Genomic DNA, 57,671 nt, shown 5'->3' with positions numbered 1-57,671 from the left:
CGGGCCGACGTTCGGGGCGGTGTTCACGACCGAACTCGACCCGTCCCGGGCGGTCTTCGTGCCACGCGGCGTGGGTAACTCGTTCCAGACCCTCGAGCCGAACACCGCCTACGCCTATCTGGTCAACGACCATTACCGGCCCGACATCGACTATCCCGCGGTGAACCCCGCGGACTCCATCCTGGCCATCGACTGGCCGATTCCTTTGGAGCGCGCGGAGCTCTCCGAGAAGGACCGCGCGCAACCGGCCCTGGCCGACATCACCCCGGTGGCGCCGCGAAAGACATTGGTACTGGGTTCTGGCGGCCAGCTGGGCCGTGCCCTGCGCGCCGCGTACACCGGTGTCTCGCAGGTCGAATTCGTCGATCAGGACGAACTCGACCTCACCTCAGCTGATCTGAGCTCGGCCTGGCCATGGGCTGACTACGACACCATCGTCAACGCCGCGGCGTACACGAATGTCGATGGCGCGGAGACCGAACAGGGGCGGGTCACCGCGTGGGCGGCGAACGTCACGGCGATCGCTGAGCTGGCACGCATCGCCGCAGCGCATCGCATCACCTTCGTGCACGTGTCCAGCGACTACGTGTTCGACGGCTCGGCGTCGCGGCCGTACCGGGAGGACGATGCGATTGCGCCGCTGGGTGTGTACGCCCAGACGAAGGCCGCGGGCGATCAGCTCGTCACGACGATCCCCCGCCATTACATCGTGCGCACATCGTGGGTGATCGGCGACGGCGGCAACTTCGTGCGGACGATGCTGTCCCTGGCCGCCAGAGGTGTCGACCCGGCGGTGGTGGACGACCAGGTCGGCCGGCTGACGTTCACTTCGGAACTCGCGCGGGCGATCCGGCATCTGCTCGACAGCGATGCACCCTACGGCATCTACAACGTGACGTGCTCCGGTGCGGTGAGTTCGTGGGCGGACATCGCCAAGCGCGTATTCACCCTCGGTGGCTTCGATCCGGACCGCGTGCGCCGCGTGTCCACAGCGGATTACTTCGCCGGAGCGTCCGCACCGGTGGCGCCGCGGCCCGCCAACAGTGCACTGGACCTGACGAAGATCACGACCACCGGGTTCGTTCCGGCCGATGCCGACCGAATGCTCGAAGACTACGTGGCGGCGGAGGCCGACAGTCGAAAGTAGTTGTCCACAGGCAGGATTCACGGGCCGATCTTGTCGGTGGTTCGTACTAGTGTTCGAAGTATGGACAGGGAAGATCTGCAGTCAGCGCTCCAGCGGTGGGACGCCGCCCGCGCCGAACTGGCCGCCTTCCCCTTCGACACCCTGACCACCACCGAGAAGCTCGCCCTGGTCGAACATGTCGAACGCGCCCAGCGTCAGGATCTCGCCCTGAGCCATACCGTGCTGGCCGCCTTCGCCATCGACGCCGACCCCCTGGTATTCGGGGAACGCTCGCTGCGCACCGTGATCGCCACCCGATTGCACCTGACCGACACTCAGGCCGGCCAACGCATCAACGACGCCGAAAAGCTCGGGCGGCGGCAATCATTCACCGGACAAGCCCTGCCACCGGCCATGCCCGCGACCGCAGCCGCCCTGGCCCGTGGCGACATCAGCGACCGCCACGTCACCGAAATTCGCAAAGCCCTGCACAAGCTCCCCGCCTGGATCGACGACACCACCCGCGACCTGGCCGAACACACCCTGGCCCACCAGGCGGCGGGCCTGGACACCGACCAACTCCGCGCCGTCGCCCAGCGACTCATCGCCCTGCTCGATCCCGACGGCGACGAACCCGACGAACACCTTCACCAACGCAAGCGCCACCTCACCACCGGTCGACAACAGCGCGACGGCATGACCCCCGTCCACGGACTGCTCGACCCCGAAACCGCCGTGAACTACCCCAGGTTTCCTTCCGATCTTTATAGGAGGATTGGAAGTTATGCCCCGTCAGTATCCGCCCGAGTTCCGGGCGCGTGCGATGCGCATGTTGGACGCCTCGTTGGAGGACTCGCAAGTGTCGGAGTTCGAGGCGATTAGGTCTGTTGCGAGCAAACTCGGGGTGGCCGAGGAGTCGGTGCGGCGGTGGCGGCGCAAGGCGCAGATCGATGCCGGTGAGCGCCCTGGCACCTCGACCGCAGAGCATGAGGAGATCCGCCGGCTCAAGCGCGAGGTATCCGAATTGCGCAGAGCCAACGAGATCTTGAAGTCCGCGTCAGCGTTTTTCGCAGCGGAGCTCGACCGCCCCGGGACGAAATGATCGCCTTCATCGATGCTCATCGGGATCAATTCGGGGTCGAGCTCATCTGCCGGGTTCTGCGGGCAGCTATCCCAGGGTTCATGACCTCACGGGGGTACCGGTCAGCGATCACCCGGGCGCCGTCAGACCGGGAACTGCGCGACGAGCAGCTCATCGATGACCTGCGCACCGTGCACCGTCAGAACTACTCGGTCTACGGCGTCAAGAAGATGCACCAGGCGATGAAACGCCGCGGCTGGGTCCTCGGACGCGAGCAGACGCGCAGGTTGATGCGCAAGGCCGGCCTGCGCGGTGTCCAACGCGGCAAACCGGTGTTCACCACAGTCAGCGATCCGGCTGCCCCGCGGCCCGCCGACCTGGTCAACCGCCGCTTCGGCACCGCCGCACCGAACCGGCTGTGGGTCGCCGACATCACCTACGTGCGGACCTGGCAGGGCTATTGCTACACCGCCTTCGTCACCGACGCCTGCACCAAAGCGATCAAGGGATGGGCCGTATCGGCGACGATGCGCACCCAAGACCTCCCATTGCAAGCATTCAATCATGCTGTGTGGCAATCGAACTGCGATCTATCCGAGTTGGTCCATCATTCCGACCGCGGATCGCAGTACCTATCGCTGACCTATACCGACCGGCTCGCCGAACTCGGGATCGCCCCGTCGGTCGGCTCGCGCGGCGACAGCTATGACAACGCCCTCGCCGAGTCGGTCAACGCCAGCTACAAAACCGAGCTCATCCACCCCAACCGACCGTGGCGAAGCATCGCCGACGTCGAGTTGGCAACTGCCGAGTGGGTCGCCTGGTACAACCAAGAACGCCTGCACGAGAATCTCGACTACACGACCCCAGACGAACACGAGGCCGCCCTGACCGGCACCTCACCCCATGTGAGCCAGCCCGTCCCGGCCCTCACACAACCATAGGAAGAAAACCTGGGGTAGTTCACCCCCCACCCAAACTCGACACCGGCCAAACCCGCGTCAACAACTACTTCCACCCCCAGCGCTACCTGCGGGACACCGACCGCGACGACGACCCCGGATGACTGGGGAGGTAGCACCGACGCTCCGTCAGTCCATCACGACGATGGGCCGCGATACGCGGTCCGCAAAGCGCGGACCACGCTGTGGTAGCCCAAATCCACCTTGAAAGCGTTGTCCGGCAGCGGATTCGCGTCAGCTACGAACATCTCCGCCGCATCGCGGAACGCCGCGTCACCGCACGGTCGGCCGATCAACTGGGCCTCCGCGGCGGGTACCCGCCACGGTCTGGCGGCGACGCCTCCCATCGCCAGCGCCACCGACCGCACGGTTCCGTCGACGATGTCGAGCCCGGCCGCCACCGACACCAAGGCGAAGGCGTAGCTGTGGCGGTCGCGGACCTTCAGATACCAGCTGTGCGCGGCGAACGGCGATGCGGGCAGTTCGACCGCGGTGATCAATTCGGCGGGGGCCAAGGTGTTGTCGCGGGCGGGATCGTCATCAGGCAGCCGGAAGAACTCGTCGATCGGGATCACGCGTGCACCGTCGACGCCCGTGACGTGCACAGCGGCGTCCACGGCGGCCAACGCGACAGCCATATCCGACGGATGCACCGCGATGCAACCCTGGCTGGCACCGAACACGGCGTGCTCGCGGTGAAAGCCCGTGACGGCGGCGCATCCCGAGCCGGGGTTCCGCTTGTTACAGGCCTCGAATGCCGGATCCATGAAATACGGGCACCGCGTCCGTTGCACCAGATTGCCGCCGACGGTCGCCATATTGCGCAGCTGAGTCGTCGCACCCGACAGGATCGCCTGTGACACCATCGGATACCGCTGCCGGATCAGCGGGTGGTTCGCCGCAGCGCTGTTGGTCACTCCTGCACCGATGACCACGCCACCTCCAGCCGTCTCGGTCACCGCGTCCAATCCCAGCCGTCGCACGTCGACGACCTCGCCGGGGCTGACCGCTCCGGTTTTCATCAGATCGAGCAGGTTCGTCCCGCCGGCGAAGTACATCGCGCCACCCGCGGCCAGCTGAACCGCATGCTCGACACTCGCGGCTCGCTGGAAACCGAACGTCTTCATGTCCGGTCCGCAACCGAGGCGATCGCCGCCACGATGTTGGCGTAGGCACCGCATCGGCAGATGTTGCCCGCCATCCGCTCGCGAATCTCGTTGTCCGACAGAACCACCGGACCGTCCGATGACACGCATCCGGTTTCGAACGACGCCAGCGACACATCCCCTCGGGCATGCTCGCGCAGCATCGCCGTGGCGGACGCGATCTGCCCGGGCGTGCAGTACCCGCACTGGAACCCGTCGTGGTCGATGAACGCCTGCTGCACAGGGTTCAGCTCGTCACCGTCGGCGATGCCCTCGATCGTGACCACCGCACTGCCCTCGACAGACGCGGCGAGCGTGAGACAACTCAACACCCGCTCACCGTCGACGGTGACGGTGCAGGCACCGCACAACCCGTGATCGCACCCCTTCTTGGTGCCGGTCAGGTGCAGCCGCTCGCGTAAGACGTCCAGCAGGGTGGCACGGATATCGGCCGCCACCTCGTACCGCGTGCCGTTCACGGTCAACTCCACTTCACTGCCCTCCCGGTCGGGTCGTCAACAAGCTCTCCAGCGTGATCGGCAACTCCCGCAGGCGTTTTCCCGTCGCGTGGCACACGGCGTTCGCGATCGCCGCCGGCACACCGCAGGCGCCGATCTCCCCGATCCCCCGCACGCCGACGGGATCCAGTCCGAAATCGGGCACGTCGACGAAATCGATGTCGAACGACGGCCGGTCGGCGTGCGTCGGCACGTAGTACTCGCCGATCGATCGCGCCGTGCGAGCGTCGTAGGGCACCCGCTCCAGCAACGCCATCCCGAGCCCGAACAGGATCCCACCCATCACCTGGCTGCGGGCCAGCGCGGGGTTCAGCACCCGGCCACAGTCGAGGACGGCCACCCACCGTGTCACGGTGGCCCTGCCGATCTCCTCGTCGACCTCGACCTCGCAGAAATGGGCGCCGAAGGACTGGGACACCGCAGCGGACTCCGGACCCCCGTCGCTGCGGACCTCGAAGCTGAGCTCGGCCGCCAGGTCGTCGTTGTCCCGAAGGGCCGCGGCCACGGCGGCGATACGGCGGCCGGTCCCGTCGACGACGTGGCCGTCCTGGACCTTCACTTCCTCGCCGCCGCCGGTCCGGGGGTATCGGGCCAGCAGCCGGCGCTGCCATTCGCGGGCCGCCAGATGTACCGCCGATCCCACGGTCGCCGACGTCTGCGACGCCCCGGAGTAGGGCGCCTCGGGGAACAGCGAATCCCCCGACAGAAACGACACCGCGTCGATCGGCATGCCGGTGCCGTCCGCGGCCACCTGAGCCATCACGGTACGCACGCCGGTGCCGATCTCGTGGGTCGCCGACGAGAACGTCACGCGGCCGTCGACGCCGGTCTGGACGCGGCAACCGGCCGGCAACCGGCGGCCCGGGTAGGTCGCTGTGGCCATTCCCCAGCCGACCATCAGACCGTTACGTCGCATGCGTCGCGGAGCCGACGGCCTTGTCTCCCAACCGAATCGATCGGCACCCTGCAGGTAGCACTCCCGCAGGTGTTTACCCGACCACGCCCGGCCGTTGGTCTGATCGACGTCGGCGTGGTTGCGCAGCCGGAGCTCTACGGGGTCGACGCCGGTGGCGTAGGCCAACTCGTCCATGGCTGATTCGAGCGCGAACAGGCCGGGCGCCTCACCCGGTCCGCGCATGAAGCACGGGGTGGCCGTGTGGGTCCGGGCGACGACGTGGGAGACGGCCAGTCGGGGTGAGCTGTAGAGGAATCTGGCCGACAGTCCGACCGGCTCACAGAAGTGTGCGACGGTCGACGTCTCGGTGAGCGTGTGCTGCTCGGTACTGACGAGCACACCGTCCTCGCCGGCGGCCAGCGACAACTGCTGCTCGGTGCTCGGGCGGTGGCCCGTCGAGGTGAACATCTGCGCGCGCGTCAGAACCAGTTTGACCGGCCGGCCGACCGCGCGCGCTGCGACCGCACACAGCACCACATGCATCCACAGGAAGCTCTTGGATCCGAACGCGCCGCCGACGAGCGGCGACACGATCCGGACCCGCTCCTCGGGGATGGCGAGACAGGCGGCCAACAGCCGCCGTTCGCCGGCGATCCAGCGGGTGCTGTCGTACACCGTCAGCTCATCCCCGGCCCAGGTCGCGATCACCGACGAGAGCTCGATCGGATAGTGCGCATTCTCGGGTGTCCGATAGAGCGCACGGACATGGACCGCTGCGTCGGGTTCGGTGTCCGGCCCTCGGCGGTCCTGCAACTTCTCCTCGTCGAGCTTGACGAAGTGATCCGGCCGGTAGGCACCGTGGCGAATCCGACCATCCGGTTCGTCGGGTTGCGCGGGTTCGTCGAGCACCTGGCGCGCCGTCAGCTGGGCAGGCAGGGCGCAATAGTCGAAGCGCATCGACGCGGCGGCCCCGGTCGCGTTCTCCAGGGTGTCCGCGACGACGACGGCCAGGTGTTGGCCGACGTGTTGAACGGTCAGATCCGACAGCGGTGGCCGGCGCTCCATCGGGAAGTCGAAGGTGAGCTCCCGCGTGGGTGTCTGAAGCGGCGGGCAGTTCAGCGGCGTCAGGACATGCAACACCCCGGGCGCCGACGCAGCCTCGGCCGCGGCCTGCACCACGGATTCGCCACTGACGGTGCCGTGCGGGATGTCGGCCTGGACGAGCACGGCGTGAACCAGATCCGGCATCGGGGTGTCGGCTGCGTACCGGGCCGCGCCGGTCACCTTGTCGCGACCCTCGACCCGGCGGGTCGGTGTGCCGACGGACTGCGGCGGGCCGCTCACCGCGGGTCGATCGGATTGTGGCGGTTGACGATCAGCGGGTCGGTGGAGGTGAACGGGAACACCGGCAGATCGTCGATATGGGTGTTGAACGTGGCTGCCAGCACCTCGCGGGAGTAGGCGCTCGCCGATGCCCGGTAGCCGATGTCGCCCGGCGTCGGCTGGTCGAAGAAGATCAGGAAGTGCATCTGGTCGGCGTCCACGACCTCGATGTGATGCGGATACGCGCGGGGGATGAAGTAGACGTCACCGCGGCGCAGATACCACGTGTCGAGGGAGCCGTCCGGGTCAAGCACCGTCATGCGTGCCGATCCGCTGTGGACATAGCCCATCTCCGCGGTGACCGGATGCCAGTGCGGTTCGCGCATCCCGTCCTCGCGGATGCGCAGGGAGTACATCGACATGTCCTTGAGCGCAGGCCAGTACTGGACGCGCGCCAGCCGCGCCGAACCGACCGCCAGCCCGATCGGTGGCGTCTGGGCCTCGACCGAGAACTTGTGCGGATCGTTGAAGCGCGCCGTGGTCGGCACCTCCGGCGCCCCGGACCGCGCAACGAGGGCTCGGTCGGTCAGGTTCCGCCGCAGCGCGGTGAACTCCGCGGCGTCGAGGTCGTAGGTGTTGCCGAGCACCGCGTCGGTCATCGCGCCGAACGAGGCCGCAAGCCCGAAATCCTCGGGCCGCTCGCTGCGGAAGGCGATGATGAACTCGGCCGGTTCCGCGCCCAGATTCTCGATGTGGTGCAGGCTGCCGGAGTCGATGTGGAACATCTCCCCCGCGGTGACGACGAACGACGAGAACTGGCTGCCGGAGTCGAGCACCGACACCAACGCCGTGCCGGCGACGCAGTAGGTCAACTCGTTGGCGTTGGCATGCCAGTGCGGCGCCCGCATGGCACCGGGGTTGAGCACGACTCGCTTGATCGACAGGCCGCGCAGGATCGGGAAGTTGTCGGCGGTGACCCGCCGCATCGACCCGAGGTCGTTCTCCTCGACGATCTCGCCGTCGAGCAGGGAGGTGGCGTGAATGCTGGGGGTGGCGATTGCGGACATGCCGACAATTTAGGTCGATTTCGACGCCGGAGTCGTCCGCGTTGCCCACAAAGGCCGCTACCGGCTACCTGCAACATCCGATGCAAAGCCCACCGACGCGCTCTACCATCAGCCGGTGCCCGCAGTGACCCGGCGTTCGCAGTCGGTGCCCGGCCGGTTGCTGCGGTTGCTGCTGCGCCCGACCGCACCGCCGCTGTGGCTGGGCGTGGTGGTGGCCGTCGGCTTCATCGCCTTCGAGACGCTGCTGGTGCTGCAACTCAAGCGGGTGGCACCGGAGAACGCCTTCGGCGCGGTGTTCCTGCTCGGTGTGCTCGTCGTGTCGGCGGGCTGGGGTTTCGGTCTGGCGGTGACCACATCGCTGTGCAGCGCCCTGGTCTACGTCTACTTCCACCTCGAGGGCGCCGACAGTTTGGTCCCGGCGCTGTCGGTGTTCCTACCGCTGGCGCTGTTGGCGAATCTGCTCGCCGGACAGGCGCGACTGCGCGCCGCCGAGGCCGAACAACGCCGGCTCGAAGCGGATCTGTCAGCCGAATTGGCGCGCTCGACCCTCGGTGCGGGTGATCTGCAGGCCGCCCTCGACAGCGCCGGGCAGCGCATCGCCGACGTGCTCGAGCTGCCCTTCGCGGTCCTGACGCTGGAACAGCTGACCGGGGACGAGCAGCGCACCGCGATCGCATTGAGCGACGGCACCGCTCAGATCGGCACCCTGCTGATTCCGGCCGAGCTGCCCGTCAGCGCCCGGCAGCGCGTCGACCGCATACTCGGCTCGCTGGAGGCCCTGCTGGTCGCGACCCGCGACCGGCAACGGATCAACGCCGAACTGCAGGCGAGCCACACCGAGGTCAGCGCGCTGGCCGATCAGCAGACGGCCCTGCGCCGGGTCGCCACCCTGGTCGCCCGCGGCGCCGAACCGGCCGAGGTCTATCCCGCGGCGGTGTCGGAACTTGCCGTCGGTCTCGGTGTCGAGCACGTCACGCTGGTCAGCTTCGACGACGACGGATGTGTCGTGCTGGCCGCCCGGGACGACATTCCTCGCGAAACGCTGCACGTCGGGGAACGGTTCGCACTGGACGGGGACAGCATCAGCGCACGGGTCCTGCGCACCGGCGGCACGTCGCGGATCGACGACTACGAGTCGGTGCCGGGATCGATCTCCGAGCGGTTGCGCAGGCTCGGGTTGCGGTCGGGGGCCGGCGCGCCGGTGATCGTCGACGGCCGGGTGCGCGGGGCACTGCTCGTCGGTTCCTCCACGCCGGATCCGCTACCGCCGCAGTGCGAAGCCCGAATCGGCGACTTCGCCGATCTGATCGCGACGGCCATCGCCAACTCCGAGACCCGCGCCGAGCTCAAGGCTTCCCGCGCTCGCATCATCACCGCCGCCGACCACGCCCGCCGCGGCTTCGAGCGCGATCTGCACGACGGCGCCCAACAGCGCATCGTCGCGATGGGCCTGCAGATCCGGGCGCTGCAGGAGTCGCTGCCCGACGAGGCGGCCGCCGAACGGGCGGCGCTCGGGCAGGTTGCCACCGGGCTGGGCGAACTGCATCGCGACCTGCAGGAGCTTTCCCGCGGAATACATCCGGCGATTCTGTCCCGGGGCGGCCTCGGTCCGGCGATCAAGACGCTGGCACGCCGTTCGCCGGTGCCGGTCGCACTCGACCTCGCGGTGGACCGCCGGCTGACCGAACCGGTCGAGGTCGCCGCGTACTACGTCGTGGCCGAATCGCTGACCAACGCCGCCAAGCACGCGGCGGCCTCGGAGGTGACGGTGCGGGTCCACGCCGACGTCGACGAGTTGCGCCTGGCGGTGTCCGACGACGGTGTCGGAGCGGCGGATGCGTCCGCCGGATCGGGGCTGATCGGCCTCAAGGACCGGGTCGAGGCGGCTTCCGGCCGGCTCGAGGTGGTCAGTCCGCCCGGTGCGGGTACGACGCTGACGGTGACCTTTCCGCTCTGAGCCGCCGCGCCGGGATGACACAATGCCGGGGTGGATGTGCAGACCCGCAACAATGTCCGGATTCTCGATGCCGGAGACGGGCCGACCATCGTCCTCGCACACGGATTCGGCTGCGATCAGAACCTGTGGCGTCTGGTGGCTCCGCTGCTGGCCGAGGAATTCCGGATCGTGCTGTTCGACCACGTCGGTTCGGGCGCCTCCGACTCCTCGGCGTGGGACGCCGGGCGGTACTCCACGCTGCGCGGGTACGCCGACGACATCCTGCGGCTGGTGCGCGAGCTCGATCTGGACGACGTGGTGTTCGTCGGTCATTCGGTCGCGGCGATGATGGGTGTCCTCGCCGTGACCGAGGACCCCTCGCGATTCGCCAAATTGGTGTTGCTGACCCCGTCGCCGCGCTATGTCGACGACGCCGGCTATCGCGGCGGCTTCACCAGGGCCGACATCGACGATCTGCTCGACTCCCTGGAAAGCAACTACCTGGGCTGGTCACGGGCGATGGCGCCGACCGTGATGGATCACCCCGACCGGCCCGAGCTGTCCGACGAGCTCGCCGACAGCTTCTGCCGCACCGATCCGGCCCGCGCCCTCGTCTTCGCCCGAGCCACCTTTCTGTCAGACAACCGCGCAGACCTGCGCAAGGTGGATGTGCCCACGCTCATCATCGAGTGCGCCCACGACGCCCTGGCTCCCCGGGAGGTCGGCGCCTACGTGCACGACCAGATCGCGGGAAGCACCCTCGTCACCCTCGACACCACCGGCCACTGTCCGCACCTGAGCGCACCGCGCGAGACGGCCGATGCCATAGCCGCCTTCGCTCGACAGACGTGAGCCGGCTGTCCGAGGCGCTCTACGAGGAAGCGCCCTGCGGGCTCGTCGCGATGCGGGCCGACCGCACGATCGAATCGGTCAATCGGACACTGTCCGCATGGCTGGGCTATGCGCCGGAGGAACTCCTCGGCCGCAGCCTCACCGAACTGCTCACCGCGGGCAGCCGGATCCATTTCGACACCCACTTCGCTCCGCTGCTGGAGGTGTCGGGGCAGTTGCGCGGCATCGCCGTCGATCTGGTGACCGCCGAGGGTGCCTGGTTACCGGTGCTACTGGCCGCCGACCTCCGACGTGACGCGCCGGAGCCGGCCGGCGACGGAAAGCCGATGGTCTATCTCGCCGTTCACGACGCGCAGGACCGCCGGCGCTACGAACGGGAGCTGCTGGCCGAACGGCGCCGCGCCGAGAAGGAACGCAACCGCGCCATCGCCCTGGCGCGCACGCTCAAGGATTCGCTCCTGCCCCCGGCACTGGTGCCACCGGACGGCCTGCACGCCGTCGCGCATCTGCACGCCGCCTCCCCCGACGAGGTGGGCGGCGACTTCTACGACCTGTTCGCCCTGTCACCCCAGCGGTCGGCCTTCTTTCTCGGCGACTCGTGCGGCAAAGGCGTCGAAGCTGCGACGGTGGCGTCGTTGGTCCGATACACCATGCGGGCGGCCGCGGTGTTCGACGACGACCCTGCCGCCGTGTTACACAATCTGAACGTGGTGCTGCGCAACAGGTTCGGCGCCGACCGCAGCCACTTCTGCAGCGTGGTGTTCGGCCTGCTGACCCGCGACGACGACGGTTTCGAGGTGCGCCTCGCCGGCGGTGGCCACCCTCCGGCGTTGCTGATCACCGCCGACGGCGATGTCCGCGAGACCGGCACGGAGGGGGGCCAGGCCGTCGGAATGATCGACGACCCACACTTCGTGTCCAACCGCTTCCGGCTCAGCCCGGGCGACACGCTGGTGCTCTACACCGACGGTTTGACCGAGGCCCGCATCGGCCGGGGACCCGAGCGCTACGACGATCACCATGCGCTCATCGACTTCGCGCGCGCACACGCCCCCACCACAGCGGCCGCCATCGTCACCGCGCTACGGGACCTGCTGCGGGCACTGGGTGAGGGTGTCGAGGACGATGCCGCAGTACTGGCACTCGGCGTCCCGGGCTGATCGATGCTCCTCCACGAACTGGTGAGCGCAGCCGCCGCCGACCATCCGCACCGTCCGGCGGTCATCGCGCCGGACGGCTCCCTTCGCACCTTCGCCGAATTCGACCGGGACATCCGCGCGGTGGCGTCGTGGGTTCGCGCCCACACCGATCCAGGCGACCGGGTCGCCGTCATCGGGGACAACAGCCTGGCCTATGCGCAGTTGTACTACGGCGTTCCGCGTGCGCGGCGGCTACTCACCCTGATCAACCAGCGCCTCGATCCGGCCGAACAACTGGCACAGCTGCTGCGCACCGAGCCCGCCGTCCTGGTCGCCGACCGCGTCCACCTCGAACGTCACACCGAGCTCAAGGCCGTGCGCTCGCTGCGCCAGATCGCGGTGACCGATCCCCCGCCGTGGCGGGACGCGGCGGCGACCGAGGAGCCCGAGCCCACAGCGGATCCGGCGGACGCTGCCTGGCTGCTGTTCACCAGCGGATCGACCGGTTCACCCAAAGGGGTTGTCCACAGCCATGATTCGATACTGGCGGCGGTGCGTGGGTCGGTCGAAGGGCGGGCAGTCGCCGCCGGTGGTGTCTATCTGCTGCCGTTTCCGATGTGTCACATCGCCGGCTACAACATGCTCGTCCAGCACGCGGTCGGCGCGACAGTGGTCCTGGCCGCGCAGTTCCGGGCCGAGGCGATTGCGGCCACGATCCGCACACTCGGCGTCACGTCGTGTTCGTTGGCGCCGACCATGCTGCATGCACTGCTGACCCACCTGGACCAGACAGGCTCGGCTCTGCCGACGCTCCGGTCGATCGCCTACGGCTCGGCAGCGATCCCGGCGGATCTGCTACGCCGCGCGCTGAACCGGCTCGACGTGGACTTTCACCAGGGCTACGGCATGACCGAGACGGGCGGCAACGTCACGTTTCTCGGACCCCAGGAACACCGCGCGGGCGCGGGCGGCGATGCGGACGTGCTCAGCGGCGCCGGACGTCCGCACTCGGGAGTGTCGCTGCGCATCGCCGAGGATGGCGAAATTCTGATCCGCGGCCCCCAGGTCGCCGCGCGGTACTGGCCCGATCTGCCCGCGACCGACGAGCAGGGCTGGCTGCGAACCGGAGATGTGGGCCGCATCGACAGCGTCGGCCGGCTCTTCGTCGTCGACCGGCGCAAGGACATTGTGGTGACCGGCGGGGAGAACGTGTCATCGCGTGAGGTGGAGGACGTCCTGACCGGCCATCCCGGGATCGAGATGGCCGCCGTGGTGGGAGTTCCAGACGAGTACTGGGGTGAGGCCGTCTGCGCCGTGGTGGTACCCGCGGCCGGACACGATCTGAGCGAGGACGGGGTGATCAGGCATGTCCGCGAGCGCCTCAGCGCGTTCAAACGGCCCCGCCACGTGCTGTTCGTCGGCGAACTCCCGATGACCACCAATGGGAAGATCGCCAAGGACATGGTCCGATCGCAGGCGCGCGCGACGCTGTCTCGGGATGCGTGAACACGACAGCGCCCGCACCGGTTCCGGTGCGGGCGCTGCTGGGGACGGTGGTCAGTTTCCGGTCTGCTCGGCCTTCTGACGCTCCTCGGCGACCTTGGCCGAGCCGCGGGCGGCCTCTGCTTCGGCTTCCTTCTTGGCCGCGTTGCGCTGCGCGTCGGCCTTGTCCTGCTGGGCCTGGCCCTCGCGGTAGAGGTCGTCTCGGCCGAGAACCGCCCCCGCAACCTCCTTGGCCTTACCCTTGACACCTTCGACCGCGCCCTTGATGGCTTCTTCCGGTCCGCTGTTGTTGTCGTCGGCCATGTGCCTGATTCCTCCTGTCGGCCGCCCCCAGCGGGGCGTTCGCAGCATTAGTTCCCGCACCTGATCATGAATCAAACCTGACCGGCCCCGGAGCGTGCGAGACGTCACATGAGCGGGGTTACGATCCCACCATCCCGTCGCGGAGTTGCTTGAGCGTCTTGGCCAGGATCCGCGACACCTGCATCTGCGAGACACCGATCTGCTCGGCGATCTGGGTCTGTGTCAGTGAGGCGAAGAAGCGCAGGCTGATCACCGTGCGCTCACGCTCGGACAGCGCGGCCAGCAGGGGCTTGAGCGATTCCCGGTCGGTGATGTGCTCCATGTCGGGGTCCACCGCGCCGAGCGTGTCGGCCAGCGAGCGCGCCGAGTCCTCGGTGCCAGAGACGGGACTGTCGATGGAGCGCACACTGTAGGCGTCTCCGGCGACCAGACATTCGACGACCTCCTGCCGGTCGGCGCCGAGCTCGCCCGCCAAATCGGTGGCCGTCGGCGCACGGCCCAGCGTCTGCGTCAAATGTGGTGTCACCCGGGTGATCTGGACGTGCAGGTCTTTGAGCCGGCGGGGCACGTGCATGGCCCACCCGTTGTCCCGGAAGTGTCGGCGAATCTCCCCCAGCATCGTCGGCACCGCGTACGACAGGAAATTCGAGCCGGTGTCGGGGTTGTACCGATTCACCGCGTGCATCAGGCCGACGCGGGCGATCTGCACCAGATCGTCGAGGTTCTCTCCCTTGCGGTGGTAGCGGAAGGCGATGTGATCGGCCAGCGGCAGGCACCGCGTGACGATCAGCTCCCGCTGGCGGGCGAACTCGTGCGACTCGGCCGGCATGGCGTGCAGCAGTCGGAACAGATCGGGGACATCGGCGTAGTCATCCTGCGCCCGGCTCGGGCGGCTTCGGATGGTGATCGGGGGGGCTTCGGCGATCGTCATCTCGGGTCCTTCCGGACTCGGCGGGGACGCGAAGGCAACGCCGCTGCTACGCGGCGGTCCTCGGCGTGATCCGGGCGAGCGCAACTGCCGCCAGATCCGTCGGCCAGACGTGGCCGACTCTTGGCGCGGCGGTGAGGTGACCGTGGGCTCGATCGAGGCCCGCCTATAGCGGTCCGCTTTTAACTAAACGGTCAGCGCCTCCCGAATGGGATGCTCCCACCCTACGCTCACTCGATCACTTGCCGTCACCCGGATTTGATAAGAATTCGCCGGCTACGCATTCCGTCGCGTGAACGCCGCCTGAGGTGCTGATCACGGCACCAGAAAACTTGACGTAAGTGTAAATAAGCTGCTGGGAGGGCCTTTCTGAGAAGCTCCTTAACGCTGTAGGAAAGCGACGCGATCCGTAGTAATCTCCGTCACAGGTTGAGGTAAACAGCTGGACACCAGCGGTTGACACCGCGTATCGGGGCACGCGACAAGGGAGTCCGCGCATGGCTGACATCGGCACAGTCCGCATCTTCCGGCCCGATCCTTCGGCGGTCGAGAAGCCGGAGAAGCGCGGACGCGCCTCGTACGCGATCAACTCGTTGACGCCCACCCTCTCGGTGATCGCCGTCGTCGGCGAGATCGACGCAACCAACGGCCGGGATCTCGGTCGCTACGTCGAGCGCCACACGGCCACGTCCACCCAGCTGATCGTCGACTGCAGCGGTGTGGAGTTCTTCGGCTCACAGGGCTTCAGCGCTCTGCATTACATGAGCGTCAGCTGCGCGCGGATCGACGTCGACTGGGTCATCGTTCCCGGCCGGGAGGTGCGCCGATTGCTGCGCATCTGCGATCCCCACGGTGAGCTGCCGCTGGCCGATTCGGTCGAGTCGGCCAGAGCCCGTCTCGACCGTGCCGCCCGTCGGATGACCCCGGTCCCCTGGGCGGGCTGAATCAGCTCGTCGCGAGTTCCACCTCGTAACAGACCGCGTAACGGCGGAAATTCGGTGTGGGCGAGAAGAGATGCCCCGCATCGGGCGACCAGGTGACCACCCGCAGCAGCCGCTTGCAATCGGGCAGCCGCCGGGCCACCAGTTCGGCGAGCACCGCGCGCGGGGAGTAGCCGCAGCGTGCGTCGACATCTCTCGGAAGCAGTACGTCCCACATGGTTTCCTCGACCCGCATGCGGTAAGTGTCGGGACTGCCGCGACGGATTCGACGCAGTCCGCGCCGCACCGCGGCGAATCGAGACCATTTAGTGACCATCGTCACAACCGGACGCAGCGAGGTCAGCCCTCGGGAATCATCCGCACGCGGTAGGTGGTCGGCCAATTCTTGCCGGTCAACAAGAACTCGTTGCCGTCCACATGGGCGATTCCGTTGAGCACGTTGCGCGCCGGCTGCCCGCGGCGCAAAGAGGATCCGTCGATCGATGCCGTCATGGCGCCGGTCTGCGGGTCGATGCGCACGATCTCGTCGGTCGGGAAGACATTCGCCCACACCTGCCCGTCGACGCACTCCAGCTCGTTGAGGCCCTTGACCGGGTAACCGTTGGCGTCGGTCACCGACACGCTTCCGGTCTGGGTGTAATCGGCGGGGTCGTAGAAGCGCAGCGTGTTGGTGCCGTCGCTGTGGATGATGCGGGCGCCGTCCTCACACACCCCCCAACCCTCGCCTTCCACGGGCACCTCGCGCTTCGGCGTGAACGTCGCCTTGTCCCATTCGATCGCGACGCCGTCGCGCCAGGTGACCTGCCAGATACGGTCACCCACCACGGTCATGCCCTCGCCGAAGTACGCGTCGGGCAACGGAACGGCGCGGCGGACCGCGCCGGTGACCGGATCGAGTTCCCGCAATTGCGATTTGTCGACGATGCCGGTGGTCTCGTACAGGCTCTGGCCGTCCATCTCGAAGCCCTGGGTGAACGCGGCCGGATCGTGCGGCTCCTCCCCCACGATCTCGATGTGGAAGCGCTCGACCGGCGGACGGGCGTCCTGCGCAGGAGCCTCTTTCTCGCCGGCACACCCGGCCAGGACGACAAGGACGACGGGGGCGGCGGCGAGGGCGCGGAGATTACGCATCACGGACATGATGCCTCATCCGGTCGGCGGTCAACCCCGATAGAACAGAGCCGGCGGCAACGGCCGCAGACCACCGCCGGTGTGCGATGCCGCGAACCCGACCGAGGCGTGCTGGATCTCGCTGCCGAGCTGGATGTCGCCCACCCTTCTGAACCGACCGACCACCCCACCGATCAAGAAGTCCAGATGGTCACCACGGCCGAGGACGCCGGGCTGCGCGCCCGCCGGAGCGCTGGCCCCGAAGACCACGGGGCGGACGCCGGCCAGATACAGCCACAGCGAGGAGTAGAGCTGCTCGTCGGCCCGCTCGCTGGGCCAGGCGACATGGTGCAGCGGTGCGCCGTCGCCGGATGACGCGAGGAGGAAATCCTGATCGCGGCCGGGGCCGTACGCATCGGGGAATTTGACGCACACGGTGCGGACCGCGGCGTCCGCTCGCGTGGGAGCGACCCGGACGAATGTCGTGTACCGCCTCCCCTGACGGAGCAGATGGGTCATTCCGGGCAGCGGTGCGTCGTCGTCGAAGGTCACGTCGGCTTCGTAGACCGGTCCGGGTTCGGCGAACACTCCCAGGGGATCGCCGAGTGCGCCCGACACGGTTGATCGGAGCGCCGAGGGCAGCCCTGCCAGTGCGGTCCCAGTTGAGATCATGCCCGCTGTCTACCCCGGAGCGCCGCGCCAGCAACCATGCGGTGCCGTCGCGCTCCTCGCCGGCGAGGAGCTCGAGAGCGGAGAACGCCCGCGGAAGTTCGCCGCGCCGAACACGATAGCGGCCCGGCTGCGCGCCGACCTCGCTGAGCGCCGCGACCGCGAGCAACCCACCGGGAGCCAACCGGGCGATCAGTTCGCCGTCCAGAGCAGGGTCACGAAACAGCTGACACATCGACCCGCGGCCCGGGTGGCAGGCCGGCATCGAGATCCCACACCGCGAATCGGCAGCGTGACGACACGTTCTGGGCGCGCGCGAAGTCGGTGGCCTGCGCCACGGCGACCGCGGAGATGTCGACGCCCAGCACGTCCAGACCACGGCCGGCCAACCACACCGAAGCGTGGCCCTGTCCGCAAGCGATGTCGAGAGCGCTTCCGGCACAGGGGAATTCGTCGGCATATGGACGGAAGACCGACCCCAGACGCGCCGCATCCGGCTCCGGGGCGCCGCGCCGGGAGTAGCGATCGTCCCAATGATCACCGTCACGCCCGGCCACGCGTCGACTGTAGGCGTACGGCTACTGCCCGCTGCGTCGCAGGGCGCCCCACACGCCGACACCGATCCCCACCACCGCGCCGCCCAGACCGATCACCTGCTGCCCGCGGGTCAGATCGGCATGCACGCTCATCCCGCCCAACAGATCCGCCGCATCGGCTCCACCGGAGGCCAGGAACCAGCCTCGGGTGTCCCGCCCACGCACCGCGGCGGTGATGAGCAGGCCACCGATCAGAGCGTCGCGATACCCCATCGAGCGCAGCAGCAGCCGCGCGGACGGCCCAGGATCGTCGGGCTGCCCCCACCACCGGTTGGCCCGAAGCGGATCGGCCAGGAAGGAGACACCCGACACCAGGCGAATGGCGCCGGCGGCGAGAGCGGGACGGTCGATGGCCATGGCCGCAGCCTAGGGGTCCGCCCGCAGCTCAGCGTCCGAAACCGGCATCGCGCAACGCCTGGGCCATCGATCCCGACGGCGCGCGCGTGTCACGACGGGGCCCCCGGCCCGGCGTGGCGTTGCCCTGTTTACGCGGACCCTGCTTGGCGTTGCGTGGCGCCTTCTTGCTCGCACCGTCGCGCTGCGGCGTGTCGGTCAACCGCAGCGTCAGCCCGATGCGCTGGCGGTCGACGTCGACCTCGGTCACCTTCACCCGGACCACCTGCCCGGAGCGGACGACCTCGTGTGGATCGGAGACGAACCGGTCGGCCATCGCCGAAACGTGCACGAGGCCGTCCTGGTGCACGCCGATGTCGACGAAGGCACCGAACGCGGCCACATTGGTCACGACCCCTTCGAGGATCATGCCGACCTGCAGGTCGGCGACCTTCTCCACCCCGGCGGCGAAGGTGGCCGTCGAGAAGGCCGGCCGCGGATCGCGTCCCGGCTTCTCGAGTTCGGTGAGAATGTCGGTGACCGTGGGGACGCCGAACCGTTCGTCGGCGAAATCGTCTGGACGCAACGACCGCAGCGATCGCTCGTCACCGATGAGCTCGGCCAGGCTGACGCCCGAGCGGTCCAGGATTCGGCGCACCACCGGGTAGGACTCGGGGTGCACCCCCGAGGCGTCGAGCGGGTCGTCGCCGCCGTTGATTCGCAGGAAGCCCGCACACTGCTCGAACGCCTTGGGACCCAACCGCGCCACGTCCAGAAGGGCCTTTCGGGAGCGGAAGGCGCCCGCCGTCTCACGGTGCGCGACGATCGCCTCAGCCAGCGAATCGGTGATGCCGGAAACCCGGGCGAGTAGCGGGACCGATGCGGTGTTCAGATCCACCCCGACCGCGTTCACCGCATCCTCGACCACGGCGTCGAGGCTGCGCGCCAGCGTCCCCGGGGTCACGTCGTGCTGGTACTGGCCGACGCCGATCGATTTCGGCTCGATCTTGACCAGCTCGGCCAGGGGATCCTGCAGGCGGCGCGCGATCGACACCGCACCACGCAGGGTGACGTCCAGATCGGGCAACTCCCGCGCGGCGTAGGCCGATGCCGAGTAGACCGATGCACCAGCCTCGCTGACCATCGCCTTCACCGGTGCGGTGGCTCCGGCGGCCCGGATATCGGCGATGAGTTCGGCTGCCAGCGCATCGGTTTCGCGGGAGGCGGTGCCGTTACCCACGGCGATCAGCTCGACGCCGTGGCGGGCGACGAGCGCGGCCAGCGTCGCCTTCGCGGCATCCCACTGCTTCTGCGGTTGGTGCGGGTACACCGCGCAGGTGTCGACCACTTTGCCCGTGGCGTCGACCACCGCGACCTTGACGCCGGTGCGGAAACCGGGGTCCAGCCCGAGGGTCGGGCGGGTGCCCGCCGGCGCGGCGAGCAGCAGATCCTTCAGATTCTTCGCGAAGACGGCCACGGCGTCGACCTCGGCGCGCTGGCGCAGCCGGATGCGGGCGTCCACCGCGGCGGCGATCATCAGCTTGACCCGCCACGCCAACCGCACCGTGACGGCCAGCCACGGTGTCGCCGGCGCCGAGGATGTCAGGTCGACGCCGAGTGTGCGCGCGATCATCGCCTCGTAGCCGGCGTCCTCTCCCCCGTCGAGGTTGAGTGCGAGGACCTGCTCTTTCTCCCCGCGCAACACCGCCAGCACCCGGTGTGACGGCATGTTCTCCAACGGTTCGGCGAATTCGAAGTAGTCCCGGAACTTCTGCCCGGCCGGACTCTTGGCCACCTCCTCGGAGGTCGGCCGCGTGCGCAGCGATCCCTCCGCCCAGAACTTGGCGCGCACAGCGCCGACCAATTCGGCGTCCTCGGACGCCCGCTCGATGATGATGTGGCGCGCGCCCTCCAGGGCGGCGGCCGGGTCGGCGACATCCGGACCGACGAACGCCGCGGCGGCCTCTTCGGGCACCGCATCCTGGTCGGCTAACAGCCGGTCGGCCAGCGGTTCGAGGCCCGCCTCCCGGGCGATCTGCGCCTTGGTCCGGCGCTTGGGCTTGTAGGGCAGATAGATGTCCTCGACCCGCGCCTTGGTCTGCGCCGTGAGCAGTGCCGTCTTCACCTCGTCGGTGAGCTTGCCCTGCTCCTGGATGGATGCCAGGACAGCGGCGCGCCGCTCGTCGAGCTCCCTGAGATACCCGAGCCGTTCCGCCAGGGTGCGCAGCTGCCCGTCGTCGAGGCTGCCGGTGACCTCTTTGCGGTACCGGGCGATGAACGGAACGGTCGCACCCTCGTCGAGAAGTCGGACGGCGGCAGTGACCTGCCCTTCGCCGACGGCGAGTTCCTCAGCGAGACGGGCGGTTACGGTCTTGACGGTGGGGCTCGAAGTCACGCCGGGACCTTATCGGACGCCGCCGACACCGACCCCTGCGGCGCGCCGCACCGCGTCGGGCACCGGCGGGTCATCGTCGCGCAGCGCGTTCGACGAAGATCTCGTCCGCGGAGCCGAGCAGCTGGATCGCGACGAATGAGACCAGCGCGGCCTCACGCCTGTCGTACCAATCCACGCCGTGCGCCCGCGCTGAGTCGGGCGCACCCCATCGCCGCCAGGAACACCCCCAGTGCGACGAGTCCGGCGGTGTCGCCCATACCGTTCTTGGCCAGCAGCACCATGGCCGCTGCGCCGACGCAGACCAGGGCGCCCGCCCACCGTGACGGCGTACCGGCGGCCACCGGTGCGGCATCCCACCACCGGAGTGGCCGGTGCTCCAGTGGGGACAGCAGCCGGAACGCGACGACCATGACGACTGCGAAGACACCGGCCCGGAGCATGAGTAGCGCCCAAAACCCTTCGGCGCCAACGTCGTAGGCGTCCAGATCGAACGCATGCAGGGTGAACGCCGCCACCGCGATGGCCGGGATGTGCCACAGGTAGATGGTCATCGCACCGGCGTTGCCGGCCGCGACGACGCGCCAGACCCGCGGGCGAGCGGCCCACCTGCGGATCGGCCCCGCGGCGGCGACGAAGGCGAAAGACATCCAGGTGCACTGCAGCCCGAGCAGCAGCGTTGGCGGCGAGACGTTCGACATCCGCTCGGCTCCGGTGACAACCAGGGAGATGTCATAGACACCGGTGCGGGCGAGGGCGATCTGGGCGACGAGCGCGGCGCCGGCAGCCAGCAATGCGAACTGCACACCGACCAGGCGGCGGGCATAGCCCACCCCGATGACCACCGGGATCAACCACACGAGCAGGAGGTTCGCCGCCCCCGCCCACGGATCGTTCAGGACGACGCGGACCGCATCCATGGCCGCCGCTGAAGCCAGCAGCGTGACGACGGTGACCGTGACCGCGCGACCAGTGCGCAATCGGGTCAGCACCGGGACGAAGGCCAGCACCACCAGGTAGACCCCGATGAACCAGAGCAGCGCCACGCTCTCCCGCCCGAGTCGCAGCGCAGAGTCGGGCCCGAGAGTGAGACGGACCGCGACCAGGCCGATCCCCCAGACGGCGAGATACCAGAAGACGGGCCGGCACAGCCGCTGGGCCCGCCGGAACAGCCAGTTGCCCCAGGACATTTCGACTCGCCAGCCGTAGGCACCCGCCGCGCCGCCGGCCAGGAAGAACAGCGGCATCACCTGGGCCACCCAGGTGAGCGGCTGAATGGCGGGCAGTTCGCCCAGGAGATTCCCGATCCGGAAACCGCCGGTGTCGATCGTCGCGAGCAGCAGTGCGCAGTGGCCGAACATGACGACGACCAGAGCGCCCAGCCGGGCGACGTCGATGGCGCGATCGCGGACGGACTCGACGTCCGCGCGCCGGTCCGGCGGAAACCCGTGACTGTGCGGCATGGTTCCAGCATGCCGGTCACCCGCGGTGGCCGGATGAGTAGGACTACCCGTCGGCCGCCGAAGCGTCATCGCCCGGAGTGAACACCTCCACGCTGCGTACCGGGGTGAGCATCACCAGGGGGATGTGCCTGGTGGTGGCTTGCTGATAACTGACGTAGGGCGGGTAGAGCTGACACATGTACTCCCACACCTGGTGGCGTTCTTCGCCTTCGGGTTCCCGCCACGTCGCCTCGAACGCCTGGGTGGCGATCTGGACACCGATCGTCTCCGCGGCGACGATGTTGCGGTACCAGGCGGGATCCTCGTCGGCACCGCCCTTGGACGCGACGATGACGACCTCCCCGCCGACGTTTCCGTAGATCAGCGGCCTGACGTACGGCCGGCCCGAACTGCGGCCCCGGCATTTGATCAGGCAGTGGGTGGTCACGCTGCGACCGCCCACCGAACTCAGATCCAGGATGTGGCCACGCGTGCCCCCGGATTCGAGATACGACGCGAGGTGCTCGCGCATCCAGTCACTCATCCACAACCTCCTGGACCGAGCTTCGCACAGCCCTCGCGCGCGCGGCCACCGACCCTCCGCCGATGACCAGGACCATGCCCAGGTGGGGCCAGCCGTGCCGGCAACGACTGTGCGCAGCGACCAGTCACCGGGACAACGCCGACACCGCCTCGCGGAGCGGATCGGGAGTCGTCGACACCACCCCCAAATAGGGATGGGACAGTTCGAGAACGAGGAACAGATTGATCGCGACGATGACGCCGACTATGGCGACCATCGGATAGTGCAGGGAGGCTTTCTCGACGCCGTAGAGAATGGCCGTGCCGAGCACCATCGCGCTGGTCGCGGCGATGACCACCCACAGCGGCCACGGCGGGCCGGTGTCATCCCGCGCGGTCAACAATCGTTCGGTCCTGGCCTGGCTCAACGCGTCCAAATTCGACCATGACGACGCGAGCAGTGTCTTCTGCGTGTCGGTGGTCGCCCCGACCTGTCCGTAGGCGGTGTACACATCGCGCAGCGCGGCATCAGCCGCACCAGATCGCGCCCCCTCGCTGTCCCATTCAGCGATGGCGGCGTTCTCGTAGGTCAGCAGAGCCGCCTTGACCCGGTCAGCGTCGCCGGGCGCGAATCCATCGGCGACGATGGCCAATTGGACGGCGGCCGCGCCTTCGGCGCGAGCGTTGCCGTCGGCGGTGTTGAAGGCGCCCCACATCGAGGACACCATGAAACCGATGAAGAAGGCGTAGATGAAGCCGATGAAACTGTAGGTGAACCGAGTGACGTCCTTGTGCTCCTCACCGGTCAGGGTGGGGAAGCGTCGCCGGACGTAGTTCTGCACCAGGACGGCGCCACCGGCCATGATGACGACAAGCCCGAGCAGCAGCACCCACGCCGGCAACGCGGTCACCAGCCAGCGGGTCACGAGTCTGGCTCAGCGTTCGTCGCGCACGGCGTCGAGCCGCTCGCTCACCCGGGCCAGCGCCTCGTCGATGGCGTGCACCTTCTCCTCGCGTCGTTCGTTCGCCGGTGCAGCGGCGCCACGGGCGCCTTCGGCCTCGACTCTGGCCGCACCCTGACGCCGCAGCAGGCTGAAGTTCTTCTCGCGCGCCTGACGCAACCGGCCCTGCAGGTCTTTCAACTGCCCGGCGTCCATCCTCGTCAACGCCTCGGGATGGCTCTCGGCGACCAGGGACTGCTCGTTCGGAGTCAGGTTCACATGGTGGTTGCTCACCGTAGATTCATAGACCTCGGCGGTGATCCGGGTATGGCGAATCGCCGAACGGCGTGCGGCGGCCTCACGACAGACTGATCAGCAGTACTCCGACCAGAACCACCGCCGCGGCGACGGCCCGGCGTCCGCCCATCCGTTCGCCGAGAAACCAGGCGCCGATCAGGGCACCGAAGACGATGCTGGTTTCCCGCAGCGCGGCGACCGCCGCCAGGGCGCCACTGGTCTGAGCCCAGAGCACGATCGTGTACGCCGCAATCGAGATGGCACCTCCGGCGATGCCGGGCACCGCCGACGTCCGCAGCGCGCCGATCAGCTTGCGCCGTCGCTTGACGACCGTGATCGCGGCGATCGGCGGCCCCTGCAACAGGAACATCCAGCCGGTGTAGGCGAACAGTGGCGCCTGCAGCACACCGACGCCGTCGACGACGGTGTACGCGGCGATTGTCAGACCCGTCACCGTGGCGGCCACCAGCGCCGGAACGTCGCCGCGGGCCGGACGTCCCCCGGCCACCACCAGACCGATCAGGCCTGCTGACACCAGCAGGATGCCGACGAGCTCCGAGGCCGGCAGATCACGCCCCAGAACCAGCACCGAGATCAACGCGACCACCCACGGTGAGGTGCCCCGCGCCAGCGGATACATCTGGCTGAACTCGCCGAGCTGATAGCTGGCGAGCAGCATCAGGTTGTACACCACGTGCAGGGCGGCCGAGGCGATGATGAACGGCCACGCCCCAGCGGGTGGCAGGCCGGCGAGCGCGGCCATCGCCGCACCGCCGGCGCCGTCGACCAGGCCGATGAGAGCGAAGCCCGTGAGGCGGTCAGCAACGTTGTGGGCCAACGAGTTCCAGATGGCGTGCAACAACGCCGACAGCAGGACGGCGAGAACGACCGTCGGTGTCATCGCGGGACGCAGGGTATCGACGAGACGGAGGCGACAGAACGCATCATCGGACCTTCTCGGCGGCGTGGGGCACGCCGCCGGAGATCCTCCAGGCTTTTGTCCGTTCAGATGACCGCGGCCGGTCGGCCGGACGCGGTGGCGTCGCTCGGACCAGGCACGCTCGGGGCGCCGGAACCCTAGACGCTATCGGGTCGAACGTAGCATGCGAGTGCCCGGCTCAGCCGTTGAGCAACGCCGCGACCGCCTGCGCCTGCCTCATCAACCCGACACACATGCTGCTGAGATTGACCACACCCAACTGGATGCCGGAGATGAGTCGGCACGCGTTCCCGGTGCCGGGCGCAGCGGTGGACCGCGGTGACAGCGCGAAGGCGCCACAAACCGGCCAGGCACCGATGCCCTGGGTCCGCAGCACCCGCTCGGCGACGAGGATCTGCGTCTCGCGCGGCGCCTTGTCCGGCATGCCGACGCCACCGTGTTCCCTCCAGGTGGACGGCAGGAACTGCAGCCCCCCGTAGAACCCGTTGCCGGTGTTGATGTCCCAGTCGCCGCTCGATTCACACTGGGCGATCGCGTCCCAATTGACCGTACTGGCGTTGGCGGTGGGCGCGGCAACCGACATCGACGCCACCGACAGCGCTGTCGCGGTGGCCGCGACGCCTAATCCCCTGACCAGTTGCACGGGAATCCCTTTCAGTCGCGGGGCAGATGCGAGGCATGCGCCCTGACTGGTGGTCCACTTCCGACGAGGGTCATTGTTACTGCTGTTGTCGTAGGGAATTGTGAGGGGATTGTGATAGTTGTTCACAATTTTGCGGCCTCCGAGCAAATTACGTCGGTGTGGTTTACCGGCCCGCACGGCCACGCGAGCAACCGCCGACAAGATCGACTCATCCGGTCACGATCAGATTACTTGTCGGAAACGTTGCGTGATGGCGATCACCAACCCGCTTAAGGTGGCATGGTTGACGTGGGTATAGTTCACCTGGCGTTGGAAACAGCAACCAAAGGCACAGATCGGGATGGCATCAGGATGGCATTGAGAGACCTGTACTTCCACGTGGTCGGCCTCACCGGCGGGGTGCACGCCTGCCTGTCTTCCCATGACCTGCCCCCTCAGCGGGCCAGCCATCGCCGCGGCTTACGTCTCGAACCGGGGAAGCTGCGAGGCTGGGCTCGCGACGTCGGGCCGGTCACCGTCACGGCGCTGCGCACCTGGTACGACCCACTCGTGGCGCACGCCCAGGCCGTCGAGCAACTCTCCGACGACCCGGCTCTGCGCGCAGCCGCGCGCAAAGCCAAGCTGCTGGCCGGCGTACACGTCGAGAATGAGCGTGCGCTGATCGCCGAAGCGGGGCAGGCGACTGCGCGTGGCGACGGCGTCAAGCTGTGGGGCCACGCGGCGAAGAGATCGCTGGCTGCGCCGACGAGGAAACGGCAACTGCGCGAGGTGCTCGCGCAGCTGGAGGCGTTCCTCGCCGATGCCGAACAGGAGCGGATCGAGCGCCAGCTCGCGGCGATGTGACGACGAGCCCGCGATCGAGGGTGCACTGGACCCGAGCAGGCCGCTAGCGCACGTCAGGTGCAGCAGTTCGGGTCGAGCACCCGGCACAACGCCGTCAGCGCGTCCCGGCGGGGAATGTGGTGCACGCTCATCCCCTGCCGCTCCGATGCGACGAAACCGGCGGTGCGGAGCTGGCCGAGGTGATGGCTGACCGTGGATTCCGACAATCCGACGGCGGCGGCGAGCGAGCCGGTGGTGCACGGCCGATCGGCCGTGCAGAGCAGCGAGATCAGTTTGACCCGCGCCGGGTCGGCCAAGGCCTTGAGGCGCATCGCCACGTCCAGAGCCGACGCGTCGTCGGCGGGCCTGGCGGCAACGGGCGCACAGCACACCGGCTGCGTCATGTCGATCACCGGAAGCGTCTTGGGCATGCAGCCATCATGCCAGTTATTTGACATTTATCAAAAGGGTGGAGTACACCGGATCACACCAACCCTTTTGGCATATGTCGCACACCTCGGAGGTGCCCATGTCCCGCGTGCAACTGGCGCTCAATGTCGATGACCTCGACGCGTCCATCGCCTTCTACACGACGCTGTTGGGCACCGAGCCCGCCAAGATCAAGCCCGGTTACGCCAATTTCGCCGTGTCCGAGCCACCGCTCAAGCTGGTGCTGATCGCCAACCCCGGTGAGGGCGGATCGATCAATCATCTTGGCGTGGAGGTCGATTCGACCGAGACCGTGCATTCGGAGATCGCCCGGCTGACAGGGGCCGGTGTGTTCACCGAGGAGGAGATGAACACCACCTGCTGCTTCGCCACCCAAGACAAGGTCTGGGTCACTGCGCCGGACGGCGAGAAGTGGGAGATCTACACGAAGCTGGCCGATGCCGAGACCTTCGGCGCCTCCGATCCGGCGCGCGGGCACGCCGACGCGTGCGCGTCCGGCTGCGCGCCGACGGCTACCGAGTGAGCGCGCCGGCCGCCGCGGACGCCACCCGCCCCGCCGGCGAACTGTCCACCCTCGACCGCTTTCTGCCGTTGTGGATCGGTGCGGCGATGGGCCTCGGGTTGCTGCTGGGCCGCGCCGTGCCCGGTCTCGATCGGTTGCTCAGCGCCGTCCAGATCGACGGCGTCAGCGTGCCCATCGCCGTCGGGCTGCTGGTGATGATGTACCCGGTGCTGGCCAAGGTCCGCTACGACCGGCTCGACACCGTCACCGGCGACCGCACGCTCATGGCCGCGTCGCTGGCGCTCAATTGGCTGGTCGGCCCGGCGGTGATGTTCGCACTGGCGTGGCTGCTGCTGGCCGATCTACCCGAATACCGCACCGGCCTGATCATCGTCGGCCTGGCCCGCTGCATCGCCATGGTCATCATCTGGAACGACCTCGCCTGCGGGGACCGGGAAGCCGCCGCCGTCCTGGTCGCACTCAACTCGGTGTTCCAGGTGATCATGTTCGCCGCGCTCGGCTGGTTCTACCTCTCGGCGCTGCCCGGCTGGCTCGGCCTGGAACAGAACTCGATCGGCGTCTCGCCGTGGCAGATCGCCACGTCGGTGCTGATCTTCCTCGGTCTGCCCCTGCTGCTCGGCTACTCGTCACGGCGAATCGGCGAACGGACCAAGGGCCGCGACTGGTATGAGAATCGGTTCCTGCCCACGGTGGGGCCGTGGGCGCTCTACGGGCTGCTGTTCACCATCGTGATCCTGTTCGCACTCCAAGGCGCTCAGATCACCGCGCGCCCGCTCGACGTCATCCGAATCGCCCTGCCGCTGCTGGCGTACTTCACCGTGATGTGGGGCGGCGGATATCTGTTGGGGGCGGCCCTCGGCCTCGGCTATGAACGGACCACCGCGATGGCGTTCACCGCGGCCGGCAACAACTTCGAGCTGGCCATCGCCGTCGCCATCGCGACCTTCGGCGCGGCGTCGGGTCAGGCGCTCGCCGGGGTCGTCGGACCCCTCATCGAGGTGCCGGTGCTGGTGGGCCTGGTCTATGTCTCGCTGGCGCTACGCCGCCGCTTCACGGCGAAGGTGGCCGCGCCGTGACCGCGAAACCCAGTGTGCTGTTCGTCTGCGTGAAGAACGCGGGCAAGTCCCAGATGGCCGCCGCCCTGCTGCGCCAAGCCGCGGGCGACGCGGTGGAGGTTCACTCGGCAGGCACCCGGCCGGGCAAGGATCTCAACGCCGTGGCCGTCGAATCGCTCGCCGAACTCGGCATCGAGGTGGGCGCCGAGTATCCGAAACCGCTGGACCCCGAACTCCTTCGCCGCGTCGATCGGGTGATCGTGCTGGGCCGCGAGGCACGGGTGGAGGCGCCCGCAGGCGTCGACGTCCAGACCTGGATCACCGACGAACCGTCCGACCGCGGCATCGACGGCATCGAACGGATGCGACTGGTGCGCAACGACATTGCCCGGCGGGTTGAGGCGCTACGCCGCGAATTGATCTAGCTGGCTGGGCCCGTCGGACGGGGGCGGGCCGGCGACTGCTGCCAACCGACAACAAACCCGCTCCGACATTGGTCGGAGCGGGCTTTCGATGGTCGGGCTGACAGGATTTGAACCTGCGACCACTTGACCCCCAGTCAAGTGCGCTACCAAGCTGCGCCACAGCCCGCGCGCTGCCGAGGATCGCCCGGCAGCGGTCGAAATGCTACCGCAGACCCGGACCGAGATCCCAACCGCTATCCATCTACGGGTGCGACCACGCTCGCGCATTACGTCACGATGGCGGTGGCGTTCCTCCGTGTGCGAGTTCAGTGCATGTACTTGCCGCCATCGATCTGGATGGTCGCTCCGTTGATGTACCCGGCTCCCTCGGAGAAGAGGAAGGCCACGGTGGCCGCGATCTCCTCCGGCTGGCCGACGCGGCCCAGCGGTATCCCCGCCGACATCGAGGCTTTTCGGTCATCGGTCAGCCGGCCACCCATGATCTCGGTGTCGATCGGCCCGGGCGCCAGCACATTGACCGTGATCCCGAACGGCCCCAGCTCACGGGCACCGCCGTGGGCCATGCCGATCACGGCGGCCTTGGCGGTCGCGTACACCCCCTTGGAGAAGGTGCCACCCCCGTCGAACGCCGTGATCGACGAAACGTTGACGATCCGCCCGAGGCCCTGGGGGATCATCCGTGCGGCCGCCGCCTTGAGCGTCAGATACGAGCCGGTGACGTTCACCGCCATCACTCGCTCGAATTCATCGAGTCCGCACTCGTGCAAAGGGGTCGGGGACGCGATGCCCGCAAGGTTGACCAGGCCGGCCACCGGAGGTAAATCCGCGTCGATGCGCGCGAAGAGCTCGTTCACCGAATGTTCCGACGCGACGTTCGTCGGCACCGCGACCACTCATTTGTGGCCGGCGTCGCGCAGTTCGGACTCCACCGCGGCCAGTCCCTCGGCGTTGATGTCGGCCAGGGCGACGTGCCAGCCGTTCTCAGCCAGGACGCGGGCGGTGATCCGGCCGATCCCCGCGGGTCCACCGGCCCCGGTGACGATTGCGGTGCGTCGTTCAGGCAGGCCGCCGGCGCCGGCCGCGTCTGACGTCATTGGTTGTGCTCCTCAACGATTGGGTGGCGATCGAACAGCTGGGGAACGCATACCCATTCGCGCTGGGACCCACGTTGCACAGCGGACGCAATTGTGACGTGTTCGCGCATGAAATCCCCGAGCGCCCATGGCGGGGCAAGCGAACCTGGTAACTCCTACTCTCGAAAGGTGACCCGAGACAACACCCCGCTCTGGCTGTTCGCCGATCAGCTCGGCCCGGCCGTGTACGGCGGTGAGCATGCCCACCGCGAGGTGGTGCTGATCGAGTCCACCGCGGCCCTGCGCAAACGCCGCTACCACCGCCAGAAGCTGCACATCGTGGTCTCGGCGCTACGGCACGCCGCCAAGGATCTCGGCGATCGCGCCACTCTCATCCAGACCGACAACTACACCGACGCCCTCGAGCGGATCGGCCGACCGGTGCTGGTGCATCAGCCGACCTCCTTTGCCGCCGAGCGCTTCGTGCACCGTCTCAAACAACGCGGGCTGGTCGCCGACGTACTGCCCACTCCGACGTTCGCGCTACCGCGCGCCGAGTTCGAGGCGTGGGCCGGTGAGCGCACCCGCTTCCGGATGGAGGACTTCTACCGCGACCAGCGCCGTCGCTTCGACGTCCTGATGAACGGCGCCGACCCCGTCGGCAACCGCTGGAACTACGACGAGGAGAACCGCGAGTCGCCACCGAAGAAGCAGCAGGCCCTCGACATCCCGGCGCCCTACCGCCCCCGCGAGGACGAGATCGACGAGGAGGTCCGCCACGACCTCGACCGGATGGACCTGCCGACGGTGGGCGCGGACGGACCGCGGCTGTTCGCAATCACCCCCAGCGAGGCACGGCGCGCCTTGAAACGCTTCGTCGACACCCGGCTGCCCACCTTCGGCCGCTGGGAGGACGCCATGATGGGCCAAGACTGGGCGATGTCGCATTCGCTGCTGTCGGTTCCGCTCAACCTCGGCGTCCTGCACCCGCTCGATGCGGTCGAAGCCGCCGAACAGGCCTACCGCCGCGGCGACGCCCCGCTGGCCGCCGTCGAAGGGTTCATCCGGCAGATCCTCGGCTGGCGCGAATACATGTGGCATCTGTACTGGCATTTCGGCGAGAAGTACGTCGACAGCAACGCCCTGGACGCCCGCACCCCGCTCCCCGACTGGTGGGCCGACCTCGACCCCGACGCCGTCACCGCCGAATGCCTACGCCACGCCCTGCTCGGGGTGCGCGACCGCGGCTGGAATCACCACATCCAGCGGTTGATGATTCTCGGCAACCACGCCCTGCAGCGGGGGTACGACCCGCGCCAGCTCACCGAGTGGTACGCCACCGCCTACGTCGACGGGTTCCGCTGGGTGATGCCCACCAACGTCGTCGGCATGAGCCAGCACGCCGACGGTGGCCGACTCGCCACCAAGCCGTACGCCGCGGGCGGTGCCTACATCAACCGGATGAGCGACCACTGCGGAGACTGCGCGTACGACCCGAAGAAGCGCACCGGTGCCGATGCCTGTCCGTTCACCGCCGGTTACTGGGACTTCGTTCACCGGCACCGCGACCTGCTCGAGCGCAACATGCGCACGCGCCGCGCCGTCCAGAACATGAACCGCCTGAAGGATCTCGACGAGGTGCTCGAGCAGGAGCGCACCCGACAGCGGTTCTAGAGCGACACCAGCCGCCAGAGGCCGATCAGGCCGACCACGACGATGACCGCGCGCAGCGCGTTCGGCGACAGCCGACGTCCGTAGTGCGCACCGAGGAAGCCGCCGAGCAGCGATCCCGCGGCGATGAGACCGGCCGCCGCCCAACTGATCCGGTCGAACGCCACCAGGGTGTAGCCGACCGCCGCCACGATGTTCACGAACAGCGACAGCAGGTTCTTCGCGGCGTTCATCCGCTGCATCGACTCGGGCAGCAACGCACTCATCGCAGCGATGAGCAGGATGCCCTGCGCAGCGGTGAAGTAGCCGCCGTAGACGCCGACCGCGAAGGTGGCGGCCACCAGGGCGACCATCCGGCCCCGGCTGACGTGGTCGGCCGACCGCCCGCTGTCCTCGGCCCGCCGTCGCGCCCACGCCTGGATGCGCGGGCCGACCACCACGAGGATCAGCGCCAGGATCAGCAGGACGGGGACGATGGTCGTGAACACTGTCTCGGGCAGGTGCAGCAGTAGCCAGGCACCCAGCGCCGCCCCGAGCAGCGATCCGGGGATCTGCCAGCGCAGCCGCTTCCACTGGCCGCGCAGTTCCCGCCGGTAACCCCAGGTTCCCGACACTCCCCCGGCCACCAGACCGACCGCGTTCGACATCGTCGACGTCACCGGCGGATAGCCGAGCGCGACGAGGGTCGGGAAAGTGATCAACGTGCCCGAACCGACGATCGCGTTGATCGCCCCGGCCCCCACGCCGGCCAGAGCGATCAGGACCATGTCGAGGACGGGCACCCGGGAACCCTAGCGGGCGGCGGTCACGCGGTGCTCAGCGCACCGAGGCGGGCGCCTCGACCGACCCCTCGGCGACCGCGGCCTCGACCCGCCGCGCCTTGGACGTCCGCCAGGCGATCACGACGAACACCGCCCAGGCGACCACGATCGCGCCGTAGATCAGCGACGACCAGGGAACTCCGATGGCGAAATAGTCGACGAGTTTCTGGGAGTTGGTCAGAACCACGACGCCGCCGACCGCGGTGCCCAGCAGCGCCGGACTGATGCGGCTGACCAACCAGGCCGCGATCGGCGCCGCGATGACCCCGCCGAGCGCCAACCCCACCACGACGAGCAGGTTGTCGAAGAATTGGTCACGCAGGCCGATGAGAAAGCCCAGCGACGCCGACAAGGCGACCAGGAACTCCGAAGCGCTGACCGACCCGATGACCGTGCGTGGCGCGGTCTTCCCGCTGGAGAGCAGCGTGCTGGTCGTCACCGGACCCCAGCCGCCGCCGCCGGAGGCGTCGATGAAGCCGCCGAACAAGCCCAGCGGAGCGAGGAACTTCGCGGTGTGCTTGGTCTCGCCGACCTTGACCTCAGGCGGGTTGCGTAGGGAGAAGCGCAGCAGCACGTACACGCCGATGCACAACAGGATCGCGGCCATCAGCGGCGCGGCGTGCTCGGTGGACAACGAGGACAACACCGTCGCCCCGGCGAATGCGCCGATCGCCCCCGGGATTCCGAGCTTGGCGACGATGTGCCAGTCGATGTTCTTGAACTTCCAGTGCGACAGACCGGAGGCGAAAGTGGTTCCGACCTCGGCGAGGTGCACCGCGGCGCTGGCCTGAGCCGATGCCACACCGCTGAGCACCAGCAGCGTCGAGGCGGTCACCCCGAACGCCATGCCCAGGGCGCCGTCGACCAGCTGTGCGCCGACGCCGACCAGGGTGAAGATGATGAGTGAGCGCATGGGCTGCTTTCGGACTGCGGGCGCCGGTGTGGCCGGCCCGTGACATGGTCATGGACGCGTATCAGCTACGCGGACAACACCATTCGTCGAAAGACATCAGCCGGCGGGAAGGCCAGAACGGCTCCAGTGCGCAGGCATGCGAGGGGGCGGCGCGGAACGCGTTCTCGGCCACCGGCTGCTCCTCTCTGCTGCGCTGCTGGACGCGGATCTGGCTCACTCTACCCCCGCGAACGCTGGCCGCGCTTCTCGCGTACCCGGACGTTGATCCGGATGGGGGTGCCCTCGAAGCCGAACGTCTCGCGCAGCCGCCGCTCCAGGAAGCGCCGATAGCCCGCCTCGAGGAAGCCGCTGGTGAACAGCACGAACGTCGGCGGACGCGATGCCGCTTGGGTGGCGAACAGGATTCTGGGTTGCTTACCGCCGCGCACCGGCGGTGGGGTGGCCGCGACGATCTCCTTGAAGAACGTGTTGAGGCGGCCGGTGGGGATGCGTGCGTCCCAGGACTGCAGCGAGGTCTCCAGCGCGGGCACCAGCTTCTGTACGGCCCGCCCGGTCATCGCCGAGATGTTCACCCGCGGCGCCCACTGGACCTGCGCAAGTTCCCGCTCGATCTCCTTGTCCAGCAGATAGCGGCGATCCTCGTCGACCAGATCCCACTTGTTGAACGCCAGCACCAGCGCCCGACCCGCCTCGATCACCATCGACAGCACCCGCTGGTCCTGCTCGGTCAACGACTGGGAGGCGTCGATCAGCACCAACACCACCTCCGCGGCGTCGATCGCGCCGTGGGTACGCACCGACGCGTAGAACTCGTGCCCACTGGCCTGACCGACCTTGCGGCGCAACCCCGCGGTGTCGATGAAACGCCACGTCTTGCCGCCCAGTTCGATCAGTGAGTCGACCGGATCGACGGTGGTGCCCGCGACGTCGTGCACCACCGAGCGCTGATCACCGGCCAGCCGGTTGAGCAGGGAGCTCTTGCCGACGTTGGGCTTACCGACCAGCGCGACGCGCCGTGGACCGCCGCTGACGGCCCCGACCTCGGACACCTCCGGCAGCTTCTCGAGCACCCGGTCCAGGAGGTCGGCCACCCCGCGCCCGTGCATCGCGCTGATCGGGTGCGGCTCGCCCATACCCAGCGACCACAGCGCGGCGGCATCGGCCTCGCCGCGCTCGTTGTCGACCTTGTTCGCGGCCAGGAACACCGGTTTGCCCGATTTACGCAGCATGCGCGCCGCGGCCTCATCGGCCGCGGTGGCCCCGACGACCGCGTCGACGACCAGGATGATCGCGTCAGCGGTGCGCATGGCCACCGTGGCCTGATCGGCCACCAGCTGCTGCAGCCCCTTGGCGTCCGGCTCCCATCCGCCGGTGTCCTGCACGACGATGCGGCGGCCCGACCACAGCGCGTCGTAGGACACCCGGTCGCGGGTGACGCCGGGAACATCCTGGACCACGGCTTCGCGACGGCCCAGGATCCGGTTGACCAGGGTGGACTTCCCGACGTTGGGTCGCCCCACCACGGCGACCACCGGTGGCGGTGCGGACGCCTCCTCGATGGCGTCGGCCACCTCTTGGGCGCCCAGTTCCCAGTCGCCCTCGTCGACCCAGGTGCCGTCGGCGTCGGTCATCGGCTCACTCCGGCCCGCTGCTGGACGAGGTCCTGGAGGTGCGCGACGACCTCGGGTTCGGACATGTCGCTGGTGTCGACGACCAGAGCGTCCTGCGCCGCCCGCAGCGGCGAGACCGCACGCGTCGAGTCGAGGTGGTCGCGGCGCTGGACGTCGGCGAGCACGGTCGCATAGTCGTCGGCCAGCCCGTTGGCGATGTTCTGGTCGTTGCGTCGGCGCGCGCGCTCCTCGGCCGATGCGGTCAGGAAGATCTTCACCGGCGCCTCAGGCAGTACGACGGTGCCGATGTCGCGTCCCTCCACGACCACGCTGTCCGGACCGGTCGCGAGGGTGCGTTGCAGTTCGACGAGCCGGGCGCGCACCCGCGGCACCGCGGATACGGCCGACACCGCCCGGGTGACCGCATCGCCGCGGATCTCCGACGAAACATCCTCTCCGGCAAGGTATGAGCGGTCGTGGTCGGGGTCGTATCCGACGGACAGCTCGACGGTGTCCGCGGCGGCGGCCACTGCGTCCGCATCAGCCGGGTCGATACCCGCCCGCAGCACAGCCAGCGTGACGATGCGGTACATCGCCCCGGTATCCAGATAGCGGGCCCCCAGGGCTCGCGCCAAACCCCTTGAGACAGATGACTTCCCGGTGCCGGCCGGCCCGTCGACGGCAATCACCAGATTGTCCGGGTTCCCGTCCGTCACATGCCCACCGCCTTGTACAAGTCGCCGATCTCCTTGCGGGTCAACACCCGGATGCTGCCGGGCCGCTGATCGCCCAGTGTCACCGCGCCGATATCGGTGCGCACCAGCTCCTGCACCGGGAAACCGACCTCCGCCAACAACCGACGAACGATACGCTTACGGCCCTCGTGCAGGGTCACCTGCACCATCGACCGGCCGGGCAGCGCGTCGACCACGGCGAAGTCGTCGACCCGGGCCGGTCCGTCGTCGAGCTCCACCCCGGCGCGCAGCTTCCTGCCCAGTCCGCGCGGCACGGTACCCAGCACGGTCGCCACATACGTCTTCGGCACCTCGAAGGACGGATGCATCAAGCGGTGCGCGAGTTCACCGTCGTTGGTGAGCAGCATCAGCCCCTCGGTATCGGCGTCGAGCCGGCCGACATGGAACAACCCCTTGTTGCCGCGCACCCGGTGTTCGACCAGGTCACCGATGCACGGCCGGCCCCGGTCGTCGGACATCGTCGAGTGCATACCGCGCGGCTTGTTGATGGCCAGATGCACCAGCGTGTCGTCGACCAGTACCCGTGTCCCGTCGACCCGGATGTCCGACGTCGCCGGATCGACCCGGGTGCCCAGCTCGGTGACGATGGAGCCGTCCACCTCGACGCGTCCGTCGAGGATCATCCGTTCGGCCACCCGCCGCGATGCGACACCGGCCTGCGCGAGCACTTTCTGCAGCCGTACACCCTCGGGTTGGTTCATCGTTCTTCCCGGTCCACGTCGAAGGACACCGACGGGTTCGCCGGCGCTGGATTGCCGGCGAGTTTGGCGAATCGCGGTTCCTCGCCCAGGTTTTCGCTCAGGTCGTCGATCACGTCGACATCGGGCAACAGCGGCGCGATGTCGGGCAGATCCGTCAGCGACGACAGCCCGAGCCGCTCGAGGAACAGCTCGGTGGTCCCGAACGTCACCGCCCCGGAGTCGGGATCGGTGCCCGCCTCGGTGATCAGACCGCGCGCCACCAGCGTGCGTATCACCGCGTCGACGTTGACCCCGCGCACCGCACTGACCCGGGCCCGGGTCACGGGTTGGCGATAGGCGATGACGGCCAGCGTCTCGAGCGCCGCCCGGGTCAGCTTGGACCGGGCACCGTCGAGCAGGAGCCGCTCGACGTACGGGGCGTACCGGGCGCGGGTGTAGAGCCGCCACCCGCCGCCGGCTTCCCGCAGGTCGATTCCGCTGTCGCGCGCAGCCAGCTCCCCGGCCAGCCGGGTCAGCGTCGCCTCGATCAGGTGCGCCGGCTGATCGGTCGCCGCGGCGAGCGCCTCGATGGTCACCGGGGTGTCCACGACCAGCAGCAGCGCCTCCAACACGGCTTCGAGCTCGGCGTCGTCGAGATCGGGAGCCGTCGCGACCTCGACGCCCAGATCGGCATCGGATATCTCGTCGGTCATCGGTCCGTTCATTCTTCCGCGTCGACGGTTGCCAGGTGTTCGTTGGTCGGCCGGTCCCCGGTCCACGAAACCTGGAGCACACCAAGCGGTTCTGATTGCTCGAATGCTACCGCCCTGGCCTTGAACAGTTCGAGCAGCGCCAGGAAGCGGCCGACGATCTGCAGACCGTCCTGACATTCGGCGACCAGCTCGCCGAATGTGGCCCACTCGCCGATCCCCCGGTCCTCCAGCAGCGCCATCAGCCGTCTGGCCTGCTCGGGCACCGACACCGCCTGCATGTGCAGGTGGCCGGTGCCGACGGTCGGCACCGGCCGGGGTGTGAAGGCGGCGGCCGCGATGTGGGCGAATCGTTCGGCGTCGACGCCGAGCATCACCTCGGGCAGCAGGTCGGCGAACTGTTGTTCCAGCGACACCGCACGCGGATAGCTGCGCAGCGCTGCTGCCTCCAACTCGGCGAACATGATCGCGACATGCTTGAACGCGCGGTACTGCAGCAGGCGTGCGAAGAGCAGGTCACGCACCTCGAGCAGGGCCAGATCCTCCTGGTCGTCGACCTCGCCGGCCGGCAGCAGACGCGCGGCTTTCAGGTCGAGCAGGGTGGCGGCCACCACCAGGAACGCCGTCGTCTCGTCCAGCCCGAGCTGTGCGCCGATCGACTTGGTGTAGGCGATGAAGTCGTCGGTCACCTGGTGCAGCGCGACCTCGGTCACGTCGAGTCGGTGAGCGAAGATCAGTTGCAGCAGCAGATCGAACGGCCCCTCGAAATTGCTCAGCCGTACCTGGAAACCGGTGGAAGGCGATGCGTCGGTGCCCGTGGTGTCGCTGCTGGTGTCGAGGCTCACGCGCCGAACCGGTGGATGACTTCCCGCGCCAGCGACCGGTAGGCCTCGGCGCCGGCCGACTTGGGCGCCCAGGTGGTGATCGGCTCCCCGGCGACGCTGGTCTCCGGGAAACGCACGGTGCGCGAGATCACGGTGTCGAACACCAGGTCTCCGAAGCGCTCGACCACCCGGGCCATCACCTCGCGGGCGTTGACCGTGCGCGGGTCGTAACGGGTGACCAGGATGCCGCTGATGTCGAGTTTGGGGTTGAGCCGGTCGCGCACCTTGTCGACGGTGTCGGTGAGCAACGCCAGCCCACGCAGCGAGAAGTACTCGCACTCGGTCGGGATCACCACGCCGTCACTGCAGGCCAGGCCGTTGACGGTCAACAGACCCAGGGACGGCTGGCAGTCGATCAGCACATAGTCGTAGCGGTCGAGAACGGGGTGCAGCGCCCGGCCGAGGGTTTGCTCGCGGCCCACCTCGTTGACCAGCTGGATCTCCGCGGCGGACAGGTCGATGTTGCTGGGCACCAGATCCAGGTTGCGGACCCGCGTGTTGATCAGCACGTCGTCGATGGACACCCGGGGTTCGACGAGCAGATTGTGGACGGTGTTGTCGAGTTCGTAGTGCGGAACGCCCAGACCGGCAGACAGCGCCCCCTGCGGGTCGAGGTCGACCAGCAGCACCCGGCGCCCGTATTCGGCCAGGCTGGCGCCGAGGTTGATCGTCGAGGTGGTCTTCCCGACGCCGCCCTTCTGGTTGCACATCGCGACGACCTTGGCCGGGCCGTGGGTGGTCCGCGGGGACGGTTCGGGAATGGTGCGGGGCGGTCGCCCGGTCAAGCCCAACTGCACCGGCGCGTCAGCGGCCGCGGCGTCGTCGGTCATGCCGGGCCGCCGCCGGCCAGGCAGTCCATCCGCAGGGCGAACATCCGGTTGAGTTTAACGGCGCGCCGCGGCGCCGCGGGGCAGACCCGCGGTGATCGGGTCGTGGGGCGTCAGCGGGCCCGCGGATGGGCGCCTGCCCACACCTCGCGCAGGGCGTGCACGGTGACCATGGTGTAGATCTGCGTCGTCGTCACCGAGGCGTGCCCCAGCAGTTCCTGGACGACGCGGACGTCGGCGCCACCCTCGAGCAGATGGGTGGCGAAGGAATGCCGCAGGGTGTGCGGTGACACCGCGGTGGTGATGCCCGCCCGTTCGGCCGCATCCTGCAGCACCTGCCAGGCACTCTGCCGGGACAGCCGGCCGCCGCGGGCATTGAGAAATATTGCCGGGGTCCCGCGACCGCGTCGGGCCAGATCGGGCCTGCCACGCACCAGGTAGGCGTCGAGCGCGCTGACCGCCGGTCGACCGATCGGCACCAGCCGCTGCTTACCGCCCTTACCGCGCAGCAGCACCGAACGCGCCTCGGTGTCGACATCGTCGATGTCGAGCCCGACGGCTTCGGAGATGCGCGCGCCCGTGGAGTACAGCAGTTCCAGCATCGCCCGGTTGCGCAGCGCGAGCGGCCCGTCGGCCTCACTGTCGCCACCCGCGCCGTCGAGCAGCGCGAGCACCTCGTCGATCGACAAGCTCTTGGGCAGCCGGCGGCTGGGTGTGGGCGGTTTGACGGCTCGGGCGACGTCGCAGTCGGTGAGTCCCTCGGCGGCCGCGAAGCGGTGCAGACCGCGCACGGCGATCAGCGCGCGAGCGGCGGAGACCGCCGACAGGGCTGCGGTGCCGGCATCCGGGTCGCCGCTGCGCAGCGCGACCAGGAATTCGCTCACGTCCCTCTCGGTGACCTTCGCCAGGTCGTCCACTCCGCGGGCGACAAGGTGCTCGGCGTAGCGCCGCAGGTCGCGGCGGTAGGAACTCAGCGTGTTGGCGGCCACGCCGCGCTCGATGGTCAGGTGGTCGAGGTACCCCTGCAGTTGGTCGTCGAGCGCGCGGACAACGGACGCCGTCACTGCGTGTCGTCCTTCCGCCGCGCGAACGCGGTGGGCCGATCGATCCAGGGCGCGTCCACCGGTCGCAACTGTTCGACGTCGCCCATGGTGTGGGCCGCCAGGATCCCGGCGACCGCGATGCAGTTCACGATTTCGCCGGCCAGCACCTTGCGTACCGCGTCGCCGAGCGGGACCCGGTCGATGGTCAGATCGGCTTCCTCGTCGTGCGCGTCGGGGCGGCCGATGTCGGTGAGGCCGGTGGCCAGATACACCCGTACGCCCTCGTCACTGAACCCGGGCGCGGAGATGATGTCGACGAGCACCCGCCAGGTCTGCGCCGAGAGCCCCGCCTCCTCCTCGAGTTCGCGCGCGGCGGTCAGATGCGGCGCCTCCCCGCCCACGTCGAGGATCCCGGCCGGAAGCTCCCACAGCCGCCGGCCCACCGGGTGGCGGTACTGATAGATCATCACCACGTTGCCGTCGTCGTCGAGCGCGACGATCGCCACCGCACCGAAGTGTTCGACGACCTCTCGGCGCGCGGTCCGCCCGCCCGGCATCCGCACCTCGTCGCCACGCAGGGCGAAGATGTTGCCGACGTAGATCGTCTCGCTGTCGACGGTCTCGAAATCGTGGTCAGCCACGGGACGCGGGTTCTTGCAGCAGCTCGCCCGCCCCGTTGGACCGCTCAGCGATCCGATCGTCGGCCCGCTCGGGGATCTCGACGGGCAGCCGTTCGGCGGCCTTGTAGTCCAGCGCCGCCCCGATGAACGCCGCGAACAGCGGATGCGGCCGGGTCGGTCTGCTCTTCAGCTCCGGGTGCGCCTGGGTACCGACGAGGAACGGATGCGATGCGGCGTCGTACTCGACGAACTCGACGAGATGTCCGTCAGGTGAGGTTCCGCTGAAGCGCAGGCCGCTCTCGGCGATCCGGTCGCGGTAGCTGTTGTTGACCTCGTAGCGGTGGCGGTGCCGCTCGGACACCTCGGTGGCCTGATAGGCGTGCGCGACGATCGAATCCGGCTGCAGGACCGCCGGATACGCGCCCAGCCGCATGGTGCCGCCGAGGTCGGCGTCACCGGCGACCGCATCGCGTTGATCGGCCATCGTCGAGATCACCGGGTCGGGGGTGTCGGGTTCGAACTCGGCGGAGTTCGCCTCGGCCAGCCCGACCGAGCGGGCCGCCTCGATCACGATGCACTGCAGTCCCAGACACAGCCCGAGCACCGGCAGGCTGCGCTTACGGGCGTAGGTGATGGCGCCGATCTTGCCCTCGATCCCGCGGATCCCGAATCCGCCGGGAATGAGCACGCCGTCCACATCCTCCAGCGCCGCCGCGGCGCCGCTGTCCAGTTCGCAGTCGTCGGAGGCGACCCAGCGCATCTCGACCTTCGCGTGGTGGGCGAAACCGCCCGCGCGCAGCGCCTCGGCCACCGACAGATAGGCGTCGGACAGGTCGATGTACTTGCCCACCAACGCGATTCGTACGGTTTCGCGTGGCTCGTGGACGCGTTTGAGCAGATCGTTCCACTGCGTCCAGTCGACGTCACGGAACGGCAGGTTCAACCGGCGCACCACGTAGGCGTCGAGTTCCTCGCGGTGCAGCACCTTGGGGATGTCGTAGATCGACGGCGCGTCCGGAGTGGAGATGACACCGTCGATGTCGACGTCGCACATCAGCGCGATCTTGTTCTTGAGCCCTTCGGGCACGTCGCGGTCGCACCGCAGGATCAACGCGTCGGGGGTGATGCCGATACTGCGCAGCGCGGCGACCGAGTGCTGGGTGGGTTTGGTCTTGAGCTCGCCGGAGGGCGCCATGTACGGCACCAGCGAGCAGTGCAGGAAGAACACGTTCTCGCGGCCCACATCGTGGCGGATCTGACGCGCCGCCTCGAGGAACGGCTGCGATTCGATATCGCCGACGGTGCCGCCGATCTCGGTGATCACCACATCCGGGCGGTTGCCCTCGCCGTCGGGCAGCGCCATCGCGAGGATGCGTTCCTTGATCTCGTCGGTGATGTGCGGAATCACCTGGACGGTGTCACCCAGGTACTCCCCACGCCGCTCCTTGGCGATGACCTTCGAATAGATCTGCCCGGTGGTCACATTCGCGAAGCCGGTGAGATTGCGATCGAGGAACCGCTCGTAGTGACCGACGTCGAGATCGGTTTCCGCGCCGTCCTCGGTGACGAACACCTCACCGTGCTGGAACGGATTCATGGTGCCGGGGTCGACGTTGAGATACGGGTCGAGCTTCTGCATCGTCACCTGCAGGCCACGCGCGGTCAGCAGCTGCCCGAGGCTCGAGGCGGTCAGGCCTTTACCGAGTGAGGAAACGACACCGCCGGTCACGAAGAGGTGCTTGGTGGCCGCTTGCGGATGCTTGCGAAACGCGGGCAAGAACAACCTCCGTGACGACGGGCAGGGCTTCACTTCTCTAGGCTTGGTCCTAGCTTTGGGGCCTGCCGACCCACGGAACCCAACCCTAACACCGACGCCGACAAGCCGTCGCTGACGCGCCGCATCGTCGCAGCGGCCTACTGCGGAACGGTCACCGCCGAGGCGCCCTGGCCGATGCCGTACTGGCCGGGCTTGCCGCCGCCCAGCAGGTCGGCCAGCGCGAGGACCGAGGTGATCCGGCCCGATTCGGAGTCCACGTCGTCGACGGTGCTGACCGCCGAGGCCAACGCCGCATCCGAGCGGGTCACCGCCACCGCGCCGGTTCCCGAGGCCGAGCCGTCGCGACCGACCAGCACGGTCCCCGACCCGTGCGCGGCCATCCCGGCGGCGAACCGTGCGACGGTCGAGCCGCGGTTGCCCGCGTCGTCGGCAAGTGGCCCGCCCGTCACGATGAGCGCGGTGTCGGCGGCGCCGACGGGATCGGCGCCGTAGGTGAGGAAGCCGGTGTCCCGCAGCGCGGTGAGCACCGTGTCACGTTGCGCGTCGTCGACCACCGGAGCTGCCGGGTTCCGGTTGCGCAGCAGCGCGATGCCCAGCAGATCCCCGGCCTGGGAGCCCTGGTCCACCGAGGTGGTACTGAGTTGGGTGCCGGCGGGGACGATGGGCGAGTTCACCACCGAGAGCAGTTTCTCGGCCGAGTTGGCCTCGACGAACTCCTGGGTCAGCGACACGGTGCCGCTGACCGTGCCGCCGGCCTGGCCGACCAGTCGGCTCAGCGCCTCGACGTCGTCGTCGGCGGCGTCGGGCGTGCGGAAGAACACCACGGATTTGCCGCCCAGCGTGTCGCGCAGCACGCGCGGCGCCAGCAGCGCGTCGAACTCGCCGGCCGCACTCAACTTCTCGTTGAGCGCATTCTTCTCCTCGGTCAGTCCGTCGATCTGGTGCTGCAGGTCCTGCTTGTCGTCACGCAGACCCGACAGCACGGTGTTGGACAACAGCCCGGAGCCCAGCGCCACCCCGATGGCCAGCGCCAGGAACACCGCGGCGAGCGAAATGGCGTGGGTGCGTAGCGAGATCATGGGTCAGCTCACAAGCCCCTGGGCCCAGAGCAGGAACTGGTTCCAGTAGTGCTGGAGCCACTCGAGCACCGCGGCATCGGCGCGCGACACCCACAGCGCTGCGATGACCGCGATCAGCATGGCCAGGATCAGCAGGGCGATGGCCCCGCCGGAGACCCGGCTGCGATACAGGGTGGCGACCGCCTTGGCGTCGACGAGCTTCTCCCCCACCTTGAGCCGGGTGAGGAACGTCGACGGATTGCTGCGCTGGCGGGTGCGGTCGAAGAACTCCTCGATGCTCGCGGTGTGACCGCAGGTGACGATCAGCGACGCGCCATGGTGGTCGCAGAGCAGCAGCGCGAGGTCGGCCGCCGAGCCGGCGGCCGGAAATGTCATCGCGCCGACACCGAGATCCTGGATGCGCTCCAGTCCGGCCGCGTGGCCGTCCGCGTCGGCGGGGAGTACCACCTGGGCGCCGCTGCGCAGCACCTCGGTGCTGATCCGGTCCGGGTCACCGACGATCAGGGCCGGCCGGTAACCCGCCTTTCGCAGCACATCGGCGCCGGTACCCACGCCGACCAGCACCGGCTGGTACTCCTTGATGAACGGTTTGAGGGCCTTGAGGTCTTCGGCGGTCTGAGGCTCCTCGGCCACGATCACCACGTGCCGACGGTTCAGATCGACGTCGATGTCCGGGATCCCGATGCCGTCGATGAGCAGCGGGCTCTCGCTGCGGATGAATTCGATGGTGTTGCCCGCGAACGCTTCCAGGTGAGCCACCAGGCCGCTCTTGGCCTCGTGCATGAGCTCGTGGATCTCCTGGTCGGTGCGCTCGGTGCCCAGGCCGATCCTGCGGTCGCCGGAGTAGACGCCACCGTTGTGCAGGCGGATCCGCCCGCCGTCCTTGATCTTCTTGAAGACCTCGGGGCCGGTTTCGTCGATCAGCGTGATGCCGTTGGCGACGAGCACCTCGGGGCCCAGGTTGGGGTAACGCCCGGAGATGGACGGGGAAGCGTTGACCACACCGGCGACGCGGGCCTCGACCAGCGCGTCGGCGGTGATGCGATCCAGGTCGAGGGCGTCGAGGACGACGATGTCGCCGGGCCCGATGCGCCGCAGCAGGCGGTCGATGTCGCGGTCCACGCGGGCAGTGCCGGTGATCCCCGGCCGTGAACTGGCATTGCGGGTGAGCAGCGCTGACATCTTCATGCGGTGGATTCTGTAGTCGAACCCTCAAGTAGAGGTGGAGGCGCGCCGTAACATCAGCCCCAGAAGTTATCTCCAGTCACACCAGTAACACCCTCAGGTGGCGTCGGCCCGATCCTGTCGCGCGGCTTCGAGCAGTTCGCGAGCATGGGCGCGGCCGCTGTCGGATTCGCCCAGACCGGCCAGCATGCGGGCCAACTCGGCGACCCGGTCGTCGTCGTCGATCCGGCGCACGCCGCTGGACTTCCTGCCCTTGGCCTGCCCCCCGCTGTCGACGACGAGATGGACATCGGCGTAGCACGCCACCTGCGGCAGGTGGGTGACGACGATGACCTGGTGGGTGCGGGCGAGTTTGGCCAGCCGGCGTCCGATCTGCACGGCCGCCCGGCCGCCCACGCCGGCGTCGACCTCGTCGAAGACCATGGTGGTGCCCTCCGCCGACGCGGCCAGCACGACCTCGATCGCCAGCATCACGCGGGACAGTTCGCCACCGGATGCGCTCTTCGACAGTGGCAGGACGTCGGTTCCGCGGTGCGCGGCGAACCCGAAGTCGATCGCGTCGACGCCGTCGTGGCCGGCGTGCGCGACGGTGCCGTCGCCCAGTGGGAGGGGTGCGGAGTCGTCGCCGCGAACCGGGATGGGCGCCACGCTGACGGTGAATTCGGCGCCGGCCATGGCCAGTCCGCTCAGTTCGGCGGTGACGGCCTTGGCCAGGCCCTTGGCCGCTTTGCCGCGTGCCCGGGTCAGTTCCGCCGCCGCCGAGACGACGTGTGTCTCCGATTCGGCGACCCGTCGTTCCAGACCGGCGAGCGCCTCCTCGGACACGTCGAGCTGGTCGAGGCGCTCCCGCGCTTCCCGGGCCCAGGCCAGGACGCCGTCGATATCGGCTGCGTATTTGCGGGTCAATGTCCGCAGCTCGGCCTGTCTGGCGAGTTTGGTCTCCAGGGTGCTCGCATCGCTGGGCAACGCGGCCAGATAGTCGCCGAGCTCGCCGGCCACGTCGCCGATCACCGCAAGCGCCTCGCCGAGCTGGGCGCCGAGCGAACGCAGGGTTGCGTCGTCGGTGGCGTCGAGCGCCGAGCGGGCGAGCCCGACACCGTCGGCGGCCGAGGACGATTCGGTGCCGGCGTCGTCGTCATCGCCGGTGAGCGCGGAGCGGGCGCCCTGAGCGGCCTCGCGCAGTGCGTCGAGCTCGGAAAGCCGCCGGATGTCCTCGACGAGGCTGTCGTCCTCCCCCGGCACCGGATCCACGGCGTCGATCTCGTCGAGGCCGAACTTGAGCCGGTCGGCCTCCTGGGCGAGTTCACGTTCGCGGTGCCTGCGGTCGGCCAGATCGCGCCGCGCGGCCAGCCACTCCTCCCGCGCGCCGCGATAGCGCTGCAACGGCTTGTCCACACCGGCGAAGCGGTCGACGGCCGAGCGCTGTTCGTCCGGCCGCATCAACCGCAGCTGGTCGTTCTGACCGTGCAGTGTCAGCAGTTCGGCGGTGAACGTGCTCAGGGTCTTGGCCGGGACGCTGCGCCCACCCAGATAGGCCCGCGACGGGCCGTCGCGGCTGACCGAGCGGGCCGCGATGACGCTGCCGTCGTCGTCGCGATCGGCACCGGACGACTCCAGGATGTCGTCGACGCGGCCGCTGACGCCGTCGCCGAGGTCGGTGGTGAGGAAGCGGCCTTCGACCACCGCCCGCTCGGCGCCGGAGCGCACCCGGTTGGCGTCCGCCCGGGCACCCCCGAGCAGGTGCAGCCCGGTGACGACCATGGTCTTACCTGTGCCGGTCTCCCCGGTGAGTACGGTCAGGCCGCGGTCGAACTCCGCCGTGGCCGTGCTGATCGCGCCCAGGGACTCGATGCGTATTTCGGCGAGCACGATGGCTACTGCCCCCGCCAGCCGGTGACCGGCAGCCGGAACTTGCGCACCAACCGGTCGGTGAACGGGGCACTGTCGAGCCGCACCCACTTCAGCGGCGTCCCACAGCGGGTCACCTCCAACCGCGCGCCGGCGGGCACCACCATCTCGCGACGGCCGTCGCAGAAGACCAGCGCATCGTGGCCCTGCGCCTCGATCTCGATCGCGATGGCAGCGTCGGGGCTGGTGACCATGGGTCGGGCGAACAGGGCGTGGGCGTTGTTCGGCACCACGAGGATGGCTTCGAGGTCCGGCCAGAGAACGGGACCGCCCGCGGAGAACGCGTAGGCCGTGGAACCGGTCGGGGTGGAGACCAGCACACCGTCGCAGCCGAAGGCGGACACCGGGCGCCCGTCGATCTCGACCACCACGCCGAGCACCCCCAGCCGCGGCCCCTTCTCCAGACTGGCCTCGTTGAGCGCCCAGCCGCGGTTGATGATGCGGCCGTCGGCGCGCACGACGACGTCGAGCGTCATCCGCTCCTCGACCCGGTAGTCACGACGGATGACGTGATCGAGCACCAGATCGATGGCCTCGGCCTCGGCCTCGGCGAGGAAGCCGATGCGACCGAGATTCACGCCCAACACCGGGATCTCGACGTTGCGGGCGAGTTCGGCGGCGCGCAGGAAAGTCCCGTCACCACCGAGCACCAGCACCAGCTCGCAGCCCTCGGCGGCCCGTTCATCGGCGTCGACGACGTCGATGTCCATTCCGATCGAACGGACATCGGAGGCCGACAGATTCGCCGGTCCGCGGTCGACGGCCTCCGCGGCCAGCACCCGCAGCCCCACTTCCTGCGCCCCGCACATCTTCTGTACCTTGCGCGCGACCTCGGTGGCCTCTTCGCGTCCGGTGTGCACCACCAGCAGGATGGTGCGCTCGCTTGTCATTGCGGTCCCTCCGTCACGGCACGATGTACCGCCTGGTCGAGGTCGTCACCGCGCAGCGCCGCATCCGCGCGGGCCCGCAGCCACAGAAAGTATTCGACATTGCCCGAGGGCCCGGGCAGCGGACTGGCCGTCGCCCCGACCGTGTGCCAGCCGAGTCTGGCCGCGCCGGCGGCGACGGCCAGCACCGACTCCGCACGCAGCTGCGGATCGGTCACCACACCGCCGGCGCCGACCCGGTCCTTGCCGACCTCGAACTGCGGTTTCACCATGGGAACGATATCTGCGTCGGGTGACGCGCACGCGGTCAGCGCAGGCAGCACCGTGGCCAGGGAGATGAACGACAGGTCGGCCACGATGACGTCGGCCGGGCCGTCGATCGCCTCGGGGGTGAGCTCACGCACATTGGTTCGTTCCACGACGACGACCCGGCTGTCCGAGCGCAGCGACCAGGCCAGCTGGCCGTACCCGACGTCGACCGCGACCACCTGGCGGGCACCGCGGTCGAGCAGCACCTCGGTGAAGCCCCCCGTCGACGCGCCGGCGTCCAGGCAGCGCCTACCCGCCACGTCCACACCGAACGCGTCGAGTGCACCGATGAGTTTGTGGGCGCCCCGGGAGACCCAGGTACGTTCGCCGGCCGTGTCGACGGTGATGTTGGCGCTGACGGCGACGGCGGTCGCGGGTTTGACCGCGGGCATGCCATCGACGCTGACCCGCCCGGCGACGATCAATTCGGCCGCCTGCTGGCGGGATCGGGCCAGACCGCGGCGCACCAGCTCGGCGTCAACACGCGCGCGCCGTGGCACGGGCGGCTCACCCCTTCTCGACCGATGCCAGTGCCTGCACCAGCACGTCGTGGGCTTCCTCCAACCGGACGGCGATGCTGTCGATGTCGCTGTCGGCGAGGTCGGTGATCTCTCCGGGCTCGGGAACGTCGCCGAGCAGAGCCGCGACCCGGGTTCGGATCTCGTCGGGATCGGTAGTCATCTCACGCAACGCTAGCCGACGCCGGGTGTGAGCAGCGACCACCGTTGCAGTGCGTCGGTGGCCACGTCGTCGCCGCCTCGGATCGTCACGACGTCGCCGTCGAGATCGGCGGTCCACACCGCGTGGGCCGTCGCCCGCACCACCGATACGTCGTCTCCGGGGTCCGCACCGGTCGCATGAACGGTGAGGACATCGCCGTCTGCAACGCGTCGAACATCGATGCGCCAGGCGGGGTGGGCCGAGACACGCAGCGACTCCACCGGCGCGTCGAGGGATCGAAGGTCTTCGGCGATGTAATCGGGGCGCTGGTCGGCGGCGGCTCGCACGGTGTCATCGGCGGTGCTCACGCCGGTCAGCACCAGCAAGCTCGGCAGCGAGGCGGCGACCGCACCCGCGATGTCGGTGTCCAGCCGGTCCCCGACCACCAGCGGCGCATCGAACTGGCCGCGACTCAGTGCGTTGGTCATCAGCGCGGGTTGGGGCTTACCGGCCACCTGCGGTTCGCACCCTGTCGCGATCCGCAACGCCCCCACCATCGAGCCGTTTCCCGGCAGCAACCCGCGTTCGGACGGCAGCGTGAGGTCCACGTTGGCAGCCACCCACATCGCACCGGCCCGCAACGCCAGGGCGGCTTCGGCGAGTTGCGGCCAGCCCGTCTCGGTCGAGTGTCCCTGCACCACCGCAACCGGATCTTCGTCGAACCGCCGGACCGCGCGCAGACCGACGTGACGGATTTCGTCGGCCAGGGCCTCGGTGCCGACGATCAGAACCGGTGCCCCGGCGGGCAACTGATCGGCCAGCAGCAAGGCGGCGCTCTGCGCGCTGGTGACGACGTCGTCGGTCTCGGCCTGGAAGCCGAGCTCTCTGAGGTGACCGGCGACATCACCCGGACTACGCGATGCGTTGTTGGTGACGTAGAGGACGCGGGCGTCCAGAGCGGCAAGACTCTCGACCGATCCCGTCGTCGGTTCGTGCCCTCGGAACACCGTGCCGTCGAGGTCCAGCAGCAGGCAGTCGTACTGCTGCGCAAGCGTCGCCACGTCAGCTCAATTCCGTGATGCGGTCCTCGGCGTCGGTGACGCCTTCGAGGTCCGCGGCCGCCGCGCTGAGGAACCACTCGAGCGCCTCGTCCCGGCGACCGAGTGCAAGCAGGGTGTCGGCATAGGCGTAGAACAGCCGGGCCGCAGTCTGGCCCCGACGGGTCCGGTCGAGTTGCGGTGACGACAGCACCGCGAGCGCCTGTTCGGTCTGGCCGAGATCCGATCGGGCGCCGGCCACGACGATCCGCAGCTCATCGGCGTCGTCGCCGGTCAGTTGTTCGGCCTCGGGCGTGCGAGCCAGCTCGATGGCGCGCTCGGGGCGCCCGACGCCCCGTTCGCAATCGGCGATCAGCGCGAGCAGCGGGGATTTGCTGCCCATCCGGCGGGCAGCCCGCAGCTCCGCGAGCGCCTGTGCCCAGTCTCCGCAGTAGTACGCGGCGATGCCGACCGCTTCACGAACGGCCGCGATACGACCGGACCGCGCTCGGGCGGCGCGGGCGTGCTCCAGTGCCGCCTGCGGATCCTCTTCGAGCAGTTCGCCCGCGGCCACCAGATGCCGGGCCACCGCGTCGGCGGTGGTGCGGTCGAGGGTGGTCAGTTCACCGCGGATCTCCGGCGCCAGTTGGCGGGCCTCGATCTCCGGCGGGATGCGCGGGCCGTCGGCGCGGGGTTTATCGGCCACGGGCTGGGTGGGACGAGCCCTTCCCGGCCCGGAACGTTGATCTCGGGGCCGGCGGGGACCGCCGGATTGCGACGTATTGCGTGCGCGACGCTCGTCGCGCCCACCCTGCCTGTCCTCGCCCACGTCAACCTTTCGCCGCCCCCTGCTCGAGACGAGTTTACGTGTCTCGAGAAATGGGCGGCAATTCGCCAATTATGCAGCCATTTACCGGAGAAATGCCGGAGCCCCCGACTTGTGATCGGGGGCTCCGGACTTAAAGGGTGTTCGGCGGTGTCCTACTTTTCCACCCGTGTGGGTAGTATCATCGGCGCTGGCAGGCTTAGCTTCCGGGTTCGGGATGGGACCGGGCGTTTCCCTGCCGCTATGGACCGCCGTAACTGTATTCACTCGTTTTTGAGTGATCCCCCGTGGTGGGGGAAGTGTTTTTTGGTGGTGGGGTGTGAATCGTGGTTGATTCTGGTGTGGGTGTGGTTGCGGGCGTCGTTGGTGTTAACACACTCACCGTTGGTTTTGGGTGTGTGTAAGTTTTCGGCCGGTTAGTGCCAGTTCCCTACGCCTATTACTAGGTGTGCAGGTCTGGTCTATCGATCCCGTGGTCTGCGGGGGGCCTTATCCCACTTAATGGGTGAGAAGCCTGGTCTTGGAGGGGGTTTCCCGCTTAGATGCTTTCAGCGGTTATCCTGTCCGAACGTGGCTATCCAGCGGTGCTCCTGGTGGAACAACTGGTAGACCAGAGGTTCGTCCGTCCCGGTCCTCTCGTACTAGGGACAGATTTCCTCAAGCTTCTGACGCGCGCGGCGGATAGAGACCGAACTGTCTCACGACGTTCTAAACCCAGCTCGCGTGCCGCTTTAATGGGCGAACAGCCCAACCCTTGGGACCTGCTCCAGCCCCAGGATGCGACGAGCCGACATCGAGGTGCCAAACCATCCCGTCGATATGGACTCTTGGGGAAGATCAGCCTGTTATCCCCGGGGTACCTTTTATCCGTTGAGCGACACCCCTTCCACTCAGAGGTGCCGGATCACTAGTCCCGACTTTCGTCCCTGCTCGACATGTACGTCTCGCAGTCAAGCTCCCTTGTGCACTTACACTCAACACCTGATTGCCGTCCAGGTTGAGGGAACCTTTGGGCGCCTCCGTTACATTTTAGGAGGCAACCGCCCCAGTTAAACTACCCACCAGGCACTGTCCCTGAACCGGATATACGGTTCGAGGTTAGAAGCCCAATACGACCAGAGTGGTATTTCAACAACGACTCCACACTCACTGGCGTGAATGCTTCACAGTCTCCCACCTATCCTACACAAACCGTATCGAACTCCAATACCAAGTTGTAGTGAAGGTCCCGGGGTCTTTTCGTCCTGCCGCGCGTAACGAGCATCTTTACTCGTAATGCAATTTCGCCGAGTCTATGGTTGAGACAGTTGAGAAGTCGTTACGCCATTCGTGCAGGTCGGAACTTACCCGACAAGGAATTTCGCTACCTTAGGATGGTTATAGTTACCACCGCCGTTTACTGGGGCTTAAATTCTCAGCTTCACCCCGAAGGGTTAACCGGTCCTCTTAACCTTCCAGCACCGGGCAGGCGTCAGTCCGTATACATCGTCTTGCGACTTCGCACGGACCTGTGTTTTTAGTAAACAGTCGCTTCTCACTGGTTTGTGCCACCCCCTCACGCTCGAGACCGTAAAGATCCGTCACGCCATGGGGGTCCCCCTTCTCCCGAAGTTACGGGGGCATTTTGCCGAGTTCCTTAACCATAGTTCACTCGTACGCCTTGGTATTCTCTACCTGACCACCTGTGTCGGTTTGGGGTACGGGCCGTGTGCGCACTCGCTAGAGGCTTTTCTTGGCAGCATAGGATCACCGAATTCGCCTCAAACGGCTATGCATCACCTCTCAGGATCTGTGAACGACGGATTTACCTATCGCTCTCCCTACAGGCTTACCCCAGTACAACCACTGACTGGTACGGCTACCTTCCTGCGTCACCCCATCGCTTGACTACTACCACCGAAGGTCCCACGCAGCGGAGAAGACCCGCACCCCGAAGGGATTGGTGACTCCTCGTTTGGATGGTTAGTACCGGTGATTCATCAGGGACGCTCACACACGGGTACGGGAATATCAACCCGTTGTCCATCGACTACGCCTGTCGGCCTCGCCTTAGGTCCCGACTCACCCTGGGCGGACTGGCCTGGCCCAGGAACCCTTGGTCTTTCGGCGGGCAAGGTTCTCACTTGCCTTATCGCTACTCATGCCTGCATTCTCACTCCCACACCCTCCACAACACGATCACTCGGCTGCTTCACCGGATGCAGGACGCTCCCCTACCCATCAACAAAAGTTGATGCCGCGGCTTCGGCGGTGTGCTTGAGCCCCGCTACATTATCGGCGCACAATCACTTGACCAGTGAGCTATTACGCACTCTTTCAAGGGTGGCTGCTTCTAAGCCAACCTCCTGGTTGTCTTCGCGACTGCACATCCTTTTCCACTTAGCACACGCTTAGGGGCCTTAGCCGGCGATCTGGGCTGTTTCCCTCTCGACGCACGGAGCTTATCCCCCGCCGTCTCACTGCCACACTTTCACTTGTCGGCATTCGGAGTTTGGCTGACGTCAGTAACCTAGTAGGGCCCATCGGCCATCCAGTAGCTCTACCTCCAACAAGAAACATGCAACGCTGCACCTAAATGCATTTCGGGGAGAACCAGCTATCACGGAGTTTGATTGGCCTTTCACCCCTACCCACAGCTCATCCCCTCAGTCTTCAACCTAAGTGGGTTCGGGCCTCCACAACATCTTACTGCTGCTTCACCCTGGCCATGGGTAGATCACTCCGCTTCGGGTCCAGAACACACCACTACACACGCCACTATTGACGTGATACGCCCTATTCAGACTCGCTTTCGCTGCGGCTACCCCACACGGGTTAACCTCGCGACATGTCCCTGACTCGCAGGCTCATTCTTCAAAAGGCACGCCATCACCCCACGTTAAAAACGAAGGCTCTGACGGATTGTAAGCGCACGGTTTCAGGTACTATTTCACTCCCCTCCCGGGGTACTTTTCACCATTCCCTCACGGTACTATCCGCTATCGGTCACTGAGAAGTATTCAGGCTTACCGGGTGGTCCCGGCAGATTCACAGCAGATTCCACGGGCCCGCTGCTACTCGGGCATCCATCACTACAGAGCACGTGTTTTCACCTACGGGACTCTCACCCTCTACGGCCGGCCATCCCAAACCAGTTCGACTAACACGAGCTTTTCTCACTGCAGCCCAGACCGGCAGATCTGAGATTGATGAACCCCACAACACCACACACACAACCCCTGCCGGGTATCACATGCATACGGTTTAGCCATCCTCCGCTTTCGCTCGCCACTACTCACGGAATCACTTTTGTTTTCTCTTCCTACGGGTACTGAGATGTTTCACTTCCCCGCGTTCCCCCCCGTACCCTATGTATTCAGATACGGGTGACACGACATCACTCGTGCCGGGTTTCCCCATTCGGACATCCTCGGATCCACGCTCGGTTGACAGCTCCCCGAGGCATAACGCAGCCTCCCACGTCCTTCATCGGCTCCCAGTGCCAAGGCATCCACCATGCGCCCTTAAACACTTACAACACAACACCAAAAAATGAGTTCAGAAAAATTGCATTAACACCAACAACACACCACACCCAGAAGCACCCCCACCCCACAAGGAGGAAGAAGCCCTCTACGCGCAGTACATCGTTGAGATGCTCGCAACCACTATCCACAAATCAAACACCACACCCCACCACCAAAGCAGGGCAGCAACCAGAACCCCCACCCCCACAGGGGAGAGAGCCGGCACCCACCCCCATTCCGGAGTGAGCCCGCGGGCCTGTTGCCTCAGGACCCAACAGTGTGTCTGGCAATCTCTTTCACCGACATGGGCTTTCCCCACCCACCGGCACGGCTTGTTGTGCACCAAACCCCCACCCACTACAGGTGAGAGCTATTCACACGAATCGCCCGACAACAGCCGATCCCGCGATCTGCGGGGACTGGCCGGGTCTCGTGGTGCTCCTTAGAAAGGAGGTGATCCAGCCGCACCTTCCGGTACGGCTACCTTGTTACGACTTCGTCCCAATCGCCGATCCCACCTTCGACGGCTCCCTCCACAAGGGTTAGGCCACCGGCTTCGGGTGTTACCGACTTTCATGACGTGACGGGCGGTGTGTACAAGGCCCGGGAACGTATTCACCGCAGCGTTGCTGATCTGCGATTACTAGCGACTCCGACTTCACGGGGTCGAGTTGCAGACCCCGATCCGAACTGAGACCGGCTTTCAAGGATTCGCTCCACCTCACGGCATCGCAGCCCTTTGTACCGGCCATTGTAGCATGTGTGAAGCCCTGGACATAAGGGGCATGATGACTTGACGTCATCCCCACCTTCCTCCGAGTTGACCCCGGCAGTCTCCTGCGAGTCCCCACCACGACGTGCTGGCAACACAGGACAAGGGTTGCGCTCGTTGCGGGACTTAACCCAACATCTCACGACACGAGCTGACGACAGCCATGCACCACCTGCACACAGGCCACAAGGGAACCCATATCTCTATGAGCGTCCTGTGCATGTCAAACCCAGGTAAGGTTCTTCGCGTTGCATCGAATTAATCCACATGCTCCGCCGCTTGTGCGGGCCCCCGTCAATTCCTTTGAGTTTTAGCCTTGCGGCCGTACTCCCCAGGCGGGGTACTTAATGCGTTAGCTACGGCACGGATCCCAAGGAAGGAAACCCACACCTAGTACCCACCGTTTACGGCGTGGACTACCAGGGTATCTAATCCTGTTCGCTCCCCACGCTTTCGCTCCTCAGCGTCAGTTACTGCCCAGAGACCCGCCTTCGCCACCGGTGTTCCTCCTGATATCTGCGCATTCCACCGCTACACCAGGAATTCCAGTCTCCCCTGCAGTACTCCAGTCTGCCCGTATCGCCCGCACGCCCACAGTTAAGCTGTGAGTTTTCACGAACAACGCGACAAACCACCTACGAGCTCTTTACGCCCAGTAATTCCGGACAACGCTCGCACCCTACGTATTACCGCGGCTGCTGGCACGTAGTTGGCCGGTGCTTCTTCTGCACATACCGTCACTTGCGCTTCGTCTGTGCTGAAAGAGGTTTACAACCCGAAGGCCGTCATCCCCCACGCGGCGTCGCTGCATCAGGCTTGCGCCCATTGTGCAATATTCCCCACTGCTGCCTCCCGTAGGAGTCTGGGCCGTATCTCAGTCCCAGTGTGGCCGGACACCCTCTCAGGCCGGCTACCCGTCGTCGCCTTGGTAGGCCATCACCCCACCAACAAGCTGATAGGCCGCGGGCCCATCCCACACCGCAAAAGCTTTCCCCCCAAGATCATGCAACCAAGGAGGTATATTCGGTATTAGACCCAGTTTCCCAGGCTTATCCCAAAGTGCAGGGCAGATCACCCACGTGTTACTCACCCGTTCGCCACTCGAGTACCCCGAAAGGCCTTTCCGTTCGACTTGCATGTGTTAAGCACGCCGCCAGCGTTCGTCCTGAGCCAGGATCAAACTCTCCAAACAAAAACAACCCAACCGGCCAAGCCGGCAGGCGAATTCGAATCAGAAAAATCCGATCACAACCAGAAACATCTGGCAAAAAACCACACCCCCTAAACGGGAAAAAGAAGGCATGGCACAACAAAAACAACAAACAAAAACCACCAAACACACTATTGAGTTCTCAAACAACACACCCGCCCGATCCGCGCGACGATCCCGCGGCTAAAAGCCGCGTTCTGTACTGCGGACGGTCAGGAACCCACCGTAGTGGATTTCCCTCTGGGAGTCTGCCGCGCTCCCCGGTCCGGAGACCGTGTCGCGGCGACCTGAGATAAGTTACGTCAGACCAAACTCGGAGTCAAATCCCCTGCTAGACGCTGGTTTTCAACGGCGTCCGGCACAGTCGTACGTCCGTACCAGATCATCCAACGAGCTGAACGCCGGCGATATTCCGCTTCCCCCGACGCAGCACCAGCCACGTGCCGTGCAGGAAATCCGACGCCTGCGGCGACCAGTCGTCGTCGTCGATGCGGGCGTTGTTGACATAGACGCCGCCCTCGCCGACCGTGCGCCGCGCGGCGCCCTTGCTCGCCGACAACCCGGTCGCCACGAGGAGGTCGGTGATCGAGTCCGGGCCGCCTCGGGTGAGTTCGGCCACGGAGGCCTCCCGCAGGGCGGCCTCGAGCGTGGGTTCGTCGAGCGCGTCGAGTTCGGCCCGACCGAAGAGCGCCTGGCTCGCGTGTTCGACGGAATCCGTCGCCGCCGATCCGTGGACCAGGGTGGTCAGTTCCCGCGCCAGGCGGCGCTGCGCCGCGCGCTGATGTGGACGCTCCTGGGTCTCCTGCTCCAGCTCGGCGATCTCGTCGGCGTCGAGGAAGGTGAACCAGCGCAGATACCCGATCACGTCGGCGTCGGCGGTGTTGATGAAGTACTGGTACCAGGCGTACGGGCTGGTCATCTGGGGGTCGAGCCACAGATTGCCGCCGCCGGTGGATTTGCCGAACTTCTTGCCTTCGGAGTCGGTCACCAATGGGGTGGTCAGCGCGTGCACGGTGTCCCCGAGTTTCTGGCGCACCAGCCGCACCCCGGCCACAATGTTGCCCCACTGATCGGAGCCGCCGATCTGCAGCGCGCACCCATGCCGTTGCCGCAGCTCCACGAAGTCGTTGGCCTGCAGCAGCATGTAGCTGAACTCGGTGTAGGAGATCCCGTCTCCTTCGAGGCGGCGACGCACGGTGTCGCGGTCGAGCATGACGTTCACCGAGAAGTGCTTCCCGACATCGCGCAGGAATTCCACGGCCGACAGTGCACCGGTCCAGGTCAGATTGTTCTCCACGATCGCCCCCGTGGGCGACTCGTCGAACTCGACGAAGCGCGAGAGTTGCCCGCGGATGCGGTCGGACCACTCGGCGATGGTGTCGACGGTCTGCATGGTGCGCTCACCGGTGTCGCGGGGATCGCCGATCATTCCGGTCGCCCCACCCGCGAGCACGATCGGACGGTGACCGGCCTGTTGGAACCGGCGCAGGGTGAGTAGCGGAATCAGATGGCCGGCGTGCAGGCTCGGCGCCGTCGGGTCGAAGCCCGAATACAGGGTCAGCGGTCCCTCGGCGAGGTCGGCGGCCAACGCGTCCCGGTCGGTCGATTGGGCGATCAAGCCACGCCAGTCCAGCTCGTCGAGGATGCCGCTCGTCATGACCACGATCTTTCCTCACGCTGTCCGGTCAGTCGCTGCCGCCCGGTGCGGGCGCCCGTGGGCTGCGGCGGTACGCCGACACCTCGGGACGCCCGGGAGTCCAGAACCGCCACGGCCGGTCGGCGGCCTTACTCACCCCCACCCGCGGTCCGGCGGCGTGCGCCGGCGGCTCTCCCAGCTGTAACCGGACCTCGGCGGCGGGGTCGAACACGTCCACGCCGTTGTCCTGCATCGTGATCCCCAGGGCCGAGCAGAGGTTCCCTGGCCCTCTGGCCAGGGCGGTCTCGCGGATCGTCTCCCCGCGCCGTCGCTGCGCCAGGTCGTGACCGGATTCGACGGCCGCCGCCCGCAACAGCACTGCCGCGGCCTCAC

General features: G+C 67.5%; 51 protein-coding genes, 1 tRNA gene, 3 rRNA genes, 3 pseudogenes and 1 other annotated feature (2 of these 59 running past the window's edge). Of the genes and pseudogenes, 12 read left to right on the top strand and 46 right to left on the bottom strand.

Annotated features, from left to right (window positions below):
• The 3 genes from ACN27E_RS03475 to ACN27E_RS03465 all read left to right on the top strand — a co-directional run.
• Positions 1 to 1,147, top strand: partial view of a sugar nucleotide-binding protein gene (locus tag ACN27E_RS03475; protein WP_422746613.1) — the 3' portion only. It extends 281 nt beyond the left edge of the window; the window shows 1,147 of its 1,428 coding nt (coding positions 282-1,428); its start codon lies off the left edge, out of view; the stop codon is at positions 1,145 to 1,147.
• 60 nt (positions 1,148 to 1,207) lie between these two features.
• Positions 1,208 to 2,008, top strand: a complete 801-nt coding sequence (locus tag ACN27E_RS03470; RefSeq protein WP_422746612.1) for a DUF222 domain-containing protein — start codon at positions 1,208 to 1,210, stop codon at positions 2,006 to 2,008.
• Positions 1,911 to 3,151, top strand: a protein-coding gene (locus tag ACN27E_RS03465) for an IS3 family transposase (protein ID WP_422746150.1) whose coding sequence is annotated in 2 segments (ribosomal slippage) — positions 1,911 to 2,196 and positions 2,196 to 3,151 — 1,242 coding nt in all. Because the reading frame shifts where the segments join, the coding sequence is not laid out codon by codon here. The genes ACN27E_RS03470 and ACN27E_RS03465 overlap by 98 nt, the downstream gene beginning before the upstream one ends.
• Positions 2,186 to 2,302: a sequence feature (AL1L pseudoknot), on the top strand. (Overlaps the previous gene by 117 nt.)
• A 155-nt stretch (positions 3,152 to 3,306) precedes the next feature.
• Here the strand turns inward: ACN27E_RS03465 and ACN27E_RS03460 are convergent.
• From ACN27E_RS03460 to ACN27E_RS03445, 4 genes are read right to left on the bottom strand one after another with little or no spacing between them, the layout of a single operon-like run.
• Positions 3,307 to 4,296 (bottom strand): FAD binding domain-containing protein, encoded by a 990-nt coding sequence (locus ACN27E_RS03460; RefSeq protein ID WP_422746611.1) that lies wholly within the window; start codon positions 4,294 to 4,296, stop codon positions 3,307 to 3,309.
• Complete coding sequence (locus ACN27E_RS03455; RefSeq protein WP_422746610.1) at positions 4,293 to 4,793, bottom strand: (2Fe-2S)-binding protein; 501 nt, start codon at positions 4,791 to 4,793, stop codon at positions 4,293 to 4,295. The genes ACN27E_RS03460 and ACN27E_RS03455 overlap by 4 nt, the downstream gene beginning before the upstream one ends.
• 13 nt (positions 4,794 to 4,806) lie before the next feature.
• Positions 4,807 to 7,071 (bottom strand): xanthine dehydrogenase family protein molybdopterin-binding subunit, encoded by a 2,265-nt coding sequence (locus ACN27E_RS03450; protein WP_422746609.1) that lies wholly within the window; start codon positions 7,069 to 7,071, stop codon positions 4,807 to 4,809.
• Positions 7,068 to 8,117, bottom strand: a complete 1,050-nt coding sequence (locus ACN27E_RS03445; protein WP_422746608.1) for a cupin domain-containing protein — start codon at positions 8,115 to 8,117, stop codon at positions 7,068 to 7,070. The genes ACN27E_RS03450 and ACN27E_RS03445 overlap by 4 nt, the downstream gene beginning before the upstream one ends.
• 115 nt (positions 8,118 to 8,232) lie before the next feature.
• On the opposite strand from ACN27E_RS03445, the gene ACN27E_RS03440 reads away from it, so the two are divergent.
• The 4 genes from ACN27E_RS03440 to ACN27E_RS03425 are packed head-to-tail and all read left to right on the top strand — an operon-like array spanning position 8,233 to position 13,550.
• Positions 8,233 to 10,074 (top strand): ATP-binding protein, encoded by a 1,842-nt coding sequence (locus ACN27E_RS03440; RefSeq protein ID WP_422746607.1) that lies wholly within the window; start codon positions 8,233 to 8,235, stop codon positions 10,072 to 10,074.
• A 30-nt stretch (positions 10,075 to 10,104) separates the two neighbouring features.
• Positions 10,105 to 10,905, top strand: coding sequence for an alpha/beta fold hydrolase (locus ACN27E_RS03435; protein WP_422746606.1), 801 nt, complete (start codon positions 10,105 to 10,107; stop codon positions 10,903 to 10,905).
• A complete protein-coding gene (locus ACN27E_RS03430; RefSeq protein WP_422746605.1) occupies positions 10,902 to 12,065 on the top strand; it encodes a PP2C family protein-serine/threonine phosphatase in 1,164 nt (387 codons plus the stop codon). The genes ACN27E_RS03435 and ACN27E_RS03430 overlap by 4 nt, the downstream gene beginning before the upstream one ends.
• Positions 12,066 to 12,068: 3 nt before the next feature.
• Positions 12,069 to 13,550 (top strand): AMP-binding protein, encoded by a 1,482-nt coding sequence (locus ACN27E_RS03425; RefSeq protein WP_422746604.1) that lies wholly within the window; start codon positions 12,069 to 12,071, stop codon positions 13,548 to 13,550.
• A gap of 51 nt (positions 13,551 to 13,601) precedes the next feature.
• On the opposite strand, the gene ACN27E_RS03420 is transcribed toward ACN27E_RS03425, so the two are convergent.
• Both ACN27E_RS03420 and ACN27E_RS03415 read right to left on the bottom strand, forming a co-directional pair.
• Complete coding sequence (locus ACN27E_RS03420; protein WP_422746603.1) at positions 13,602 to 13,850, bottom strand: CsbD family protein; 249 nt, start codon at positions 13,848 to 13,850, stop codon at positions 13,602 to 13,604.
• Positions 13,851 to 13,968: 118 nt separating this feature from the next.
• Entirely contained in the window at positions 13,969 to 14,781 is an 813-nt protein-coding gene (locus ACN27E_RS03415) for a SigB/SigF/SigG family RNA polymerase sigma factor (protein WP_422746602.1), read from the bottom strand.
• A 494-nt stretch (positions 14,782 to 15,275) separates the two neighbouring features.
• On the opposite strand from ACN27E_RS03415, the gene ACN27E_RS03410 reads away from it, so the two are divergent.
• A complete protein-coding gene (locus ACN27E_RS03410; protein WP_422746601.1) occupies positions 15,276 to 15,722 on the top strand; it encodes an STAS domain-containing protein in 447 nt (148 codons plus the stop codon).
• A gap of 1 nt (position 15,723) precedes the next feature.
• Here the strand turns inward: ACN27E_RS03410 and ACN27E_RS03405 are convergent, their stop codons facing one another.
• From ACN27E_RS03405 to ACN27E_RS03350, 12 genes and pseudogenes are all read right to left on the bottom strand, one after another.
• A complete protein-coding gene (locus tag ACN27E_RS03405; protein WP_422746600.1) occupies positions 15,724 to 15,954 on the bottom strand; it encodes a hypothetical protein in 231 nt (76 codons plus the stop codon).
• Positions 15,955 to 16,058: 104 nt separating this feature from the next.
• The gene (locus ACN27E_RS03400) at positions 16,059 to 16,859 is read right to left on the bottom strand and encodes a glutaminyl-peptide cyclotransferase (RefSeq protein ID WP_422746599.1); all 801 of its coding nucleotides are present in this window, start codon (positions 16,857 to 16,859) and stop codon (positions 16,059 to 16,061) included.
• Positions 16,860 to 16,880: 21 nt separating this feature from the next.
• Positions 16,881 to 17,501: a hypothetical protein gene (locus ACN27E_RS03395; protein WP_422746598.1), complete on the bottom strand. Its 621-nt coding sequence runs from the start codon at positions 17,499 to 17,501 to the stop codon at positions 16,881 to 16,883.
• Positions 17,502 to 17,517: 16 nt separating this feature from the next.
• Positions 17,518 to 18,055 (bottom strand): annotated as a pseudogene (locus tag ACN27E_RS03390) (class I SAM-dependent methyltransferase); the annotation flags it as partial.
• Positions 18,056 to 18,076: 21 nt separating this feature from the next.
• Entirely contained in the window at positions 18,077 to 18,451 is a 375-nt protein-coding gene (locus ACN27E_RS03385; protein WP_422746597.1) for a DUF4267 domain-containing protein, read from the bottom strand.
• Positions 18,452 to 18,479: 28 nt separating this feature from the next.
• Entirely contained in the window at positions 18,480 to 20,822 is a 2,343-nt protein-coding gene (locus tag ACN27E_RS03380; protein ID WP_422746596.1) for a Tex family protein, read from the bottom strand.
• Between the two features lie 152 nt (positions 20,823 to 20,974).
• A complete protein-coding gene (locus ACN27E_RS03375) occupies positions 20,975 to 22,282 on the bottom strand; it encodes an acyltransferase family protein (protein ID WP_422746595.1) in 1,308 nt (435 codons plus the stop codon).
• A 43-nt stretch (positions 22,283 to 22,325) separates the two neighbouring features.
• Positions 22,326 to 22,805 carry a nitroreductase/quinone reductase family protein gene (locus ACN27E_RS03370; RefSeq protein WP_422746594.1) on the bottom strand — a complete coding sequence of 160 codons (480 nt, stop codon included), beginning with the start codon at positions 22,803 to 22,805 and terminating at the stop codon, positions 22,326 to 22,328.
• 124 nt (positions 22,806 to 22,929) lie between these two features.
• Positions 22,930 to 23,709, bottom strand: coding sequence for a hypothetical protein (locus tag ACN27E_RS03365; RefSeq protein WP_422746593.1), 780 nt, complete (start codon positions 23,707 to 23,709; stop codon positions 22,930 to 22,932).
• Positions 23,710 to 23,718: 9 nt separating this feature from the next.
• The gene (locus ACN27E_RS03360) at positions 23,719 to 24,018 is read right to left on the bottom strand and encodes a hypothetical protein (protein ID WP_422746592.1); all 300 of its coding nucleotides are present in this window, start codon (positions 24,016 to 24,018) and stop codon (positions 23,719 to 23,721) included.
• 64 nt (positions 24,019 to 24,082) lie between these two features.
• Positions 24,083 to 24,922 (bottom strand): EamA family transporter, encoded by an 840-nt coding sequence (locus ACN27E_RS03355; RefSeq protein WP_422746591.1) that lies wholly within the window; start codon positions 24,920 to 24,922, stop codon positions 24,083 to 24,085.
• Between the two features lie 217 nt (positions 24,923 to 25,139).
• Entirely contained in the window at positions 25,140 to 25,598 is a 459-nt protein-coding gene (locus ACN27E_RS03350) for a transglycosylase family protein (protein WP_422749575.1), read from the bottom strand.
• A 357-nt stretch (positions 25,599 to 25,955) separates the two neighbouring features.
• Here ACN27E_RS03350 and ACN27E_RS03345 point away from each other — a divergent pair, with 357 nt between their 5' ends.
• Positions 25,956 to 26,447: a hypothetical protein gene (locus ACN27E_RS03345; RefSeq protein ID WP_422746590.1), complete on the top strand. Its 492-nt coding sequence runs from the start codon at positions 25,956 to 25,958 to the stop codon at positions 26,445 to 26,447.
• Between the two features lie 53 nt (positions 26,448 to 26,500).
• Here ACN27E_RS03345 and ACN27E_RS03340 read toward each other — a convergent pair whose 3' ends face one another.
• The gene (locus ACN27E_RS03340; protein ID WP_422746589.1) at positions 26,501 to 26,857 is read right to left on the bottom strand and encodes an Rv2640c family ArsR-like transcriptional regulator; all 357 of its coding nucleotides are present in this window, start codon (positions 26,855 to 26,857) and stop codon (positions 26,501 to 26,503) included.
• A gap of 98 nt (positions 26,858 to 26,955) precedes the next feature.
• Here ACN27E_RS03340 and ACN27E_RS03335 point away from each other — a divergent pair, with 98 nt between their 5' ends.
• Together ACN27E_RS03335 and arsB are read left to right on the top strand one after the other, a co-directional pair.
• Positions 26,956 to 27,399, top strand: coding sequence for an ArsI/CadI family heavy metal resistance metalloenzyme (locus tag ACN27E_RS03335; RefSeq protein ID WP_422749573.1), 444 nt, complete (start codon positions 26,956 to 26,958; stop codon positions 27,397 to 27,399).
• A pseudogene (gene arsB, locus ACN27E_RS03330) lies at positions 27,375 to 28,879 on the top strand (ACR3 family arsenite efflux transporter). Before ACN27E_RS03335 ends, arsB begins: the two are co-directional and overlap by 25 nt.
• Positions 28,880 to 28,968: 89 nt before the next feature.
• Here arsB and ACN27E_RS03325 read toward each other — a convergent pair.
• Positions 28,969 to 29,045: transfer RNA gene (locus ACN27E_RS03325), tRNA-Pro, on the bottom strand.
• 139 nt (positions 29,046 to 29,184) lie between these two features.
• A pseudogene (locus tag ACN27E_RS03320) lies at positions 29,185 to 29,973 on the bottom strand (SDR family NAD(P)-dependent oxidoreductase).
• A 168-nt stretch (positions 29,974 to 30,141) separates the two neighbouring features.
• Here ACN27E_RS03320 and ACN27E_RS03315 point away from each other — a divergent pair.
• Positions 30,142 to 31,626, top strand: a complete 1,485-nt coding sequence (locus ACN27E_RS03315) for a cryptochrome/photolyase family protein (protein WP_422746588.1) — start codon at positions 30,142 to 30,144, stop codon at positions 31,624 to 31,626.
• Here the strand turns inward: ACN27E_RS03315 and ACN27E_RS03310 are convergent.
• The 25 genes from ACN27E_RS03310 to ACN27E_RS03190 form a co-directional block, all read right to left on the bottom strand.
• On the bottom strand, positions 31,623 to 32,405 hold the full coding sequence (locus ACN27E_RS03310; protein ID WP_422746587.1) for a sulfite exporter TauE/SafE family protein: 783 nt from the start codon (positions 32,403 to 32,405) through the stop codon (positions 31,623 to 31,625). The genes ACN27E_RS03315 and ACN27E_RS03310 overlap by 4 nt on opposite strands.
• Before the next feature lie 34 nt (positions 32,406 to 32,439).
• Positions 32,440 to 33,357 carry a sulfite exporter TauE/SafE family protein gene (locus tag ACN27E_RS03305; protein ID WP_422746586.1) on the bottom strand — a complete coding sequence of 306 codons (918 nt, stop codon included), beginning with the start codon at positions 33,355 to 33,357 and terminating at the stop codon, positions 32,440 to 32,442.
• Positions 33,358 to 33,418: 61 nt separating this feature from the next.
• A complete protein-coding gene (locus ACN27E_RS03300; RefSeq protein ID WP_422746585.1) occupies positions 33,419 to 33,574 on the bottom strand; it encodes a hypothetical protein in 156 nt (51 codons plus the stop codon).
• 1 nt (position 33,575) lies between these two features.
• Complete coding sequence (gene der, locus ACN27E_RS03295) at positions 33,576 to 34,988, bottom strand: ribosome biogenesis GTPase Der (RefSeq protein ID WP_422746584.1); 1,413 nt, start codon at positions 34,986 to 34,988, stop codon at positions 33,576 to 33,578.
• Positions 34,985 to 35,683 carry a (d)CMP kinase gene (gene cmk / locus ACN27E_RS03290; protein WP_422746583.1) on the bottom strand — a complete coding sequence of 233 codons (699 nt, stop codon included), beginning with the start codon at positions 35,681 to 35,683 and terminating at the stop codon, positions 34,985 to 34,987. Before cmk ends, der begins: the two co-directional genes overlap by 4 nt.
• Entirely contained in the window at positions 35,680 to 36,423 is a 744-nt protein-coding gene (locus tag ACN27E_RS03285) for a pseudouridine synthase (protein WP_422746582.1), read from the bottom strand. Before ACN27E_RS03285 ends, cmk begins: the two co-directional genes overlap by 4 nt.
• A complete protein-coding gene (gene scpB, locus ACN27E_RS03280) occupies positions 36,420 to 37,115 on the bottom strand; it encodes an SMC-Scp complex subunit ScpB (RefSeq protein ID WP_422746581.1) in 696 nt (231 codons plus the stop codon). Before scpB ends, ACN27E_RS03285 begins: the two co-directional genes overlap by 4 nt.
• 8 nt (positions 37,116 to 37,123) lie before the next feature.
• Positions 37,124 to 37,957 carry a segregation/condensation protein A gene (locus ACN27E_RS03275; protein WP_422746580.1) on the bottom strand — a complete coding sequence of 278 codons (834 nt, stop codon included), beginning with the start codon at positions 37,955 to 37,957 and terminating at the stop codon, positions 37,124 to 37,126.
• Positions 37,954 to 38,826 (bottom strand): ParA family protein, encoded by an 873-nt coding sequence (locus tag ACN27E_RS03270; protein WP_422746579.1) that lies wholly within the window; start codon positions 38,824 to 38,826, stop codon positions 37,954 to 37,956. The genes ACN27E_RS03275 and ACN27E_RS03270 overlap by 4 nt, the downstream gene beginning before the upstream one ends.
• Before the next feature lie 110 nt (positions 38,827 to 38,936).
• Complete coding sequence (gene xerD, locus ACN27E_RS03265) at positions 38,937 to 39,887, bottom strand: site-specific tyrosine recombinase XerD (protein ID WP_422746578.1); 951 nt, start codon at positions 39,885 to 39,887, stop codon at positions 38,937 to 38,939.
• Positions 39,884 to 40,507 (bottom strand): NUDIX domain-containing protein, encoded by a 624-nt coding sequence (locus ACN27E_RS03260; RefSeq protein WP_422746577.1) that lies wholly within the window; start codon positions 40,505 to 40,507, stop codon positions 39,884 to 39,886. The genes xerD and ACN27E_RS03260 overlap by 4 nt, the downstream gene beginning before the upstream one ends.
• A complete protein-coding gene (locus ACN27E_RS03255) occupies positions 40,500 to 42,263 on the bottom strand; it encodes a CTP synthase (protein WP_422746576.1) in 1,764 nt (587 codons plus the stop codon). The genes ACN27E_RS03260 and ACN27E_RS03255 overlap by 8 nt, the downstream gene beginning before the upstream one ends.
• Positions 42,264 to 42,400: 137 nt before the next feature.
• Positions 42,401 to 43,342, bottom strand: coding sequence for a copper transporter (locus ACN27E_RS03250; protein ID WP_422746575.1), 942 nt, complete (start codon positions 43,340 to 43,342; stop codon positions 42,401 to 42,403).
• 3 nt (positions 43,343 to 43,345) lie between these two features.
• Complete coding sequence (steA, locus tag ACN27E_RS03245) at positions 43,346 to 44,530, bottom strand: putative cytokinetic ring protein SteA (protein WP_422746574.1); 1,185 nt, start codon at positions 44,528 to 44,530, stop codon at positions 43,346 to 43,348.
• A 93-nt stretch (positions 44,531 to 44,623) separates the two neighbouring features.
• On the bottom strand, positions 44,624 to 46,396 hold the full coding sequence (gene recN, locus ACN27E_RS03240; RefSeq protein WP_422746573.1) for a DNA repair protein RecN: 1,773 nt from the start codon (positions 46,394 to 46,396) through the stop codon (positions 44,624 to 44,626).
• 5 nt (positions 46,397 to 46,401) lie between these two features.
• On the bottom strand, positions 46,402 to 47,325 hold the full coding sequence (locus ACN27E_RS03235; protein WP_422746572.1) for an NAD kinase: 924 nt from the start codon (positions 47,323 to 47,325) through the stop codon (positions 46,402 to 46,404).
• Complete coding sequence (locus ACN27E_RS03230; protein ID WP_422746571.1) at positions 47,322 to 48,131, bottom strand: TlyA family RNA methyltransferase; 810 nt, start codon at positions 48,129 to 48,131, stop codon at positions 47,322 to 47,324. Before ACN27E_RS03230 ends, ACN27E_RS03235 begins: the two co-directional genes overlap by 4 nt.
• Positions 48,132 to 48,138: 7 nt before the next feature.
• On the bottom strand, positions 48,139 to 48,312 hold the full coding sequence (locus tag ACN27E_RS03225) for a hypothetical protein (protein WP_422746570.1): 174 nt from the start codon (positions 48,310 to 48,312) through the stop codon (positions 48,139 to 48,141).
• An 11-nt stretch (positions 48,313 to 48,323) separates the two neighbouring features.
• Positions 48,324 to 49,352, bottom strand: a complete 1,029-nt coding sequence (locus ACN27E_RS03220) for an HAD-IIA family hydrolase (RefSeq protein ID WP_422746569.1) — start codon at positions 49,350 to 49,352, stop codon at positions 48,324 to 48,326.
• 1 nt (position 49,353) lies between these two features.
• Positions 49,354 to 50,034, bottom strand: coding sequence for a tetratricopeptide repeat protein (locus tag ACN27E_RS03215; protein ID WP_422746568.1), 681 nt, complete (start codon positions 50,032 to 50,034; stop codon positions 49,354 to 49,356).
• Positions 50,035 to 50,296: 262 nt separating this feature from the next.
• Positions 50,297 to 50,410: ribosomal RNA gene (rrf, locus tag ACN27E_RS03210) — 5S ribosomal RNA — on the bottom strand.
• A gap of 140 nt (positions 50,411 to 50,550) precedes the next feature.
• Positions 50,551 to 53,671, bottom strand: a 23S ribosomal RNA gene (locus ACN27E_RS03205).
• Positions 53,672 to 54,106: 435 nt separating this feature from the next.
• Positions 54,107 to 55,624 (bottom strand): 16S ribosomal RNA (locus ACN27E_RS03200).
• Together the 16S, 23S and 5S rRNA genes form the textbook arrangement of a ribosomal RNA operon.
• Before the next feature lie 400 nt (positions 55,625 to 56,024).
• The gene (tyrS, locus tag ACN27E_RS03195) at positions 56,025 to 57,299 is read right to left on the bottom strand and encodes a tyrosine--tRNA ligase (protein ID WP_422746567.1); all 1,275 of its coding nucleotides are present in this window, start codon (positions 57,297 to 57,299) and stop codon (positions 56,025 to 56,027) included.
• 28 nt (positions 57,300 to 57,327) lie between these two features.
• On the bottom strand, positions 57,328 to 57,671 hold the 3' portion of the coding sequence (locus tag ACN27E_RS03190) for a DNA-3-methyladenine glycosylase (protein WP_422746566.1). It continues 268 nt past the right edge of the window; only the last 344 of its 612 coding nucleotides appear in the window; its start codon lies off the right edge, out of view; its stop codon occupies positions 57,328 to 57,330.

It is taken from the genome of Mycobacterium sp. WMMD1722 (genome assembly GCF_049315205.1).
Lineage (GTDB): Bacteria > Actinomycetota > Actinomycetes > Mycobacteriales > Mycobacteriaceae > Mycobacterium.
Note: the sequence above shows the minus strand (reverse complement) of the source record. Positions and strands in the feature narration are given on the sequence as shown.

What these genes read in the sequence shown, in the direction of transcription:
- ACN27E_RS03470 (WP_422746612.1), top strand. Translation starts at nt 1,208, where the DNA reads ATGGACAGGGAAGATCTGCAGTCAGCGCTCCAGCGGTGGGACGCCGCC.
- ACN27E_RS03460 (WP_422746611.1), bottom strand. Translation starts at nt 4,296, where the DNA reads ATGAAGACGTTCGGTTTCCAGCGAGCCGCGAGTGTCGAGCATGCGGTT.
- ACN27E_RS03445 (WP_422746608.1), bottom strand. Translation starts at nt 8,117, where the DNA reads ATGTCCGCAATCGCCACCCCCAGCATTCACGCCACCTCCCTGCTCGAC.
- ACN27E_RS03425 (WP_422746604.1), top strand. Translation starts at nt 12,069, where the DNA reads ATGCTCCTCCACGAACTGGTGAGCGCAGCCGCCGCCGACCATCCGCAC.
- ACN27E_RS03420 (WP_422746603.1), bottom strand. Translation starts at nt 13,850, where the DNA reads ATGGCCGACGACAACAACAGCGGACCGGAAGAAGCCATCAAGGGCGCG.
- ACN27E_RS03415 (WP_422746602.1), bottom strand. Translation starts at nt 14,781, where the DNA reads ATGACGATCGCCGAAGCCCCCCCGATCACCATCCGAAGCCGCCCGAGC.
- ACN27E_RS03410 (WP_422746601.1), top strand. Translation starts at nt 15,276, where the DNA reads ATGGCTGACATCGGCACAGTCCGCATCTTCCGGCCCGATCCTTCGGCG.
- ACN27E_RS03405 (WP_422746600.1), bottom strand. Translation starts at nt 15,954, where the DNA reads ATGCGGGTCGAGGAAACCATGTGGGACGTACTGCTTCCGAGAGATGTC.
- ACN27E_RS03400 (WP_422746599.1), bottom strand. Translation starts at nt 16,859, where the DNA reads ATGTCCGTGATGCGTAATCTCCGCGCCCTCGCCGCCGCCCCCGTCGTC.
- ACN27E_RS03395 (WP_422746598.1), bottom strand. Translation starts at nt 17,501, where the DNA reads ATGATCTCAACTGGGACCGCACTGGCAGGGCTGCCCTCGGCGCTCCGA.
- ACN27E_RS03385 (WP_422746597.1), bottom strand. Translation starts at nt 18,451, where the DNA reads ATGGCCATCGACCGTCCCGCTCTCGCCGCCGGCGCCATTCGCCTGGTG.
- ACN27E_RS03375 (WP_422746595.1), bottom strand. Translation starts at nt 22,282, where the DNA reads ATGCCGCACAGTCACGGGTTTCCGCCGGACCGGCGCGCGGACGTCGAG.
- ACN27E_RS03370 (WP_422746594.1), bottom strand. Translation starts at nt 22,805, where the DNA reads ATGAGTGACTGGATGCGCGAGCACCTCGCGTCGTATCTCGAATCCGGG.
- ACN27E_RS03355 (WP_422746591.1), bottom strand. Translation starts at nt 24,922, where the DNA reads ATGACACCGACGGTCGTTCTCGCCGTCCTGCTGTCGGCGTTGTTGCAC.
- ACN27E_RS03345 (WP_422746590.1), top strand. Translation starts at nt 25,956, where the DNA reads ATGGCATTGAGAGACCTGTACTTCCACGTGGTCGGCCTCACCGGCGGG.
- ACN27E_RS03340 (WP_422746589.1), bottom strand. Translation starts at nt 26,857, where the DNA reads ATGCCCAAGACGCTTCCGGTGATCGACATGACGCAGCCGGTGTGCTGT.
- ACN27E_RS03335 (WP_422749573.1), top strand. Translation starts at nt 26,956, where the DNA reads ATGTCCCGCGTGCAACTGGCGCTCAATGTCGATGACCTCGACGCGTCC.
- ACN27E_RS03305 (WP_422746586.1), bottom strand. Translation starts at nt 33,357, where the DNA reads ATGCGCTCACTCATCATCTTCACCCTGGTCGGCGTCGGCGCACAGCTG.
- der (WP_422746584.1), bottom strand. Translation starts at nt 34,988, where the DNA reads ATGACCGACGCCGACGGCACCTGGGTCGACGAGGGCGACTGGGAACTG.
- ACN27E_RS03285 (WP_422746582.1), bottom strand. Translation starts at nt 36,423, where the DNA reads ATGAACCAACCCGAGGGTGTACGGCTGCAGAAAGTGCTCGCGCAGGCC.
- scpB (WP_422746581.1), bottom strand. Translation starts at nt 37,115, where the DNA reads ATGACCGACGAGATATCCGATGCCGATCTGGGCGTCGAGGTCGCGACG.
- ACN27E_RS03270 (WP_422746579.1), bottom strand. Translation starts at nt 38,826, where the DNA reads ATGACCGACGACGCCGCGGCCGCTGACGCGCCGGTGCAGTTGGGCTTG.
- ACN27E_RS03250 (WP_422746575.1), bottom strand. Translation starts at nt 43,342, where the DNA reads ATGATCTCGCTACGCACCCACGCCATTTCGCTCGCCGCGGTGTTCCTG.
- steA (WP_422746574.1), bottom strand. Translation starts at nt 44,530, where the DNA reads ATGAAGATGTCAGCGCTGCTCACCCGCAATGCCAGTTCACGGCCGGGG.
- ACN27E_RS03235 (WP_422746572.1), bottom strand. Translation starts at nt 47,325, where the DNA reads ATGACAAGCGAGCGCACCATCCTGCTGGTGGTGCACACCGGACGCGAA.
- ACN27E_RS03225 (WP_422746570.1), bottom strand. Translation starts at nt 48,312, where the DNA reads ATGACTACCGATCCCGACGAGATCCGAACCCGGGTCGCGGCTCTGCTC.
- tyrS (WP_422746567.1), bottom strand. Translation starts at nt 57,299, where the DNA reads ATGACGAGCGGCATCCTCGACGAGCTGGACTGGCGTGGCTTGATCGCC.